At 57.6% G+C, this 56,649-nt stretch carries 54 protein-coding genes and 3 tRNA genes (1 of these 57 only partly in view); 29 read left to right on the top strand and 28 right to left on the bottom strand.

The window, feature by feature from the left end; translation table 11 throughout:
- Positions 1 to 241, bottom strand: partial view of a hypothetical protein gene (locus I6E39_RS06265; protein WP_235380751.1) — the 5' portion only. It extends 107 nt beyond the left edge of the window; 241 of the gene's 348 nt are visible here — the first part of the coding sequence; its start codon is at positions 239 to 241; its stop codon lies beyond the left edge, outside the window.
- Between the two features lie 275 nt (positions 242 to 516).
- Here I6E39_RS06265 and I6E39_RS06260 point away from each other — a divergent pair, with 275 nt between their 5' ends.
- Complete coding sequence (locus I6E39_RS06260) at positions 517 to 1,626, top strand: amidoligase family protein (RefSeq protein WP_235380750.1); 1,110 nt, start codon at positions 517 to 519, stop codon at positions 1,624 to 1,626.
- On the top strand, positions 1,626 to 2,564 hold the full coding sequence (locus I6E39_RS06255; RefSeq protein WP_235380749.1) for a class II glutamine amidotransferase: 939 nt from the start codon (positions 1,626 to 1,628) through the stop codon (positions 2,562 to 2,564). The genes I6E39_RS06260 and I6E39_RS06255 overlap by 1 nt, the downstream gene beginning before the upstream one ends.
- A 117-nt stretch (positions 2,565 to 2,681) precedes the next feature.
- Here I6E39_RS06255 and I6E39_RS06250 read toward each other — a convergent pair whose 3' ends face one another.
- Together I6E39_RS06250 and I6E39_RS06245 are read right to left on the bottom strand one after the other, a co-directional pair.
- Positions 2,682 to 3,023, bottom strand: coding sequence for a type II toxin-antitoxin system RelE/ParE family toxin (locus tag I6E39_RS06250; protein ID WP_235380748.1), 342 nt, complete (start codon positions 3,021 to 3,023; stop codon positions 2,682 to 2,684).
- Complete coding sequence (locus tag I6E39_RS06245; RefSeq protein WP_235380747.1) at positions 3,001 to 3,309, bottom strand: type II toxin-antitoxin system RelB/DinJ family antitoxin; 309 nt, start codon at positions 3,307 to 3,309, stop codon at positions 3,001 to 3,003. Before I6E39_RS06245 ends, I6E39_RS06250 begins: the two co-directional genes overlap by 23 nt.
- Before the next feature lie 111 nt (positions 3,310 to 3,420).
- Between I6E39_RS06245 and I6E39_RS06240 the strand changes: the two genes are divergently transcribed.
- The 3 genes from I6E39_RS06240 to I6E39_RS06235 all read left to right on the top strand — a co-directional run bounded on the left by I6E39_RS06240 (position 3,421) and on the right by I6E39_RS06235 (position 5,257).
- Positions 3,421 to 3,972, top strand: coding sequence for a recombinase family protein (locus I6E39_RS06240; protein WP_235380746.1), 552 nt, complete (start codon positions 3,421 to 3,423; stop codon positions 3,970 to 3,972).
- Positions 3,973 to 4,078: 106 nt separating this feature from the next.
- On the top strand, positions 4,079 to 4,204 hold the full coding sequence (locus I6E39_RS11080; RefSeq protein ID WP_268842211.1) for a hypothetical protein: 126 nt from the start codon (positions 4,079 to 4,081) through the stop codon (positions 4,202 to 4,204).
- Positions 4,205 to 4,333: 129 nt separating this feature from the next.
- Positions 4,334 to 5,257: a hypothetical protein gene (locus tag I6E39_RS06235; RefSeq protein WP_235380745.1), complete on the top strand. Its 924-nt coding sequence runs from the start codon at positions 4,334 to 4,336 to the stop codon at positions 5,255 to 5,257.
- Between the two features lie 179 nt (positions 5,258 to 5,436).
- Here the strand turns inward: I6E39_RS06235 and I6E39_RS06230 are convergent, their stop codons facing one another.
- Both I6E39_RS06230 and I6E39_RS06225 read right to left on the bottom strand, forming a co-directional pair.
- Positions 5,437 to 5,901 carry a relaxase/mobilization nuclease domain-containing protein gene (locus tag I6E39_RS06230; protein ID WP_235380744.1) on the bottom strand — a complete coding sequence of 155 codons (465 nt, stop codon included), beginning with the start codon at positions 5,899 to 5,901 and terminating at the stop codon, positions 5,437 to 5,439.
- The gene (locus I6E39_RS06225) at positions 5,883 to 6,155 is read right to left on the bottom strand and encodes a plasmid mobilization protein (RefSeq protein WP_235380743.1); all 273 of its coding nucleotides are present in this window, start codon (positions 6,153 to 6,155) and stop codon (positions 5,883 to 5,885) included. The genes I6E39_RS06230 and I6E39_RS06225 overlap by 19 nt, the downstream gene beginning before the upstream one ends.
- Before the next feature lie 302 nt (positions 6,156 to 6,457).
- Here I6E39_RS06225 and I6E39_RS06220 point away from each other — a divergent pair, with 302 nt between their 5' ends.
- The 5 genes from I6E39_RS06220 (at position 6,458) to I6E39_RS06200 (ending at position 12,745) form a co-directional block, all read left to right on the top strand.
- Positions 6,458 to 8,164, top strand: coding sequence for a hypothetical protein (locus I6E39_RS06220; protein WP_235380742.1), 1,707 nt, complete (start codon positions 6,458 to 6,460; stop codon positions 8,162 to 8,164).
- Between the two features lie 220 nt (positions 8,165 to 8,384).
- Positions 8,385 to 10,220, top strand: a complete 1,836-nt coding sequence (locus I6E39_RS06215) for a hypothetical protein (protein ID WP_235380741.1) — start codon at positions 8,385 to 8,387, stop codon at positions 10,218 to 10,220.
- Positions 10,210 to 11,217 carry an ATP-binding protein gene (locus I6E39_RS06210; RefSeq protein WP_235380740.1) on the top strand — a complete coding sequence of 336 codons (1,008 nt, stop codon included), beginning with the start codon at positions 10,210 to 10,212 and terminating at the stop codon, positions 11,215 to 11,217. The genes I6E39_RS06215 and I6E39_RS06210 overlap by 11 nt, the downstream gene beginning before the upstream one ends.
- A gap of 40 nt (positions 11,218 to 11,257) precedes the next feature.
- Positions 11,258 to 11,461 carry a helix-turn-helix domain-containing protein gene (locus tag I6E39_RS06205; RefSeq protein WP_235380739.1) on the top strand — a complete coding sequence of 68 codons (204 nt, stop codon included), beginning with the start codon at positions 11,258 to 11,260 and terminating at the stop codon, positions 11,459 to 11,461.
- 54 nt (positions 11,462 to 11,515) lie between these two features.
- Positions 11,516 to 12,745 (top strand): tyrosine-type recombinase/integrase, encoded by a 1,230-nt coding sequence (locus I6E39_RS06200; protein WP_235380738.1) that lies wholly within the window; start codon positions 11,516 to 11,518, stop codon positions 12,743 to 12,745.
- A 76-nt stretch (positions 12,746 to 12,821) separates the two neighbouring features.
- On the opposite strand, the gene I6E39_RS06195 is transcribed toward I6E39_RS06200, so the two are convergent.
- The 3 genes from I6E39_RS06195 to I6E39_RS06185 all read right to left on the bottom strand — a co-directional run bounded on the left by I6E39_RS06195 (position 12,822) and on the right by I6E39_RS06185 (position 14,127).
- Positions 12,822 to 12,897, bottom strand: a tRNA-Arg gene (locus I6E39_RS06195).
- A 70-nt stretch (positions 12,898 to 12,967) separates the two neighbouring features.
- Complete coding sequence (locus tag I6E39_RS06190; RefSeq protein WP_235380737.1) at positions 12,968 to 13,507, bottom strand: 4'-phosphopantetheinyl transferase family protein; 540 nt, start codon at positions 13,505 to 13,507, stop codon at positions 12,968 to 12,970.
- A 104-nt stretch (positions 13,508 to 13,611) separates the two neighbouring features.
- Entirely contained in the window at positions 13,612 to 14,127 is a 516-nt protein-coding gene (locus tag I6E39_RS06185) for a DUF6512 family protein (protein WP_235380736.1), read from the bottom strand.
- Between the two features lie 121 nt (positions 14,128 to 14,248).
- On the opposite strand from I6E39_RS06185, the gene spoVAC reads away from it, so the two are divergent.
- Entirely contained in the window at positions 14,249 to 14,689 is a 441-nt protein-coding gene (gene spoVAC, locus I6E39_RS06180) for a stage V sporulation protein AC (RefSeq protein WP_235380735.1), read from the top strand.
- Positions 14,690 to 14,819: 130 nt separating this feature from the next.
- Here the strand turns inward: spoVAC and I6E39_RS06175 are convergent.
- Positions 14,820 to 14,906: transfer RNA gene (locus I6E39_RS06175), tRNA-Leu, on the bottom strand.
- Between the two features lie 342 nt (positions 14,907 to 15,248).
- On the opposite strand from I6E39_RS06175, the gene I6E39_RS06170 reads away from it, so the two are divergent.
- Complete coding sequence (locus I6E39_RS06170) at positions 15,249 to 15,809, top strand: manganese efflux pump MntP (protein WP_235380734.1); 561 nt, start codon at positions 15,249 to 15,251, stop codon at positions 15,807 to 15,809.
- 171 nt (positions 15,810 to 15,980) lie between these two features.
- Positions 15,981 to 17,201 (top strand): dicarboxylate/amino acid:cation symporter, encoded by a 1,221-nt coding sequence (locus I6E39_RS06165; RefSeq protein WP_235380733.1) that lies wholly within the window; start codon positions 15,981 to 15,983, stop codon positions 17,199 to 17,201.
- Between the two features lie 66 nt (positions 17,202 to 17,267).
- Here I6E39_RS06165 and I6E39_RS06160 read toward each other — a convergent pair whose 3' ends face one another.
- The 4 genes from I6E39_RS06160 to I6E39_RS06145 form a co-directional block, all read right to left on the bottom strand.
- Positions 17,268 to 18,692: an FAD-dependent oxidoreductase gene (locus I6E39_RS06160; protein ID WP_235380732.1), complete on the bottom strand. Its 1,425-nt coding sequence runs from the start codon at positions 18,690 to 18,692 to the stop codon at positions 17,268 to 17,270.
- A 66-nt stretch (positions 18,693 to 18,758) separates the two neighbouring features.
- Positions 18,759 to 19,712, bottom strand: coding sequence for a LysR family transcriptional regulator (locus I6E39_RS06155; protein ID WP_235380731.1), 954 nt, complete (start codon positions 19,710 to 19,712; stop codon positions 18,759 to 18,761).
- 568 nt (positions 19,713 to 20,280) lie between these two features.
- On the bottom strand, positions 20,281 to 21,669 hold the full coding sequence (locus I6E39_RS06150) for an MATE family efflux transporter (RefSeq protein WP_235380730.1): 1,389 nt from the start codon (positions 21,667 to 21,669) through the stop codon (positions 20,281 to 20,283).
- The gene (locus I6E39_RS06145; RefSeq protein ID WP_235380729.1) at positions 21,659 to 22,291 is read right to left on the bottom strand and encodes a TetR/AcrR family transcriptional regulator; all 633 of its coding nucleotides are present in this window, start codon (positions 22,289 to 22,291) and stop codon (positions 21,659 to 21,661) included. The genes I6E39_RS06150 and I6E39_RS06145 overlap by 11 nt, the downstream gene beginning before the upstream one ends.
- Positions 22,292 to 22,735: 444 nt before the next feature.
- Between I6E39_RS06145 and I6E39_RS06140 the strand changes: the two genes are divergently transcribed.
- The 6 genes from I6E39_RS06140 (at position 22,736) to I6E39_RS06115 (ending at position 31,876) form a co-directional block, all read left to right on the top strand.
- Complete coding sequence (locus I6E39_RS06140) at positions 22,736 to 23,164, top strand: cupin domain-containing protein (protein WP_235380728.1); 429 nt, start codon at positions 22,736 to 22,738, stop codon at positions 23,162 to 23,164.
- Positions 23,165 to 23,598: 434 nt separating this feature from the next.
- Positions 23,599 to 24,312, top strand: a complete 714-nt coding sequence (locus I6E39_RS06135; RefSeq protein WP_235380727.1) for a LytR/AlgR family response regulator transcription factor — start codon at positions 23,599 to 23,601, stop codon at positions 24,310 to 24,312.
- On the top strand, positions 24,309 to 25,622 hold the full coding sequence (locus I6E39_RS06130; RefSeq protein WP_235380726.1) for an ATP-binding protein: 1,314 nt from the start codon (positions 24,309 to 24,311) through the stop codon (positions 25,620 to 25,622). Before I6E39_RS06135 ends, I6E39_RS06130 begins: the two co-directional genes overlap by 4 nt.
- A gap of 282 nt (positions 25,623 to 25,904) precedes the next feature.
- The gene (locus tag I6E39_RS06125) at positions 25,905 to 28,823 is read left to right on the top strand and encodes a glycoside hydrolase family 3 N-terminal domain-containing protein (RefSeq protein WP_235380725.1); all 2,919 of its coding nucleotides are present in this window, start codon (positions 25,905 to 25,907) and stop codon (positions 28,821 to 28,823) included.
- 81 nt (positions 28,824 to 28,904) lie between these two features.
- Positions 28,905 to 31,325 carry a glycoside hydrolase family 3 C-terminal domain-containing protein gene (locus I6E39_RS06120; RefSeq protein WP_235380724.1) on the top strand — a complete coding sequence of 807 codons (2,421 nt, stop codon included), beginning with the start codon at positions 28,905 to 28,907 and terminating at the stop codon, positions 31,323 to 31,325.
- Positions 31,322 to 31,876: a GtrA family protein gene (locus I6E39_RS06115; protein WP_235380723.1), complete on the top strand. Its 555-nt coding sequence runs from the start codon at positions 31,322 to 31,324 to the stop codon at positions 31,874 to 31,876. The genes I6E39_RS06120 and I6E39_RS06115 overlap by 4 nt, the downstream gene beginning before the upstream one ends.
- Positions 31,877 to 31,984: 108 nt before the next feature.
- Here I6E39_RS06115 and I6E39_RS06110 read toward each other — a convergent pair whose 3' ends face one another.
- The 4 genes from I6E39_RS06110 to I6E39_RS06095 form a co-directional block, all read right to left on the bottom strand.
- Positions 31,985 to 32,317, bottom strand: coding sequence for a hypothetical protein (locus I6E39_RS06110; RefSeq protein WP_235380722.1), 333 nt, complete (start codon positions 32,315 to 32,317; stop codon positions 31,985 to 31,987).
- A gap of 141 nt (positions 32,318 to 32,458) precedes the next feature.
- Positions 32,459 to 34,096 carry a recombinase family protein gene (locus I6E39_RS06105; protein ID WP_235380721.1) on the bottom strand — a complete coding sequence of 546 codons (1,638 nt, stop codon included), beginning with the start codon at positions 34,094 to 34,096 and terminating at the stop codon, positions 32,459 to 32,461.
- A 241-nt stretch (positions 34,097 to 34,337) separates the two neighbouring features.
- On the bottom strand, positions 34,338 to 34,667 hold the full coding sequence (locus I6E39_RS06100) for a hypothetical protein (RefSeq protein WP_235380720.1): 330 nt from the start codon (positions 34,665 to 34,667) through the stop codon (positions 34,338 to 34,340).
- Between the two features lie 72 nt (positions 34,668 to 34,739).
- A complete protein-coding gene (locus I6E39_RS06095) occupies positions 34,740 to 34,967 on the bottom strand; it encodes an LLM class flavin-dependent oxidoreductase (protein ID WP_216504729.1) in 228 nt (75 codons plus the stop codon).
- A 567-nt stretch (positions 34,968 to 35,534) separates the two neighbouring features.
- Here I6E39_RS06095 and I6E39_RS06090 point away from each other — a divergent pair.
- The gene (locus tag I6E39_RS06090; RefSeq protein ID WP_235380719.1) at positions 35,535 to 36,380 is read left to right on the top strand and encodes a helix-turn-helix domain-containing protein; all 846 of its coding nucleotides are present in this window, start codon (positions 35,535 to 35,537) and stop codon (positions 36,378 to 36,380) included.
- A gap of 143 nt (positions 36,381 to 36,523) precedes the next feature.
- On the opposite strand, the gene I6E39_RS06085 is transcribed toward I6E39_RS06090, so the two are convergent.
- Positions 36,524 to 36,599 (bottom strand) — tRNA-Ala (locus I6E39_RS06085).
- A 137-nt stretch (positions 36,600 to 36,736) separates the two neighbouring features.
- On the bottom strand, positions 36,737 to 37,423 hold the full coding sequence (locus I6E39_RS06080) for a thiamine diphosphokinase (RefSeq protein WP_235380718.1): 687 nt from the start codon (positions 37,421 to 37,423) through the stop codon (positions 36,737 to 36,739).
- Between the two features lie 269 nt (positions 37,424 to 37,692).
- Here I6E39_RS06080 and I6E39_RS06075 point away from each other — a divergent pair, with 269 nt between their 5' ends.
- The gene (locus tag I6E39_RS06075; RefSeq protein WP_235380717.1) at positions 37,693 to 38,832 is read left to right on the top strand and encodes a cysteine desulfurase family protein; all 1,140 of its coding nucleotides are present in this window, start codon (positions 37,693 to 37,695) and stop codon (positions 38,830 to 38,832) included.
- Between the two features lie 55 nt (positions 38,833 to 38,887).
- Positions 38,888 to 40,273 (top strand): MATE family efflux transporter, encoded by a 1,386-nt coding sequence (locus tag I6E39_RS06070; RefSeq protein ID WP_235380716.1) that lies wholly within the window; start codon positions 38,888 to 38,890, stop codon positions 40,271 to 40,273.
- 79 nt (positions 40,274 to 40,352) lie between these two features.
- On the opposite strand, the gene I6E39_RS06065 is transcribed toward I6E39_RS06070, so the two are convergent.
- Positions 40,353 to 40,511, bottom strand: coding sequence for a hypothetical protein (locus I6E39_RS06065; protein ID WP_235380715.1), 159 nt, complete (start codon positions 40,509 to 40,511; stop codon positions 40,353 to 40,355).
- A gap of 101 nt (positions 40,512 to 40,612) precedes the next feature.
- On the opposite strand from I6E39_RS06065, the gene I6E39_RS06060 reads away from it, so the two are divergent.
- The 7 genes from I6E39_RS06060 to I6E39_RS06030 all read left to right on the top strand — a co-directional run bounded on the left by I6E39_RS06060 (position 40,613) and on the right by I6E39_RS06030 (position 48,089).
- Entirely contained in the window at positions 40,613 to 40,819 is a 207-nt protein-coding gene (locus I6E39_RS06060) for a hypothetical protein (protein WP_235380714.1), read from the top strand.
- 232 nt (positions 40,820 to 41,051) lie between these two features.
- Positions 41,052 to 42,116 (top strand): heat-inducible transcriptional repressor HrcA, encoded by a 1,065-nt coding sequence (hrcA, locus tag I6E39_RS06055; RefSeq protein ID WP_235380713.1) that lies wholly within the window; start codon positions 41,052 to 41,054, stop codon positions 42,114 to 42,116.
- 20 nt (positions 42,117 to 42,136) lie between these two features.
- Positions 42,137 to 42,697, top strand: a complete 561-nt coding sequence (gene grpE / locus I6E39_RS06050; protein ID WP_235380712.1) for a nucleotide exchange factor GrpE — start codon at positions 42,137 to 42,139, stop codon at positions 42,695 to 42,697.
- A gap of 213 nt (positions 42,698 to 42,910) precedes the next feature.
- On the top strand, positions 42,911 to 44,767 hold the full coding sequence (dnaK, locus tag I6E39_RS06045) for a molecular chaperone DnaK (protein WP_235380711.1): 1,857 nt from the start codon (positions 42,911 to 42,913) through the stop codon (positions 44,765 to 44,767).
- Between the two features lie 175 nt (positions 44,768 to 44,942).
- Positions 44,943 to 46,091 carry a molecular chaperone DnaJ gene (gene dnaJ / locus I6E39_RS06040; protein WP_235380710.1) on the top strand — a complete coding sequence of 383 codons (1,149 nt, stop codon included), beginning with the start codon at positions 44,943 to 44,945 and terminating at the stop codon, positions 46,089 to 46,091.
- A 206-nt stretch (positions 46,092 to 46,297) separates the two neighbouring features.
- A complete protein-coding gene (locus I6E39_RS06035) occupies positions 46,298 to 47,143 on the top strand; it encodes a transketolase (protein WP_235380709.1) in 846 nt (281 codons plus the stop codon).
- Position 47,144: 1 nt separating this feature from the next.
- On the top strand, positions 47,145 to 48,089 hold the full coding sequence (locus I6E39_RS06030) for a transketolase family protein (RefSeq protein ID WP_235380708.1): 945 nt from the start codon (positions 47,145 to 47,147) through the stop codon (positions 48,087 to 48,089).
- A gap of 183 nt (positions 48,090 to 48,272) precedes the next feature.
- Here the strand turns inward: I6E39_RS06030 and I6E39_RS06025 are convergent, their stop codons facing one another.
- From I6E39_RS06025 to metA, 8 genes are all read right to left on the bottom strand, one after another.
- Entirely contained in the window at positions 48,273 to 48,851 is a 579-nt protein-coding gene (locus tag I6E39_RS06025; RefSeq protein WP_235380707.1) for a dipicolinate synthase subunit B, read from the bottom strand.
- Between the two features lie 23 nt (positions 48,852 to 48,874).
- Entirely contained in the window at positions 48,875 to 49,750 is an 876-nt protein-coding gene (gene dpsA, locus I6E39_RS06020; RefSeq protein WP_235380706.1) for a dipicolinate synthase subunit DpsA, read from the bottom strand.
- A gap of 171 nt (positions 49,751 to 49,921) precedes the next feature.
- The gene (gene acrA / locus I6E39_RS06015; RefSeq protein WP_235380705.1) at positions 49,922 to 51,058 is read right to left on the bottom strand and encodes an acryloyl-CoA reductase electron transfer subunit beta; all 1,137 of its coding nucleotides are present in this window, start codon (positions 51,056 to 51,058) and stop codon (positions 49,922 to 49,924) included.
- 19 nt (positions 51,059 to 51,077) lie between these two features.
- The gene (gene acrB / locus I6E39_RS06010) at positions 51,078 to 51,878 is read right to left on the bottom strand and encodes an acryloyl-CoA reductase electron transfer subunit gamma (protein ID WP_235380704.1); all 801 of its coding nucleotides are present in this window, start codon (positions 51,876 to 51,878) and stop codon (positions 51,078 to 51,080) included.
- An 18-nt stretch (positions 51,879 to 51,896) separates the two neighbouring features.
- Positions 51,897 to 53,039 (bottom strand): acyl-CoA dehydrogenase, encoded by a 1,143-nt coding sequence (locus I6E39_RS06005; RefSeq protein ID WP_235380703.1) that lies wholly within the window; start codon positions 53,037 to 53,039, stop codon positions 51,897 to 51,899.
- A 403-nt stretch (positions 53,040 to 53,442) separates the two neighbouring features.
- Positions 53,443 to 54,285 (bottom strand): 3-hydroxyacyl-CoA dehydrogenase family protein, encoded by an 843-nt coding sequence (locus I6E39_RS06000; RefSeq protein WP_235380702.1) that lies wholly within the window; start codon positions 54,283 to 54,285, stop codon positions 53,443 to 53,445.
- A gap of 433 nt (positions 54,286 to 54,718) precedes the next feature.
- Complete coding sequence (locus I6E39_RS05995; protein WP_235380701.1) at positions 54,719 to 55,381, bottom strand: HD domain-containing protein; 663 nt, start codon at positions 55,379 to 55,381, stop codon at positions 54,719 to 54,721.
- 17 nt (positions 55,382 to 55,398) lie between these two features.
- Positions 55,399 to 56,313: a homoserine O-acetyltransferase MetA gene (gene metA, locus I6E39_RS05990; RefSeq protein ID WP_235380700.1), complete on the bottom strand. Its 915-nt coding sequence runs from the start codon at positions 56,311 to 56,313 to the stop codon at positions 55,399 to 55,401.
- Positions 56,314 to 56,649: the final 336 nt, after the last annotated feature.

Here is a 56,649-nt window from a genome sequence, read left to right as displayed (position 1 = left end):
CCCGTGTGCGTCTGCTGCGGCGGATCTCGCCCAAGTCAGTGAGCTGCATAATAATGGCAGACTCAGCCCGCTGGAGCTTTATGGCAATCTCCGAGATTCCCACTCCCTCCCGGTACAATTTGCAGAGCTGTTCCCGCTCCTCCTCGGTCCAGTAGTCTCCGGTGTGTTCAAGTATCTCCGGACATTGTCTAATCTGTCTGATCTGTTCCTGAAGCTCAGGATTCGTGATGAAAGATTCCATGTCGTGATAGCCTCCTCTTTGGCTTGATTTACTGTGATGTTCTTTGAATCCTGTTTGATTTGTCACCAAACGGGCGGATTTTTCCTGTAAATGGAGGGCTATCCTGTAGGAAAAGTAGGGGAGATATCATTTAATACGGGAAATGGATGCGTATTCTAATGTGAGATCATATTCGCGGACATTCGTCAGAGCCTCCTTTTGTAATTGCATACTATTAAAATGAGCCCTCGGAGCAGAAGTGTTCCGGGGGCAAACTTTGTAAGGAGGAATTTACGATGTCGGAAACCTTTCTCTGTTCCAACTGCGGCAGGGAACACCCCATCAGCAAACAGATTACCTTTGACGGCAAAGAACTGTGCCCAGACTGCCTGGTGGAGCGCACCACGCTTTGTCGGGTGTGTGGAGAACGAATCCTGCGGGAGAACAATGTGGGGACAGATATGCATCCCTTATGTCAGACCTGCTTTGATGACTATTACACCACCTGCACCCGCTGCGGTATGCTTCTCAGGCGGTCCGAGGCCTTCTACCAGGACTCCGACGAGGATGAGGAGTATCCCTACTGCAACTCCTGCTACTACGCCTCACCCAAGGGGATCAACGACTACTATTATAAACCGGAACCTATTTTCCATGGAGAAGGTCCCCGCTACATGGGCGTCGAGCTGGAGATTGACGGAGCGGGGGAACTGGACAGCAAGGCGTCAAAAATTCTGGACGTGGCAAACAGAGGTGGTTCGGAACTGCTGTACTGCAAGCATGACGGCTCTCTGGACGATGGATTTGAACTGGTTAGCCACCCTATGTCCCTGAACTTTCACCAGAAGGAAATGCCCTGGGCCGCCGTTCTGAAAGAAGCGGTGCGGTTGGGCTATCAATCCCACCAGGCCTCTACCTGCGGGCTGCACGTCCATGTGAGCCGTGCCGCATTTGGAATTACTGAGGAGGAACAGGACACAGTCATTGCGCGAATCCTCTACTTCTTTGAGAAGCATTGGGAGGAACTGCTGAAGTTCAGCCGAAGGACGCCGCGGCAACTGGAACGCTGGGCAGCTCGGTATGGTTACAAGGAGCAGCCTCGTGACATCCTGGACCACGCTAAGAAAGGGTACGGGGCCGGGCGGTACACCTGCGTCAACCTGACCAACGAGGACACCATAGAATTCCGTATCTTCCGAGGGACCTTAAAACTCAACACCCTGATCGCCACATTGCAGCTCGTTGACAGGATCTGTGATGTGGCGCTTTGTTTGTCCGACGAAGAACTCAAGGCCATATCCTGGACCACCTTCGTCTCCGGATGTACGAAGCCTGAGCTGATTCAGTACCTGAAAGAGCGGCGGCTGTATATCAATGAGCCTGTGGAAACGGAGGTAGAGCTGTAATGTGCTGTCTCTTCGGAATGCTCGACCCGGAGCATCGTTTCACCGGGAAGCAGCGGGCCAAGATTCTTCGTGGCCTGGCCGCGGTCAGTGAGGCTCGGGGCACCGACGCCACCGGGATTGCCTACAATTCAGGTGGAAAGTTACATGTCTTCAAGCGGCCCTTGCCCGCCCACAAGGTCCGGTTCCATATCCCGGAAGACGCCCTGGTGGTAATGGGACACACCAGAATGACCACTCAGGGGGATGCACGGCGCAACTACAACAACCACCCCTTCCAGGCCAGAGCGGGAAGCCAGTCCTTTGCCCTGGCCCATAACGGAGTGCTGTACAATGACGGTTTGCTCCGGACTACACAAAAGTTGCCTCTGACCAATATTGAGACAGACAGCTTTGTGGCGGTCCAAATGCTCCAACAGCAAGGAGCCCTCACCTTTGACAGCCTGAGATACATGGCTGAGCAGGTGGAGGGCTCCTTCTCTTTTACCGTACTGGATGACCGGGACAATCTGTACTTCGTCAAAGGGGACAATCCCCTTTGCATCTATCACTACCCGGAGACAGGGGTGTACCTCTATGCCTCCACGGAGGAAATCTTGACATCGGCGCTACTACGGATTCCCTTTCATCTGGGCAAAGCCGTCACGGTCAAGGTCCTGTGTGGGGAACTGCTGAAGATCGATGCCAAGGGACACCAAAGCCGCAGTGAGTTTGACACGATCAATCTGGTCCAGCGGTGGTATTATCCACGGTCCTTTTGGTATGATCCTGCTCCAAGGCCGTACAATTCCGAAAAGTCCGATGCCAACAAGGAATATCTGCGGGAGTTGAAGGCAGTAGCCGCTTTCTACGGCTTTTCCCCCAGTTATGTGGACTCCCTGCTGTCCGATGGCTTTACGACTGATGATGTGGAGGAGATGCTGTATGCGGGCGAGCTTTAAAACCTTGTCAATAGACTATACCCTTGTGAGAGAACAAAAAGATATCCCAATAGGGTCGAAATCCGAATTCCGGGACGTGCCGGAACTCATTACCACCCTATTGGGACTCCCCGTCTATTATTGATCTTCTTGGTCAAGATGAGCGGCCAGGTCGCGACCCCTGGTACACACGCCCCGGATGTACACCGCATGTTCCTGATCGTCCACGCTGTACAGCACCACATCATTCCGGGCAGTGAACAGCCGGACGTCTTTGGATTCCCAGGGCTCTACGTGATAGACCGGGTACTTTCGTGGGAAGGTGGACAGATTCCGTTGGATCTCAGCCCGTAGCCGCAGGTACCAGGTCTCGGCCAACTCCGGGGCCCGGAACTGTGCCGCGATATAGTCTGCCTTTTCCTCAATGTCCCGGATGGCCGTCTCCGTGTAGATGACCCTATACCGCTGAATTTCGTCCATGAGAGAACCGCTCCTTCATCCGAAGATCCAGGTCCTCCTGGGAGTACAGCCGACCTTCTGCAATGTCCCCTTCGCTCCTGGACAGCTTGGCGTCGATCTCCTGGGCGGTCAGTTCCTCCCAGGTCTTCAGCGTCGGGCGGAAGGGCATCCCGCCCTCACGGAGGCTCTGCTGGGCAAAAATGCGGACCGCTTCTGCAAAAGAAGTCCCCAGACCGCGGTAGAGCTCCTCCACCTGTGTTTTCAGTTCTCCGTTCATGCGGATCTGTACTGTCGCATCCATCGCCATAACAAAGCCCTCCTTGTAGTGCAACTGTACTACATTTTATTCAAAGTGTCAAGGGACGATGCCATTATGGTCCACCTCGCACAGAAAAATATACGGGAAGGAGATGTTACCTTGAAAATCGGATATGTCCGGGTCAGTACCCAGGAACAGAACACCATCCGCCAGGAGCGGATGATGGAGAACTTGGGTGTGGATGAACTTTACATCGACAAGGCCAGCGGCAAGAATGCCCAGAGGCCGGAGCTCCAGAAGATGATGGAATATGTGAGGAAAGGCGATACGGTGGTGGTGGAGTCCATCAGCCGCTTTGCCAGGAATACCAGGGATCTGCTGGAACTGGTGGAGCAGTTGACCGAAAAACAGGTGGAATTTGTCTCTCAGAAGGAGGCCATAGACACCTCCACGCCCACAGGCAAGTTCATGCTGACCATCTTCGGGGCCGTGGCAGAGCTGGAGCGGGAATACATTCTCCAGCGCCAGCAGGAGGGAATCGCCATTGCCAAGGCCAACGGCATCTACAAGGGCCGCAAACCCATCCAGCGGCCCAACTTTGATCAGGTAGTCTCTCTGTGGCGGCAAGGTGAGATCACCGCCGTGGAGGCTATGAAACGGCTGGACCTGAAGCCCAGCACATTTTACCGAAAGGTCAAGGAGGTGGTTTGAATGGAATGGACCCTTGCAGGCTTTGTCATCACATTGGGCGTACTCTGCCTGATGGAATCCGAGCACAGCACCGCCAAATCTTAAAATCAACAAGGAGGAATCAGTTATGCCTATCTTTATTGCCGTCGCGGCCACACCGTTGGCTCAGTTTGCTGAGGGTGCCGTCCTGGGAGCCAGCGTATATCTTGTAAGTCGGGGCTATAAGAACCTGCTTCGCACCAGAAAGAAGTAAGAGCCTCGCAGGATGGGTCAGGAGTTTCCTGGCCCATCCTAATTTTTTTGCAAAATATGTGGAGTGACAATGACTGTCCCCCTTGCCTGATATACTGGATCTAGAAAACGATATTAAGGAGGTTTTACCATGTCGGAAGAATATTTGGACCGTGAAACTCTGGGCGCTGAGGAGGATCCGGACGATGGAGAAGCACTTTCTAACCCCATTTCCGAGTTGAGGCAGTCCTTCCGCCGCATTTATGAAGCAGCCAAGGCGTCGGCGGAGAACGACGATGACGAAGACGACGAGGAGGAAGCACCGGAAACGGTGCGGACAGGGTTTGCGGCCCAACTCCCGGACGCTTTCCGCAAGCTCTGGGGTATCACCGAGAAATGGGAACGGACATCTGCCGCATGTCATGAAGACATCCGTCTGTTAGCCAGCGATACCTACAATACTGAAACAGACGGAGTCCTGTCTAAGCAGACATGCCGCCGCCAGGGAGAGGCTGTCCTGAAGCAAGCCTACCAGGAAGCCCAGGACCATCTGAAGCTGAAAAGCTCCGTAAACTTCAGCCAGCAGGTCTATCAAAATCTGGTCCATAATCTGGAGGACAGCTTTGCCCAAGCCAAGCACTGCGTCCGGCTGCTGTCTGCACACAAAGCCATCCAGCAGGAACTTGGGGAGATCCAGGCCTTGTTGGACTTCGGAACGTTTCAGCAGGAGATGCAAAATGCTTTGGATGCGGAACTCCAGAACGAACACGCTTATAAGCTGCGCCCCTTCTCCTATTACGCGGAGCAAATCCAGGTGGAAAGTGATAACATGGGGCTGGAGGACGGTTTCTGGCGTGTGTTGGAAGCAGCTTTCGCCCGTTATACCTATGACGGCTCCCGGGCCTATTTCGACCTGAGGGATGACGTCCGGGACCTGGCAGAGCAGTACAAGGCTGCTGCTCAGGAACATCTCAACCGCTATCTGGTTATTCGTCGCGGTAAGCGTATTCAAGAAGTTCTGGATCTAATCGAGGTCAAACTGATAGAATCAGATACGCAAAGCGAAAAACGCTGACAATCAGATTGCGCTTGTTCCCTGTAGGTAAAGGTGGACGTTATGGTTCTTCCTTAGAGAATGATAGCGTCCACCTTTAAAATTCTTTGGTTCCGTGCTAACTTTTTGGAAATGGGGAATGAAAACAGTGTGCCAGAGGATCGAAATCAGAGCCCCCTGCAGAAAACTTAGCATCAGCACTATTCCAAGACTGTGTATATCCCATACTGTTGCGTGATTTGATTCGCTGTCTCCCGCAGTGCACCAAGTGCCTGATAGTCCAGATGTAACTTCCTTCCATCTGCCAGTGATACGGTGTTGATGGCAAAATGAATATGTAAATGTTCCTGTCCGGTATGGACTCCGAAGAGAACCTGATAGGTAGGAAAAAACAAGGATGATACCAGCAGCGCAATGTCCATGGCTTCTGATGGCATGATGACTTCCATGTCATCAAAAGAGAGAACGATATGATATGCCCTGCGTCCATACTCTTTCCTCCAGAGCTGCTGGGCCTGGAGCATGTCTTCAAACGCATAAAGGGGCCGGATGCCACGCCCACCGATCATTCCGGCTGTCTTTTTTTCATCAATAATGTATGTACATAAATTCTGAAGCGCTAACTCGGTGTTGCAAGGGTTTTCAGTTACTTTAAGTACTGCCATATTACGTCACACTCCGCCTGTATTTCTGATGCAAACTTTGATTGGGGTTCCATTTGTACATAATCTTTGATCTTAAGTAGCTGGTGGTAAATGGTTCTGATCTGATCCAACGTCAGACCTTTGCTAGCCATTACATGCTGCGTCACGTAATGACTGACAGATAGTCCGTTGTCTTTGGCGGCCTGTTTAAGGCCTTCATATTCCTGAGCCGTAAGTCGAAAGGTCACTGGTTTGGATTTGGTTTTTCTGTCCATATATGGTACCTCCTGTGTGTAATAAGAGAAAATTCAATGAACTATTATGTAAATATATAATGTACATCTTATGATATATTAGATTGGATATAATGATTATCAAATTACTACATCAAAGGATAAAGCAAAGATCTTAATATCAACTAAGCCTCTTCTATGAAAGAGATTGCAAGGAAGCGTTTTTGTATGCGCTTCCTTTATTTTATTGTTCCTTCCGTGATAAAAAATTACTGCACATTATCCTTGCACAACATAACTCTGGTGATTACTATAGAACTAGTACACCAAAGGAGACTGTTGCGATGGATGAACAGAATAAAAACGGTATGTTCACTTATTATAAAGTAGGCAGAAGCGCCCGGATTTTCCCTATCGATTACTCGGACAATGAATTTGCAGCATTGGCGGGCTGTGATGTACGCACTGCCCGAAAAGTACTCGGTATTGATTGTTTAAAACCGATTCTTTTGAAACAGCTATGTACTTCAGAAGTGAAGTCAGAGCATGCAGAAGATGGAGATGAAGTGATTCCCGTTCCCGCGGAAACTGCCCGGTTCTTGTCTGCCTTTTACCAAATAACACAGAAATCAACGGAATATCGGAGGATTATTAATAGGCCTGAAAACGTTTCAGAATCAACCAAACGGCAATTTACTACTGAACTATGTCAGGCGCTGTGCCAACAAATTACGTCAAGCTCCGATACCTCGAATCGGGTTGTGAATGATTTTTATCGACGAACCTTGTTTTATAACAATACTTTTAACCGCGCAGTACTGGAAGATATATGGGAGACACAGTTGCTTCCCAAGTATCAAATACTTCGGAAGCTTGCACAGCAGGTTCCTTTTGAGATGCAGGCGCAAGTTCTCTTGGACTGCCTGCAACAGATGGACAACGCTATCTTTTATCTCAGCAGCCAACCAAAGAATTCTCCAAAGGAAGCGCAGAAAGCGGAACAAGAACTGCAGGGAATACTGGAACAGCTGCTTTCCGGCCGAGTTAGAAAGAGGTCCGGGGGCAACAGCCAGGCGGTATACCAAGTCTACAATTCTCAGGTGGATGAAAGAACTTCCATGGAGCGGGCATTCCGAGCGCTCAACGCTCCCGGTTCTAACCAAGTGTTAATGACAGCCAGCCGTGACGCCTACCTCCGGCACTTGACAGAGAAATTGTCTCCATCCCCAATGGAAGATGCTTATAAAACGCTGCATGATTATTTGGCATTTACGGGATATGAGCTGACGGAAGAAGAACTGAATTCTTACATTACAGACCAATGTCGGCGGCATTGTCAGCAGATTATTGACAGCGTCACTTTTTTCCCTTTAGAAAAAAATGCTGATGCGCCGTTGACAGAAAAAAGAAACTATCTGACCGATCTGATAGATTGGACGATTCAGAATCGAATAAGTGGTATTTTCCAAAACTTTGAAGCTGATTTTCAGGAGACTTTGCATCTTATCCGCTATTTGAATGCGGCCCAGCGTTTTTTTCGTCAACACGTATGCCAAGAACCTTTGTTATGGAGTATCCTCGATGGAATACCCCTTCAAAAAGACGGCGTTGCTAATGCTTCGGCGACCAGCAGAAAATATTTTCTCATGTTTTCCCAATACCTTCAAAATGCCTGTAGCGTTCTCTATCCAGATACACCTGACATCCGGGATTCGGATTCAGAAATTATTAATTTTCAGGATTGGCTGTCAGAGCGTCTTTTTCAAGACGGATTGGCGGCAGTAATGTTTTTTGACAAAGAGGATCGATTTAATGGTTTTAGTTCCTCCTACAAACCCGAAAACATCCTTCATGCTATTAAAGTATGTAATACTTACATCTCTGATAAGCAAGCGCGTCCGCCAATAGAGCAAGTACTTCAGATGCTCCCCGATATTATGACGGTTCTACTCTGTCAGCTTCTGAAACACATTCTGGATGACAGCGTTTCTGAGTGCCGGGATTACTTCCTTGCTTTTTATTCATGGCTTCAAAAAGTTAGTCATCCTTAAATCAACCTCTCGCTGCAGCACAGCGAGAGGTTTTTCATGCCTGTAACTTGCCCCAGACAATGCATCTTTTTTCTTTTGTGCTATATTTATGTTTTTTCTGATTTGGAGAGTGTACTATGGAACCATAGAGGGAATCAAATTGCAACCAGCAAAACGTTTTTACCATAAGTAAAGCTCTTGCCGGGTGCTGTCCCTTCAATTATCGAAATGAGGTGTTGATATGTCCTGTCCGACTTACCCCCCTTATTCTTCCGTACCACCTGGCCCGCCGCCATCTACAGTCCCAGCCGCCTATGTGGACCACCTGTGCCTGCTGGCAGCGCAAGCACAGGGTGCCGCGGTCGAAAACGAGAGGCTCCGGGCTAAGCTGACTCAGAAGCAACTGGCCGAGGAGGCCTATCGTACTGTCCTTGCTCAATCTGACGGGCATACTTATAGCCCTGGGAAGAACGGGACCTTCGTCCATTTGATGAACCGTACTGTGGAGCGAGCTTTCCACGTACATCCCATGCCTCCCATGACCAGTCCGCCCTACTACCTCATCGCCATCTCACAGGAGACGGGCTGGCTATTCATCAAGGAGGCGGATTATTTCAATGATAAGGTCCTTCTCACGGCTTTACAGGAGTGGCCCGGCGTGGAGGTTGACCTTATCCAGTCTCAGCGGCAGACCGCTGCACTGCTGCGTACCGCCATCAGCCAGAAGTTGCAGTCGCTTACGTTGTCCTGCTACGCCGGCTGGAGAAAACTGGAGAGTGGAGAGTTTGCTTTCTGCGTCTTTCCGGGGTTCAAAACCTGTTCGCCCGGTATCGTCACCCAGCTGCCTACGGAACTATCCCCAGCCTCTCCACCCAGTGCCGCACTGGCCGCCGAGCAATTGTGGTCTCAGTTCCGACCTGTTTCAGACCAGGGTGACCGGTGCCTCCTGTTCCTATGGTTTCATGCTGCCGCTCTGACTTCTATGCTGATGAAACTTGGACATCGCATCCCGCTGGCTCTGTGTCTTTTTACCGAGGATCTGGCCGCTTCCCAGTATCTTACGCGGCTGTTCCATTGGAGCGCTGATGTACCGCTGTCGCTGGATAGTAAGCCAGTCAAGTTTTCTCAAATGGTTCTGCTGGAGAAGGACAAACCTCTGCTGATCCGGGACACTTACCAGACAGCTGACGCCTCCGTCAACGCAGCCGTACTGCGGTCTGCCCTGACAAGCGGTACAGTCCTTTGGAAGAATGGAACAGAGAGTCTGGAGCTGCCCCTACAGGCTTTGCCGACTCTTTTATCAGGCGCAGCCAGCACCCTCAGCTGCTCTCCGGACTGTCTGACCCTGGACTTGTCCGCCGCAGGCTTTGACACTTCAGCCTGGGATCACATTTCTCTCAGGGAGGAGAGGCTCTACGGCTACCTTTCAGCCTTCCTGCGGTTTACCCAAGATCATATTTCCAAGCTGATCGAGGCACTGGATTCCGGGCAGCGCCAGTCCATGTTCTATCTGGACGGTACCTTGAACGACAACTGCCTGAAGACCTTGGGCATCTTGCTGGGGTTGGCTGATTTCCTCAGTGCGTTCTTTGAATTTTGCAGCCCTTCGGTGCCGCCAGTCTCATTTGAGGCTCAGGATTGGTCTGACCAACTGGTAGAAGGGTTGCGGCAGACTACCGCCAAGGAGGATAACTGGAATTTGGCCGACCAGTTCTTACAGGTAGCCCGATCTCATCTTGTAAACGGACAGCTGTTTACAAGTACCGTGGAGCTCAGGAAAGAACCGCTACCAGAGATGGTTGTGTTTTACGATGAATGCACCTTGTCGTTCACAACCCCCGCTTTCTGCCGCATCTGTCGTCAGCTGGGACAAAGTCGGCCTGCTGTCTTGCGGGCGTTGCGTGAGGCCGGGATGATGTTCGGTCGGCCGGTGAACAGCGCCACGGCTATGACCCGTATCAGTATCTGGGACAAGTTCGGTGTGAGAAGAAATCTATCTGTCTATCGGCTCGTCAAATCGGCCTTTGATCTGCCGGGAGATCCGCTGCTTTTAGAGGAGGAATCCCATGAACATTAACTTCTATCTAGGCCGGACCCGCTCCGGTACCCCTATGCACTTTACTGGTATGGACAACCCCCATATCTGTCTGACCGGTCGCAGCGGCTGTGGAAAAAGTTATTTCCTGAGGCAGCTGCTCCTACAGGCAGTGGAACAGGGAGCGCTGGGGTTGGTATTCGACTATTCCGGCGATTTTCGCCGGTTTGTACCGTCGCCCGGTCTGCCTTTCCGTCGCGTGGACATCACCAGTCCAGAATTCACCATCAATCCCTTCCTGTCCGGCGACGGTCTGGATGTGGAATTAGGGGTGCAACAACTGCTCCATCAGCTCCACGGGGTTTTCCGTATGGGGTCCCGGGCAACTCTGGCGCTGCGGCAGGCTGCACAGCAATACCTGGCCAGCAATCCGAATCCTCCCACGTTGGAGGGACTTTGTGACCTCCTGCGGCACACAAGGGCGCCCAGCCAAGGACTTCTGTCTGCCAGGGAGCCCCTGGAACTGCTGGCATCCCTCCTCCATTGCGGAAATCAGCCCATTGGCCTGGAGTTGAACCATCCCGGGCTGGTGGTTCTGGACTTTGCCCGGGTGGTGGACGGCAGCATGCGCACCTTCCTGGTGGAGCTGACCCTGCGTGCTGTTTGGACCCAGCGCACCACGGCCCGGGAATCAGCTGCTTGTCCTGTCGTAGTGGCACTGGACGAGTGCCAGAATATCTCGTGGTCAGAACAAAGCATGGCCGTTCGCATCCTCCGGGAAGGACGTAAGTTTGACCTGGCCGGATGGTTCAGCACCCAGTGGATCGACAAAAAAGCGGAGCATGCCCTGGGGCAAGCAGCGCTCCAGGCCCATTTCCGTCCGGAGGACCGGGACATCTCCAGATTGGCCAGGTCGATAGGCAGGGATGGCCCAGAGGAAGCGGCATTGTACCGACAGTTGCTTCACGGTCTGAACGTCGGCCAATTTCTTTGGCCACGTCCAAATGGGCGGGCTGTGGTTGTCAATGTGGACCCGTGAGTTACTGTTTAGCATTAAAACTGTAATTAGGAGGACAGATATGAACACTTTTTATACGCATGAGGAGCTCCCGCCCATCCTGACGGTCCCTGAACTCGGCGCTTTCTTGGGCATCGGCCGCAACTGCGCCTACGACCTGGCGCGGTCCGGGCAAATTGCGGTGCTGCACATCGGGAATCAGATCCGCATCCCCAGACATGCGGTCCTGCGCTATCTGGGTGTGGACGGAACTACATCGGCGTAAGTTGAGGAGTGGGGCAGGGGTTACCTGCCCCACTGTCATTCAGGAGGTATCTTTATGGCATCTCAAAACCGAACCCGACACGGCGCTGCTGGAGCTGGGAGCATCCGCAAAAAGCAGGTGTTTCGCAACGGGAAAGAATATACATACTGGGAAGGACGTTACACGGCGGGCTTTGACCTGGGAAGTGGAAAGCAAATCCAGCGGTCCGTTACCGCCAAGACGCAACGGGAGGTGGTAGAGAAACTGCGTCAGGCCACTGCCAAGGTCAGTGAGGGGAAGAATCAGGCACCATCTAAAATCACTGTGAGCGAGTGGCTGGATATTTGGCTTGCGGAGTATTTGGGAAATACAAAGCCGCATACAAAAAAGTCCTATGAAGGTGTGGTCAAAAATCACATCAAGCCCGCTATTGGTGCGGTAAAACTCACCGCGCTGACCCCGGTACAGGTGCAAAAGCTGATTAATGGAGTTCGAAGTACCAAGAAGACAGCTACGGGTGAAACGGTCAATCCCAAGACGGTAAAGAATGTCCACGGTGTACTGCACAGCGCATTGCATCAGGCTGTGCTGTGTGGTTATTTGAGTGCAAATCCTGCTGACCGGACCATTTTACCGAAGCGAAGCAAGGCGGACATCCATGTACTGGAGGATCAGCAGGTATTGGATTTCTTCAAGGCCATTGAAGGACATCGGTTTCAATTCCTCTATCTGGTGGACTTGTTTACGGGGATGCGGCAGAGCGAACTGCTGGGCCTGCAGTGGTCCGACATTGACTTGTCACGAAAAACTCTGATGGTCAAACGGCAGCTGCAGTATCTCGGGGGCGCTCACGGCGGTTATCAATACGCGATTCCCAAGAGCAATAAATCACGGCTCATCGTTCTGCCGGATAAGGCTGTGGAAGCCTTGGAACGACAGAAGGTCCTGCAAGCATCCATGATGAAAGCGGCAGGGGAGGCGTGGAACAATCCGGATAATCTGGTGTTCACGGACGAACTGGGGACACACCTGAAACACGATGTCGTCTACCGCAACCTGAAGCGGGTATTCGCATCAATGGGAGTGCCCAACCTACGTTTCCATGACTTGCGGCACTCTTATGCCGTACTGTCGCTGCAATCCGGCTGTGACATCAAGACGGTTCAGGAAAACCTGGGACATTATGCCGCTGCTTTCACACTGGATACATATGGGCATGTGACGGCGCAGATGCGCCGGGAGGGAGCTGACAAGATGAACCAGTTTCTTAAACAATTGGATTCTGGTCCATCAGACGATCAATAAGGGAAAACGCAAGGGAAAACATTCGAAAAAGAGGCAAAAAAAGTCCTGCAACCATTGTGGTTACAGGACTTTCCTCTGGTACGCCCGAAGGGACTCGAACCCCCAACATTCAGAACCGGAATCTGACGCTCTATCCATTGAACTACGGACGCATTTCATTTGATGCTCCGTTATTATAGCAGGATTTTCCCCCGTTGTAAAGGGGGATTTTCAAGCAAATTTTCACAAAATGATCCATCGGATGGACTCAGGCGGCTTTTCCAGGCCGCAGGCCGCGCCCCGCCAGCCCTCGCCGCAATAGGTGCGAAACCAGATCCCATCCTGCTCCAGAAGGGAGCCATCCGTTTCAGGCAGGGGGACCCGGATGCCGGAGATGGGGCGCGTCAATCCTGTACCATGCAGCTTGACTAGGCACTCCTTCAGGGCCCACAGCTGGGAGAAACGCTCCCACCGGTCCGTTCCCTGTTCCACCCAGTCCAGTTCCTGGTCAGAACACACCCGGCGGGGCAGACCGGGCCGCCAGGACTTGACGAGCTGGATGTCCACCCCCACCGGCTCCCGGCTCAGCGCGCAGAGAGCCAGAGAGCCGCTGTGGGTCAGATTGAATTCAAAGCCATCCAGACCGGAAAAAAAGGGCTTTCCATGGGGGCCTTGCTCCAGAGCAGGGAGGGGAGAGAGCCCCCACTGTTCTTTTGCCGCCCGGGCCAGCAGGAGACGGGCCTGCTGCCGCTGCGTCAGGCCCCCCGCGCCATATATGACCATGCCCTCGCCCCCTTCGCCTTTATCGTGCCTAGAGAATAGAAACCTGTTCGGCAGACATATTATAAGAAGATAGGGCAGCTCCTGTCAAATAAAACGGGGCGGCTTCAGCAGGGAAGAGGCAGCCAGGCCTTGCCCAAAGAGAGGTCGGCGAAGAGGAGAAGGCGGGGCGGCCAGAGTGTGAACAGCCCGATGGCAACGGCGAGAGCGCCGGCCAAAAGGCAGGGGAGCAGCCACAGAAAACCGGAAAAGGGCCCTGAAAACCGGGAGGGGAGCCAGAAGCCCAGAATCATAAGCAGGCAGTAGAGGGCGATGTCCACCCACATGGCCCGGCCGTCCAGAAGAATGTGGTATCCAAAACCAAGAATCAGCATCAAGGCGCACATCAACAGCAGGGTCAGGCACCAGGGGCGCATTCCGCCGGGACGGCCCCGGTTGAGCCACAGGGCGGCCAGCAGATAGGGCCAGAACAGGATCTTGACGTGTTCCCACAAACTCTCGCTGATGGGAGAGAACAGGGCGGTGATCCCGTTGGGCATCCAGGTGTAGAGAAAATGGAGGGCCGAGCCCAATAAAATCGTCAGAAGGGCTGTGAGTATCAGCTGGCGCTTTTCGTAATACAAAGCCATCACCTCGATGGCACAAGTTTATGTATTTCCCGTACCGGTTATGTTGGAGGCGCATAAATTTTCCGGAGTGGGGGAGGCTAAAGGGCAAGGTCAGGAATGGAAGGAAGGGACTGGATTGAATATGACAAATCAGGACTATGGGAAACTGGTCAACGAACATTCCCAGCCTTCACCCATCTGGAAGGATCTGATATGGGCGTTTCTGGTAGGCGGAGCCATCTGCACCATCGGCCAGGGGTTGTCCGATCTGTTCCAGAGCTGGGGGCTGGACAAGGAGCAGTCCGGGACCGCGGCCTCGGTGACGCTGATCCTGGCGGCCGCTCTGCTCACCGGTCTGGGATGCTTTGACAAGATCGCCAAGCGGGCGGGTGCGGGCACGCTGGTCCCGATCACGGGCTTCGCCAACGCCATGGTGTCTCCGGCCCTGGAGTTTAAAAGCGAGGGACTGATCAACGGCACAGCGGTCAAGCTCTTCACCGTGGCCGGTCCGGTGCTGGTGTTCGGCATCAGTGCCAGTGTGATCTATGGTTTGATTTTGTGCCTGCTGCAAGCCTGAGTGCGGCCGGAGAAGCATGGATGCCGGGCGGGCCCGGTTTACACGGCTGGGGACTCCATCCAATCAGGTACAGCCGCTTGGGACGGCGGAACCAAAAAGAAAGACACGACTTACGTCGTGTCTTTCTTTTTGGTGCGCGAGGCGGGAGTCGAACCCGCACGCCCTTGCGAGCACTGGCACCTGAAGCCAGCGAGTCTACCAATTCCACCACTCGCGCGTCCTATTTTGTTTGCGCCGTTTCGTTCAGCGCAAGACGTATATTATCACAGACTTCGCCGACTGTCAACACTTTTTTTAAAAAAATTCAAATTTTGGTTTGACCGTCTCCTACCCCCGATCTTCCGGCTGTCGTGGGCCTTCGCAAAAAATAGGTTGACAAAGGCGGCGATCCCATGTTACCCTTGCCATAAAGTAAGGGAGTAGTCGGCGCGGGGGCGCGGTCCGGTCAACATACTGGGGAATTTGTTTCTCCTGGCTGGACCTGAAATGATGAGACTTACCTGTCGGAGGGACAGGTGGGTCTTTTTTCTTTGCCCGGGCCGGGAGGAGGAAACAAAATATGAGTTTATGGGAGCTGTTTGTTATCGCGGTGGGCCTTTCCATGGATGCCTTTGCCGTGTCCGTCTGCAAGGGCCTGTCCGTCTCAAGGCCCCGGGCCGGCCACAGTCTGAGCTGCGGCCTGTACTTCGGAGCCTTCCAGGCACTGATGCCTTTGGTGGGCTGGCGGCTGGGGGTTCAGTTCAAGAGCATGATCACCAGCATCGACCACTGGATCGCCTTTGTCCTGCTGGGGGTCATCGGGGTGAACATGGTCCGGGAGTCAAGGGAGGAGGACGCCTCGATAGACGATTCCTTTTCCTTCCGGGCCATGCTGCCTCTGGCGGTGGCCACCAGCATCGACGCGCTGGCCGTGGGGGTCACCTTTGCCTTCCTCCAGGTCCCCATCCTGCCTGCCGTCTCCTTTATCGGCGCGACTACCTTTGTCCTGTCGGCGGTGGGCGTCCGGGTGGGAGCCGCCTTCGGCGCCCGCTTTCGGAACAAGGCGGAGCTGGCGGGGGGCATGATCCTCATTTTGATGGGGGTCAAGATCCTGCTGGAGCATCTGGGCGTCCTGGGATGAGAACGGAATAAACCGGGTCTTGTGACCGTCCCCACGAAAGGAACGCGAAAGAAAAGTCACGAGTTGAGTTTTTCCGAATAGTATGATATGATGATACGAAAGCGCAGAAAACGTGGATTTCTGTGTGTGTGTCTGCGGCTCGGCCGACAGAAAAGGAAAGGTAGTGTTCCCGTGAAAAAAGTTTTAAGCAGTCTGCCCGCCCGGCTGGTGATCGGCGTCGTAGCCGGTATCCTGATCGGACTGGCGTGCCCCAACCTGCACTGGGGCGAGGTCGCCGTAGGCGAGATGATCATGCAGGTGGTGCTGACCCTGAAGAACCTGCTGGGTTCTCTGATCTCCTTCTGTGTGCCTCTGATCGTCATTGGCTTCATCGCGCCCTCCATCACCCGACTGAAGAGCAACGCCTCCAAGATGCTGGGCCTGGCCCTGGTGCTGGCTTACACCTCCTCGGTCTGCGCCGCCCTGCTGTCCATGGGGGCGGGCTATGTCATCATCCCCGGCCTGTCCATCCAGTCCGCCACAGAGGGCCTGCGCCAGGCGCCTGAACTGCTGTTCAATCTGGAGATCTCTCCCATCATGCCGGTGATGTCCGCCCTGGTCTTTTCCGTTCTGATCGGTTTGGCGGCCACCTGGACCCATGCCAGAGTAATTACCCAGGTGCTGGAGGAGTTCCAGCAGATCGTGCTTGCCGTGGTCACCCGGGTGGTCATCCCCATCCTGCCCTTCTTTATCGCCGGCACCTTCTGCGGCCTGGCCTATGAGGGCTCCATCACCAAGCAGCTGCCCGTGTTCCTCATGGTGATCCTGATCGTGATGGCGGGCCACTATATCTGGCTGGCCGTCCTGTACGGTCTGGCCGGCGCCTACTCCGGCTCCAACCCCTGGGAGGTGGTCCGCCACTATGGCCCCGCCTACCTCACCGCCGTGGGCACCATGTCCTCCGCCGCCACCCTGGCCGTGGCCCTGCGCTGCGCCAAAAAGTCCACGGTCCTGCGCCAAGATCTGGTGGACTTCGGTATCCCCCTGTTTGCCAACATCCATCTGTGCGGCTCTGTCCTGACGGAAGTGTTCTTCGTCATGACCGTGTCCAAGGTGCTGTACGGAAAGCTGCCCACTCTGGGCACTATGGTGCTGTTCTGCTTCCTGCTTGGCATCTTCGCCGTGGGTGCTCCCGGCGTTCCCGGCGGCACCGTTATGGCCTCTCTGGGCCTGATCATCAGCGTTCTGGGCTTTGGCAATGACGGCACCGCCCTGATGCTCACCATCTTTGCCCTTCAGGACAGCTTCGGCACGGCCTGCAATGTCACCGGCGACGGCGCTCTGACGCTGATGCTCACCGGCTATGCCAAAAAGCACAAGATCCACGAGGTCCCCAATCAGAGCATCATCTGATTTTTTGATTTCAATAGTGTGGAAAATGAAGCCCCGGACGTTCGTCCGGGGCTTCATTTTGTTTCATTATAACCCGGTCTGGGCCGGGTTGTCGATCAAGTTGCCGTCCCAGTCGAATCTGGAGCCGTGGCAGGGGCAGTCCCAGGTGCGTTCCTCAGGGTTCCAGACCAGCTGACAGCCCAGATGGGGGCACCGGGGGTCCACCAGATGGACCTGACCGTCGGGCTCCCGGTAGGCGCCCACCTTTTTCCCCTGCCAGGAAACCACGGCCCCCTGGCCGGGAGGAAGCTGGTCCAGGGACAGGGCGGGGCGGCCAAAGTAGTTTTTCGCCAGATTTTTGGCGGCCCGGCCCCCCTCTCCGGCCAGATTCCGGGCTGCCTGCCAGCTGAACCGGCGGGGGGAGAGAACTGGAGCCAGGGGGTCCTTCTCGCCGGTAATCAGGTGGGAGATGAGCCGGGCGGCCACCATGGAGGCGGTCATCCCCCATTTCTGGAATCCGGTGGCGACATACCAGTTGGGGCGGGAGGGGCTGAAAACGCCGATATAGGGCAGGCCGTCCAGCGTCGTGCAGTCCTGTGCCGACCAGCGGGCGGCCGGGACGGAGCCGGGCCAGAAGCTCCGGGCCCGGGACTCCAGCATGTCGTAGGGCTTCTGGTCCGCGCCCTTCCCCGTAGGATGGCCCCCGCCGCCCACCAGAAGGTAGGGACCGGCGTTGCGGAAGGACAGCCCATCGGGGTCCACGCCGTAGTAGATGCCGTCCAGTTGGGGAGCGCCCGATACCGCCGCCACATAGCTGCGCTCCTGGTGCATCCGGGCGAAGTAGAGGCCGGGAAAGTTGACGAAGGGGTAATGGGAAGCAAAGATGATGTGGCGGGCGGTGACCAGGCCCCGAGGCGTGACCAGCTGATCCCCGCGTACCGTCAGCACCGGGGTGCGTTCATAGACCTCCAGCCCCTTGGCGGCCGCATACAGGAATTTCAGGGGGTGGAACATGGCCTGCCCCTCCATTCGCACCGCCCCCTTGACCGCAAAGGGCAGGGTGGTGGTACAGGTGAAGGAGGCCTCCAGCCCCAGGGTCCGGCAGGCCGCCGCCTCCCGGACCAGGGGAAGCTCCTGGAATTGGGAGTAGAGATAGGCCGGGCAGTCGGTGAAGTCACAGTCCAGGCCCGTCCGGGCCAGCCGCCGGTATTCCTCCACCGCCGCCTGACTGGCCTGGGCGTACAGCCGCGCGGAGGGCTCGCCCAGCTGCCGGATGAGCCGGTGGTAGATCATCCCCTGCTGGGCGGTGATCTTGGCCGTGGTGTTCCCGGTCTGGCCGCTGCCCAGGGCGCGTGCTTCCAGCACCGCGGTCCGCAGTCCCGCCCGGGTCAGGGCCCGTGCGATGAGGACCCCGGCCATGCCGCCGCCGATGACCGCGGCGTCTGTATGCAGATTTCCGGCCAGGGGACGGCCGGGGGACGCCGCCGCGTCCCGATGCCAGAGAGACTCCATGCTGTCTCCTCCTTTGCGCGCAGACCTCTCATGGTTTAGGATGCGCCAAGGGGAGCGGGACTATTCTCAAAGATATTCCGTCTCCTGGGGAAGAACGTGCTCCTCCTCCCGGACCCGGAAGCGCCGGGAGTGGATCTTGTCCTCCTCCAAAAAGTCCTGGACATAGTCGATAAAGGCCTGGACCAGACCGGAGGGGCGCTGTTCCTTGCTCCAGACCAGCACATATTCCGCCTGGCGGGCGGGCTGGGTGATGACCTTGGACACCACCAGGTCGTTGGGGGTGTAGGTGGTCTGGGGGAAGATGCTGACGCCCACATTCTGCTCGGCCAGGGCCACCGCGTCCACATAGTTGGACATCTCGCATAAAATGTCGGGCTCCGCGCCGATCTCGCCGAACCAATCCCGGATGGCCTCGATCCGGGATTTTCGGCTGGGTACGATCAGGGGCTGCCCCACCAGGGCGGACAGGGGCAGTTGGTCCCCGGGCTGCTGGGCCAGGGGATGATTGCGGGAGATGACGGCCACCCAGGGCTCCCGTGCCACGGAGAAGCCCTCCAGATGCTCGGTGTCATAGGGGGCGGCAATGACGGCCAAGTCGGCCAGACCCTTGTGGAGCCGGTCCAGCACATCGTCGCTGCTGCCGTTCCACAGACTGTACCGGACCAGAGGGAATTCCTCCCGGAAGCCGGCAATCCACCGGGCGGACAGATAGGGAGCCCGTCCCTCCACCATGCCCAGGCAGATGGTGCCGGAGACGCCGTCCTTCATGGTGGCCAGCTCCTGCCGGGTCTTGTCCGCCAGATCCAGCAGCTGGACGGCGCGGCGCAGGAGGAGACTGCCCTCGTCGGTCAGAGCCAGCCGACGCTTGCCGCGAATGAAGAGCCGGACCCCCAGCTCCTCCTCCAGCCCCCGGATCTGGTTGCTCAGCGGAGGCTGGCTCATGTTCAGTTTTTCCGCGGCCCGGGTAATATTCAGCTCCTGGGCCACCGTAATAAAGTAGCGGAGCGTGCGTAATTCCATCTGGGATCACCTCCTATTTATCATATCAAAAAGATATGATAAATGCAATGATATATGTATTTCCTTTTTTGATGCGTTGGTGTTAGGATAAGGGTGTCCAAAGGGAACGGAAAGATTTTAAAAGAAAACCAGAAAACGAAAGGGAGGTCCTGATGATGGAACAGAACATTTTGAAACATGTGGTCGGCGCGCGGTGCGGGAATTGTCAGACTTCCTGCCACAATATGTGAGCCGTCCTGAAACGAAGTTACAGACTGAGACAGAAAGGAGCGGTTACATCATGAAAAAGACTCTGAGCGCCCTGCTGAGCGATTACTACCGGACCTTCTCCCGGTGAGACGATACACTCCAAGATTTGTTGTGAAAGGAGATTTTTGAGATGAAAAAGGCGCTGAAGCTGCCTGCTCTACTGGCTGAATATTACAGCACATTCGCCCGGTGAATGATTTCTTCCCTTTGTGTGATCCATCCATCACTCAAAGTAAAAAACACGGTCCGTACAGCAACCTCTCCGCTGTTCGGACCGTGTTTTTATGTTTGACGGATGTTTTCGCCGTGATGGGCTGGGTTACTGCTTGTTTGGACTTGCGCCCATACGCTCCGAGGCCATCTGCTTCATGCGTTTTACGAAGAATACGCATACCAGAATCGTGCACAGATCGGCGGCGGGTTGTGCGGCGTAGATCTCTGTCACGCCAAAGCACTTGGGCAGCGCCAGAATGAAGGGCACATAGAAGAGTCCCTGCCGGATCATGGAAAGGAACAGACCCATTTTGGAAGCGCCGATGGTCTGGAAGGTAATGGTCATCATATAGCACAGACCAAAAGCAGGGTAAAGGGCTACCTGAGAGATCAGCAGACGCCGTCCGAACTCGATGACCATGGGATTGCGGTTAAAGAGCATAATGAGCGGCTGGGCAAGGATGATATAGGCGGCGGCTACCACGACCGTCAGCAGAAGGGCGCCCTTCAGCGCGAACCGCACCGCGTCATGGAAGTGGTCCTCATCCTTGGCGCCAAACGCGTAGGAGGCAACCGGCTGGTACCCCTGCATAAAGCCCATCACCACATAGCAGCCGATGAGAATGAGCCGCTGGACAACGCCGTATGCCGCGATGATAAGGTCGGAATCGGGCAGCGGCTTGGCCGCGATGTTGGTCAGCGAGGTGGCCACGGCGAGACAGATCTGGATGACGGCGGTGGGGATACCGATGGCGGTGACTGCCCACAAAAAGCTTCCGGACAGCTTGAAGTATTTGGGATGGACCTTGATCATGGAGTGTCCGCTGAGATAGAGCCACGCCAGGATGACAAAGGTGACGCACTGGGAAATGGTCGTGGCCAGGGAGGCACCCTCAACGCCCATGCCGAAGCCCCAGGAGAACATAAAGACCGGGTCCAGCGCCACGTTGAGCGCCGCGCCGGTGATGACCGCGATGGAGGAGATCTTCACCGAGGATTCCGCGCGGGCCGCACAGTTCAGGCTTTGAGCCGGCAGATTGAACAGCGCGGCAATGAACATCCAGAACGCGTAGTCCTTGGCCTGGGGCAGCACCGCGTCCGACGCGCCGAAGGCCCGCAGCAGCGGTTCTATGAAAATGATGCCCAGAACACACAGGCCAATTCCTACCAGGATGGAAAAGCCCACGATGGTGGTTACCGTTTGGTTCGCGCCGTCTTTGTCGCCGGCGCCGAGCTGACGTCCGGCCAGCACGGCCGCGCCCGCCGCGAAAATGTTTTCAATGGACACCATGATCAGCAGCAGGGGCAGGGTAACGCCGACCGCCGCCAGGGCAATGTCATCGTTCAGCATTCCGATGTATGCCGTATCCACGATGTTATAGACCGCCTTTGCCAGCAAAGCCAGAGTAGCGGGGATGGCCAGACTGACGATGGCGTTGGAGGGCTTAACGGTGGAGAGCAGAGATTCTCTTTCAGAGGAAGAATTACGATTCATAATGATCACCCAATACACCGTACAGCAGGATATGGAGCTGCCGGTGACACCTTTCTTCATGTTCACGCAGAATTGATTCGGCGGAGCGGTCCTCGCTGAACGCCGCCTTAAACCGCATGTTGAAATAGTCCATATACATTCTGAAATCTTCCACGATGGCCGGGACGGAAAGACATTCCCGCAAGGGCTCGCCGTTCAAAAGCTCGGTCAGCACGGAGATATTCAGCGCGTCGAATTCCGCGCGGCGTTTCCCGATTTCAGCGGATAGGGCCGCCGGAGGATGGAACGCGGCGTCCGCAAAGATCCCGAGATACAAAGGATTCTCCGCGAAAAAGCGGAGCCTGGCGTCAAAATATGCCCCAAGGCGCTGCTCTGCCGTACCGCCAAGGCCTTCTGTGGCCTCTTTCAGATACCGGGTGATGGAGTCAAAGCACAGTTCCACGCACAGAAGATAAAGCTCATCTTTGTCCCGGAAGTAATGGTAGATGATCCCCTTGGAAATGGAGTGCTCGGAGCAGACCGTATTCAGGGACGCACCCTCATAGCCCCGTTCCGAAAACTCCTGCATCGCCGCCTCCAGAATCCGCTGGCGTGACAGGGCGTTTTTTTCTTCTCGTTTCATTGCCGCGCTCCCTTCAAAAAACAGACCGGCTGGTCTGTAAAACGTATTATGGCACGCGTAGCGTTCCCAGTCAATGCGGGCGGAGAAATAATTTGTAAACTTTTTATGTATGATCTCGGAGTGATCCTCCATGATTGACCACCCGGTCTGTTTATGCTGGCGTGGGGGCATGCAACAGGCGGCCTTGCGGGCTGTCATCCGGCAGAACCTGGGATTGGAAAACGGCTGATCTTGATATCGCGCGCATGGCCTTCTTTTGTTTGGCGCAGAAGAGAACTGATATGAAAAGAGAGCCAGACGAACCATCCGTGTTCGTCCGGCTCTCTTTTGTTGTATGATGCAGCGGGATAGATGCAAACTCCTGTCACACAAAACCGAATCACACCCCGTTCGCACAGCTGGCAGGCGAGTATCGTATAATGGACCAAGAAAGGAGAACATGCGATGAATCGAAACAACCATTATTTCCATGTGCCGATCAGTGATTACGGTGCGGAACCGTTTGTGGTGAATATAGATAAGGCGGCCCGGCAAAATACAAACTATCGCAAAGCGCTGTGGACAGGCCAACTTTTACAGCTTACTTTGATGAGTATACCGGCCGGCGGAGAAATCGGGTTGGAAGTACATCCGGATACCGATCAATTTTTGCGGATCGAGAGCGGCAGCGGCTTGACCATGATGGGGCCTGATGAAAATCGACTGAATTATCAATGCCCGGTGTCCGGCGGATATGCGGTTTTTGTACCGGCCGGGACATGGCACAATATCATTAACACCGGGAACTGTCCGCTCAAGATTTATACTGTATATGCCCCGCCGCATCATCCGCATGGCACGGTTCAAGCCACAAAAGCCATTGCTGATCTGTAACCGCACGGAACACATGGCACCGCCCACAGGCATTTCCGGCATCCGCTTACCGTCTCCGTTTCAGCTATGCCGTGCCCGCCTGCCCCTGCCTCAGGGACCATGCCAAGGCCTCACAGGCCGGTTGTCGCAAGATGTTTCTGCCCTGTTAAGAGGCACAAATTGGATCAGCGCAAACGTACTGCCCGGAGCCGAAAGCCTTCCGAGCAGTATTTATATGCCGCAAATGCAAAAAAGACCGGAAGCATAAGAATTCCGGCCTTTTTGCGTTGTAATATCGCAGCATGAAGTGACTTTCATATCTCCGGAAAACCTCGAGCGGCCCAAGGGACGGCGGTGTTTGGGCTAAAATCCCGATTTGGCGGGTGTTTCTCTTGAAAACCCTAACAGCGTCAGATATACTGGTAAACAAGAGAGGAAAAGGGGGAGAAACCGCCATGATTCGGATTGCGATCGCGGATGACGATGCCCTGTGTGCCCAGGAATTGCGGCGCTACATTGACGACTATGCCAGGGAGAGCGGCCATCGGTTTGAAGTGACGGTCTACTCCGACGGCGACGAACTGGTGGAGCGGTACAGGGCGCAGTTTGATATCATTCTGCTGGATGTGGAGATGCCTTTCCTGAACGGGATGACGGCGGCAGAGATGATCCGCCGTCAGGATCCCGAGGTGATCCTGATCTTCATCACAAACATGCCCCAGTACGCCATCCGGGGCTATGCGGTGGACGCGCTGGACTATGTCCTCAAGCCGGTGAACTACTTTGCCTTCAGCCAGCGGTTGGAACGGGCGATCCGCCGTCTGGGCCGCCGGGAGGCGGTCTATCTTACCATTCCCGTAAAGGGAGGAACCATGAAGGTAGCGGCGGACGACGTCTACTATGTGGAAAGTCTGGGCCACCAGCTGATCTACCACACCCGCACCGGGAATTACGCGGCCACGGCCGGTACCATCCAGCAGATGGAGAACGACCTTGCCCCCCTTCACTTTTTCCGCTGCCACAAGGGGTACCTGGTGAATTTGAATCATGTGGATGGGATCCGGGACGGCTGCGCCCTGGTGGGGGACGCGCAGCTGCCCATCAGCCGGGCCAAAAAGGCCGCCTTGCTGGAGAGTCTGACCGCCTATATCAGCGGGGTGGGACGATGAAAGATGTGATGCCGAATATCCCCCGGATCCTCACCGCCCTGGCTGAGTGGGGTAGCTGCCTACTGTATATCTGCAAATACCAGCGGCGGCTGCGGGGCTGGCGGCTGGCCGCTGTGCTGACTCTGTCCCTGGTGGTCCAGTGCCTGTTTTTGCACTTCACAGGTCACCTGCCGGTGGCCCTGTGGATCCCCTGCATGGCGGTGGCGGTGGGCCTGATGTTCCTGACCATCCTGCTGTGTGGGGACATGTCGGCGCTCAGCGCGGGGTACTGCACGGTGCGTGCCTTTCTGCTGGCGGAGTTTGCCGCCTCCCTGGCCTGGCAGCTGTATACTTTTCTGGCCGGAGGCCGGGAATGGGCGGGGCCGGCATCGGCCCTGCTCTTTACCGCCGCGGTCTACGGGGCGGTTTTCCTTGTGATGTACCGGCTGGAGCCAAAGCCAGCCCCGCCGTACCCGCGGTTGTCTATCCAACGAGGAGAACTGTGGCCGGCGCTGATGATCGGGCTGGCCTGCTTTGTGATGAGCAACCTCAGCTTCGTCTACGCCAATACTCCCTTTAGCGGAAACTATATCAGTGAGATCTATAACATCCGCACCCTGATGGATCTGGCGGGAGTGGTGATGCTGTACGCCTACCACATCCAGCACAGGGAACTTCAGGTACGGCGGGAGCTGGACGCGGTGCAGAATATCCTGCAGAACCAGTATGTACAATACCGGCAGAGCCGGGAGAGCATTGACCTGATCAACCGCAAGTACCACGATTTAAAGCACCAGATCGCCGTGCTGCGGGCCGAGCCGGACGCCCAGAAGCGGGCCGACTTTCTGGACGGGATGGAGCGGGAGATCCGCGACTACGAGGCCCAGAACAAAACGGGAAATTCGGTGCTGGACACGGTGCTGACCGGCAAGAGCCTGTACTGCGCCAAGCACGGCATTGAGCTGACCTGTGTGGCCGACGGCGCTCTGCTCACCTTCATGAGCGTCATGGATATCTGTTCTGTGTTCGGCAACCTGCTGGACAACGCCATCGAGTGTGAGCTGCGCATCCCGGACAAGAAGAAGCGGCTGATCCACCTGGCGGTGTTTTCAAAGAAGGACTTTTTGATCATCTGCTGCGAAAACTACTGTCCGGAGCCGGTGAACTTCCGGAGCGGCGACCCTGTGACCACCAAGGAGGACGGCAATTACCACGGCTACGGCGTCAAGAGTATGCGCTATACCGCCCAAAAATACGGCGGCACCATGACCATTGAGGCCAAGGATAACTGGTTTTCCGTTAATATCCTCATTCCCCTGACCGGGCAGTGAGCGGCGGAGACTGAGGGAACACAGACGGCCCCTCTCATTTTTCGGATGAGAGGGGCCGTTTTACCATGCCGACCCGCCGGAAAACGAGACGTCACCTTATTGCCCAAATTCTCCTGCTCGTTTTTGTTAAATGTCACAATCAAAAAAACGATTTGTGCGTAAAAAAAGGCAGTTTGTGCCCTGGATGAAAAAACGGATCGAGGATCTGCTATAATCCGGTCTGCTGAGAGATGGGAAGCGTGTGATCCTGTCTCAACCAATTTAAGCAGGAGGAAAGATGAAATGTTAAGTATCAACATGGACGACGTCATCAAGGTACTGGACTCGATCAAGTACCACCTGGCCGCCCTGGCGGCGGTCATCGTGCTGGGTATCGCGATCATGGTCGCGGTGCGCAAGCTGCCCAAGGCCAAGAAATTCCTGTTCCGGGGTCAGACCGGCATGGCAATGATCCTGGCCGCGACTCTGATCGTCAACCTGATCTGCACCGGCCCCATGTTCACCATGATCTCCCTTGCCACCGGCGGCGGCAAGATCAGCGAGGAGACCTCCGCCGAGGCCAGCGCCCTGGTGGAGAAGATCGCCGAGGAAGGCATCGTCCTTCTGCAGAATGACAACGCTACCCTGCCTCTGGACTCCGGCTCCAAGCTGAATGTGTTTGGCTGGGGCTCCGCCAACCCGGTATACGGCGGCACCGGCTCCGGCTCCCTGAACGACGCCTATCCCACCGTCAGCCTGCTGGAGGGTCTGGCCAACGCCGGTATCTCCACCAACGAGGAGCTGAGCAAGTTCTATACCGATTACCAGACCGGCCGCCCCTCCGTGGGTATGCGCACCCAGGACTGGACGCTGCCTGAGCCCAATGTGAGCCTGTACACCGATGAGATGATGGCCAACGCCAAGGCCTTCTCCGACACCGCCATGGTGGTCATCGCCCGGGGCGGCGGTGAGGGCGCCGACCTGCCCACCGACATGATGTCCGTGGTGAACGGCACCTGGAACAGCGAGCAGTCCATCGGCGGTGAGTCCGCCTACTACGACGGCACCTATGATGACAGCCTGAACCAGGGCAATGACTGGGACGCCGGCGACCACTTCCTGCAGCTGAACAACCGGGAGGAGGAGCTGCTGGACCTGGTGTGCGCCAATTTCGACAACGTGATCGTGGTCTACAACGGCGCTAACGCCTTCGAGCTGGGCTTTGTGGAGGATTACGACCAGATCAAGTCCGTCATCTGGTGCGCCGGCACCGGCCAGGGCGGCTTCAATGCCCTGGGCAACATCCTCAACGGCTCCGTCAACCCCTCCGGCCGCATGATCGACACCTATGTGTATGACCTGACTGCCACCCCCACCTGGAACAACTTCGGCTCCTTCGGCTATGACAACACCCAGGAGTTCCTGGCCGGCGGCAGCTTCAACAAGAACGCTACCCCCTCCTTCGTCAACTACGTGGAGAACATCTATGTGGGCTATAAGTTCTATGAGACCGCCGCTGCCGAGGGCCTCATCGACTATGACGCCACCGTTCAGTACCCCTTCGGCTACGGCCTGAGCTACACCAGCTTCACCCAGGAGATGGGTCCCATCTCCGTGTCCGGCGGTGCCATCACCTTTGACGTCACTGTGACCAACACCGGCTCTGTGGCCGGTAAGGACGTGGTGGAGGTCTACTTCAATCCCCCCTACACCAACGGCGGCATCGAGAAGGCCAGCGCCAATCTGGTGGCCTTCGACAAGACCGACATCATTGAGCCCGGCGCTTCCGAGACCGTCACCATCTCCTTCCAGGTAGAGGATATGGCTTCCTTCGACGCCTACGGCGAGGGCGCCTATGTGCTGGAGGCCGGCGACTACGTCATCTCCATCAACGCCGATTCCCACACCATTCTGGACTCCGAGACCTACACCGTGTCCTCCACCATCTCCTACAAAGATGGCCGCGACAGCGACCAGACCCCCGCTACCCGCCTGTTCGACTTTGCCGAGGGCGACGTGACCTACCTGTCCCGGGCCGACGGCTTTGCCAACTACGCCCAGGCAACCGCCGCTCCCGTCAACTTCTCCATGAGCGCTGAGGCCAAGGCCAATTTCACCAATGTGAATAACTATGACCCCACCGCCTACAATGACCCCAACGATGTGATGCCCACCACCGGGGCCAAGAACGGCCTGAAGCTGGTGGATCTGCGGGGCGTGGCCTATGACGACGCCCAGTGGGACCAGCTGTTGGATCAGCTGGCCATCGAGGAGATGGACACCCTCATCGCCTACGGCGGCTATCAGACCGCCCCCGTGCCCTCCATCGGCAAGGTCCAGACCTATGACTGCGACGGCCCTGCCTCCATCAACAACAACTTCACCGGCCAGGGCTCCGTGGGCTTCCCCGCCGGGGTCATGATCGCCGCCACCTGGAGCCCCGACCTGGCCTCCGAGTTCGGCCGCAGCATCGGTAAGATGGCCAACGAGATGGACACCTCCGGCTGGTATGCCCCCGCCATGAACATCCACCGCTCCGCCTTTGCCGGCCGTAACTTCGAGTATTACTCCGAGGACGGTCTGCTGTCCGGCAAGATCGCCGCCCGGGCCATCCAGGGCGCCGAGGAGTATGGCGTCTACGCCTACATGAAGCACTACGCCCTGAACGACCAGGAGGGCAACCGCAACAGCATGCTGTGTACCTGGTCCACCGAGCAGGCCATCCGCGAGATCTACCTCAAGCCCTTCGAGCTGTCCGTGAAGGAAGGCGGCTGCGATGCTGTGATGTCCTCCTTCAACTACATCGGCACCGAGTGGACCGGCGGCAACAAGGAACTGTGTACCACCGTTCTGCGCGACGAGTGGGGCTTCGTGGGCATGGTCCTCACCGACTACTTCGGCGTGTACGGCTACATGGATTCCGACCACGCCATCCGCGGCGGCACCGACTTCTGTCTGGTCAACTATGACACCGACACCAACCATGTGACCGACACCACCAGCGCCACCGGCGTGCAGGCCATGCGCCAGGCCTGTAAGAACATCCTGTATACCGTGGTCAACTCCCGGGCCTATACCGAGGAGAATCTGAACCCCGGCATGCAGGGCTGGCAGAAGCTGCTGATCGGTGTGGATGTGGTCATCGTTCTGGCCGTTGTGGCCGGCTCGATCGCCATTGTCAAAAAGTCCAAGAAGATCGTTGACGTTGACGTAGAGGCATAAAAACGCCGGACCAGAAATGACTTTTTGAGTGGGCCATCCGTTCCGGGATGGCCCGCTCTTGCGGGAAAGGAGCGAATACCAGTGAAACACCAGGACATTTTACAGAAGCTGACCCTGGAGCAGAAGATTGCTCTCCTGTCTGGTCAGGATGTGTGGAGCACCTATGCCTTTTCGGAAGCCGGCGTCCCCTCCATGGTGCTGTCCGACGGCCCCCACGGCGTGCGCCGTCAGGCGGGGGCCGGGGATCACCTGGGTCTGAATCCCAGCCTGCCCGCCACCTGCTTCCCCACCGCCGCGGGCCTGGCCAACAGCTGGGACCCGGCCCTGGCGGAGAAAATGGGCGCGGCTATCGGGCAGGAGGCGGCCAGCCAGGGTGTGGGCACCCTCCTTGGTCCCGGCCTGAATATCAAGCGCAGTCCCCTGGGCGGACGCAATTTTGAATACTTTTCCGAGGACCCCTATCTGGCGGGCAAAATGGCCGCCGGACTGATCCGGGGCGTCCAGTCCAACGGGATCTCCGCCTGCCCCAAGCACTTTGCCGCCAACTCCCAGGAACTGCTGCGCATGTCCAGCGACAGTGTTGTGGATGAGCGCACGTTTCGGGAGATTTACCTGACCGGCTTCGAGATCGCCGTAAAGGAAGGACATCCCAAATCCATCATGTCCGCCTATAACCGCATCAATGGGACCTACGCCAACGATGACAAACATCTGCTGACGGATATTCTGCGGCAGGAGTGGGGCTTTGACGGCTTTGTGGTCACGGACTGGGGCGGTTCCAACGACCATGTGGAGGGCGTGAAAGCGGGCAGCAACCTGGAGATGCCCGGCACCGGCGGAGACAGCGACAAGGAACTGTTCGCCGCCCTGAAGGACGGCCGCATCACCGAGGACATCATTGACCAGCGGGTGGATGAGCTGCTGGATGTGATTCTCTCCACCCATGCCGCCACCTCCAGGGAGGACGCATCCTTTGACCAGGAGGCCCACCACGCCCTGGCCCGGTCGGTGGCTGCCCAGACCGCTGTGCTGCTGAAAAATGACGGGGCGCTGCTGCCTCTGAAGCAGGGCGCCCGGGTGGGCGTGATCGGCGATATGGCGGCGGAGCCCCGGTATCAGGGTGCGGGCTCCTCCATGGTCAACTGCACCAAACTGGATAAGCCCATCGACGCCCTGGCTCAGAGCGGGCTGGAGATCATGGGACAGGTGCAGGGCTACCGCCGGGACGGAAAAAAGGACGCCGGCCTGCTGAGTGCCGCGGTGGATCTGGCCCGGAACGTGGAGGCGGTGCTGCTGTACCTGGGCCTGACCGAGATCTCCGAGAGCGAGGGCATGGACCGAGATCATATGAAGCTGCCCGCCAATCAGGAGGAACTGCTGGATGCCGTGTCCGCCGTCAACCCCAACGTGGTGGTGGTGCTGTCCGGCGGCAGCCCGGTGGAGCTGCCCTGGCTGGACCGTTGTGCCGCGTTGGTCCATGGCTACCTGTCCGGCCAGGCCGGAGCGGGCGCCATGGCTGACATTTTGACCGGCAAGGTCAACCCCTCCGGAAAGCTGGCTGAGAGCTACCCCATGACCTACGGGGATACCCCCAACCACCGCTACTACCCCGGCCGTCAGAGCACTGCCGAGTACCGGGAGGGTCCCTTTGTGGGCTACCGCTACTATCAGACGGTGAAAAAGCCGGTGCGCTTCCCCTTCGGCTTTGGCCTGAGCTATACCACCTTCGCCTACTCCGGCCTGAAGGTCACGGGGAAGGAGGCCTCTTTCACTCTGACCAACACCGGGACCCTGGCGGGCAGCGAGATCGCCCAGCTGTATGTGAGTATGGCGGACAGCGCCCTGTTCCGGCCCGCCCTGGAGCTGAAGGGCTTTGCCAAGGTGCATCTGGCTCCCGGCGAGAGCAGGGAAGTGACCATCCCCCTGGACGACAATGCGTTCCGGTATTTCAACGTGAAGACCGAACGCTGGGAGGTGGAGGGCGGCTCCTACACCATCAGCGTGGGCCCCAACGTGGCCGACCTACCTCTGACCGCTGACCTGGAGGTGGAGGGGACCGGCGCGGAGATCCCTTACCGGAAGGAACAGCTGCCCAGCTATTATACGGGCCAGGTGGAAAATGTGCCTGACAGTCAGTTCCGTACCCTGCTGGGCCGCCCCATCCCCGCCGCAACGTGGGACACTAAGGCGCCGCTGACCATGAACGATTCCCTGTCCCAGCTGTACTATGCCAAGAATCCTATCGCCCGGCTAGCCGGGAAGATCATCGGAGGCATGAAACGCAGAAGCGAGGAAAAAGGGAAGCCTGACCTGAACGTGCTGTTTATTTACAATATGCCTTTCCGGGGACTGGCCAAGATGACCGGGGGCATGGTGACCATGGAGATGGCCGCTTCCATTCTGGACATCTGCAACGGCCACTTCTTCCGGGGAGCGGGGAAGACCATCTCCGGCTTCTTCGCCAACCGGAGGTCTATGAAAGAAAGGAGCAAGCGCCTGTGAAACTCTGGAACGATTTTGCGGCCAGACACCCCGAAGCCGCCAAGTGGATCCGGGAGGGGGGGCTGTTCGTCATCGTCAGCAACCTGATCACCGTGTTCAAATATATCCTGCTGCAGTTCCTCCCCGCCGCTTTCTCCGGTTTGCCGCTGGTGGATTTCGGCTGGCCCGGGATCCCCATCACCCTGTTTGGTGAGACCTTCCAGTGGAACATCCTGGGCTATGACTCCGCCCACGGCGGCTTGCCCTACTTCTGCGCCTACATGATCGCCATGTTTGTGGGCGAATGCATCAACTTCCCGCTCCAGCGCAATCTGGTGTTCCGGAGTAAGGGCAATGTGCTCTACCAGGGCATGTGGTATCTGCTGGCCTTCTGCGTCATCACCTGTATCGTCAATTCCATTAACTGCATCTGGGTGGCGGTGGCCGGTCTGTTTGTCCCGGACTTCATCTACAACATCGGGACCACCATTCTCAATGGCGGCATCTCCATGGTCATCTTCTTCTTTGTCAACAAGATCATCTTCCCCGAGGGAGAGGCGCATCACGCTTAACGTCACCCCCGGATGTGAACCTATTGTTGCAGAACTACGGGAAACGGCTGGTTCGCAGGCTGTTTATTGAACTGAAAAAGTCACAAAAAAGCCGTGAAATCAACGATTTCACGGCTTTTTTATAGATGTTGTTGTCAGGCCTGCACCCAAAATCAAACCGAAGCCCGGTGAAGCACCCGCAAGGGGTACGCTGCATCCGTAAGGCGGCAGAGCTGCCAACGGCTGCGCTGCGGGTTCGATTGGGAAAGGAGGAGCGACGGAATGAATGAGCGATGACTTTTTAAAATAAAAAGTCGTCGCGAACGATATGAAGTCCGCGACGACTTGTAACATCGCAACACTATAGATGCCGCCTTCTGGCGGCTGCGCCGAGTGGCGCGTCACAAGCGTTTTGCCGCAGGCAAAACCTTGGCGGAGGCGGAATTCACTTCCGCCGAGCATTTCAATCACCGAAGGGTGGAGCGCCGCTATGCGGCGCGGAACCCAAAAAGAAAGACACGACTTTAGCCGGGTGGTCGTAAAACAGTAAAATCAAACAATTGTGAAAACCTTGAGTTTTCAAGGGTTGCGGCGTGACTTCGGTCACGCCGTTTCCTCTTTCATCAGCTCATTCAGCGGGATGAAGCCCAGCCCGTCGTACTGGATGTGGATGTGCTGCACCCGTTTTCCACTGGATTTGTCCGGTGCGTCCACATAGATGGCGGACACCAGCTCCCGCAGAGCATAGCCGTCCAGTTCGTCAATGCCCACATACTTGTGCGCCGTATGAATAAACTTCTCAATGTTTTCGTTCTGTCGTTCCTGTACTTCAATTTCCTGCCGCAAGGTAATGCACTCGGCCTCCAACTGCTTCTGCTCCGCGTCATAGGTCAGGCTCAGCATATCGAAGCGTTCATCACTCAACCGCCCGCTGGCGTTCTCCTCGTAAATCCTGATGAACAGCCGTTTCAGCTCAGCGATGCGGTTTTCGTTCTGTTCCAGCCGCTTTTTACGGATGCGGATCTGCTCACTGCTTTCCAGCCGGAGCTGTTCTTCCATTACCGTGCGGAAATGTGCCTCATGCCGCAGAATGTAGCCTGTCACAGCCTGAATGTGTTTCAGGACCAGATGGCTGAGTACGGCTTCCCGGATGTAATGAGTACCGCACTTGTCCTTGTGCTTCCAATGGAGAGAACAGTCAAAGAACGCGCCCTCCGGTCGGTAGTTGTTGGTCGCCCCGTAATACAGCTTCTCGCCGCAGTCTGCACAGTACACCAGCCCGGAAAAGATGCTGCTTCGGCCTGTGCGGGTCTTGCGATGCCGCTGCTGGCGAACCTGCTGTACCTTCTCAAACACGGCTTCCTCGATGATGGCCTCATGGGTATTGGGGAAGATGGCCTGCTTCTCAAGGGGATTGTCCCGCTGTTTCTTGTCCCAGATGGAGTTGGTATAGGTCTTGAAATTCACCGTACAGCCCGTGTACTCCCGCCGTTCCAGAATCGCCACAACGGTACTGCTGTGCCAGTCGTAGGGGTCCTCCGGTTTCTTGTTCGGGGTCTTGATTCCCTGCAAGGCCCTGTATGCGCTGGGTGTCAGCACCTTGTCCGCTTTCAGTTGGTTGGCGATCTGCATGGGACCACGGCCCTCCATGCACAGGTTGAAGATACGCTTCACTACATCGGCGGCTACCGGGTCAACCACCCAGCGGCGGGGATTCTCCGGGTCCTTTACATAGCCATAGGGCACATTGGTGGTCAGGGGTACGCCTCGCTCACCCTTGGCTTTCTGGACGGCCCTGATCTTGCGGCTGGTGTCCCGGGCATAGAACTCGTTGAACCAGTTTTTGATGCCCGCAAAATCGTTGTCCACCCGGTTGGGGTCAATGGTGTCGTAGTTGTCATTGATGGCGATGAAGCGGACACCGTTCTGCGGAAAGGTGAAGTTAGTATAAAGCCCCGTCAGTGCGGAGTTGCGGCCCAGTCTGGAAAGGTCCTTTGTGATCGCCACGGCCACGCGCCCCGCCTCGATTTCGGCCAGCATGGCCTGAAAGCCGGGGCGGTCGTAGGTCACACCGCTTACACCGTCATCCACGAAAAACGTGGGGTTGGGGAAGTGATGCTCCCTGGCATATTGAAGAAGCATGGCCTTCTGATTTTCAATGGACAGGGATTCGCCAGCCCGGTCATCCTCCTGAGACAGTCGGCAATAAAGGGCAGTAATTTTATCTGTTGCTCCGTACATTTCTGTATCCTCCTTTGGTGGAGCAACTGTCAGTACAGGATTGGTTGGCTCTATTGTACCAAGATTCTGGGTGTTTGTCATTCTGAATCCTCCAGCTTTTCTGCAAACTTTCTGGATGTGATACGTTCCAGCTTGCGGACAAAGTTTTCTGTCCCCTCATAGCTGCCTGTGACAACGTAGGTCGTGCCGTGGATGACCTCGGTAACGGTCAGTTGGGGAATCCAGAAAGCGGATAGGTTCTTTACATGGATGTGGCCGTCCTCACCCCAAAAGAATCTGCGCTCAGTTCTTTCAGACGGCAGAGACTCCGACTCGGAGAAATAATATCCCTCCGGGTCGAGTTAAGGTTTACAGAACCCTCCGTACAGTAATTTGTGTCAAAGGATACCGAAAACACATTGTTGATTCCCGTAATCTTGAAAAGGCTTCCTCCGCGGTAATAGATATTCACAGAGTCCCCACGAAGCTCCAAGTCCAAAGTGTCATCTTTTTTGACAGCTTCCAGCAAGGAGGACAGCTCTCCAGACAAAAAGGCGTTTAACATTTCCTCAGAAACTTGTCTCTGTTTCATGCGATTTACCTCCCAAATGATGTTTTCTTTTATTATACGATTGAGATACCAAATACGCAACGCGCAAATGCTTTATTTTCTTTTCTGCCAAACGATGTCATATCCCAGTACATCGGCCAACTCCACGGCCTCGGTGTACCTTAGTGACCCACGCCGCAGCTTGCCGGACAGGTTGGGGACGCTACTGCTCCAGCCGTGTTCATCGGCCAGCAGCTCCACAACCTCCGTCATGGTCATGCCCTCCCGGGTGATGTAGGATTTCACTTCGTTGCGACAGTTTTCTGCCTTGTTTCTGCTCATATTTACAATTCCTTTCCCTTTTTGGATTCGCTCTGTGGTATAATGAATGTGCTGGATGGCAGCTCCCATTTGCCGCAGAGCGTTGTTTGATCATGGACGGCCATCCGCTGGAATTGCCGCCCGTGTACCCCTGTTCACAAGGGGCACCTATCGTTTTTGCTGTTCCGCTTGGCTTTTTGCGATTCAATGAAAAGGCACACGCAACGGTGTATTGTGTGCGCTGTCCAGTGCATTGTTTAATGATATGGACAGCACCACAAAAAAAGCGGTTTCTTCGCTATTTTCACATGGTTTGAAAATAGCTGCGGTTTTTTGCCGCTTTTCCCGAACTCGTTCCTGCCCGGAGGATCGCTCCCGGCGTTCTCGTCCCCGTTGGTGCGCGGATGCGTCACTTCGCCGGGGGACATATCCCATTCGGACGGTCATTCGATTTTCAAGGTTCAGGTGTTGCTACAAGAACAGTTTAGCGAAAAAATGCGCTCTTTCCCGTATATCCAAGAGGTCGGAAAAGAGCGCAAAACAGGGTGGATTTCCACGCTTAGAGACAGAAAGAAGGAGGGGTACGCCATGCAGATAAAACTCACCATACAGGAACGGTTGAAGGATTTACGTGTGGAACGGGGTCTGACGCTGGAACAGCTTGCGGAGCAGACCGGGCTTTCCAAGTCCGCCCTTGGAAAATATGAGACAGACGATTTCAAGGACATCAGCCCGTTCAGCATCGTCACACTGGCGAAGTTCTACGGCGTGTCCACGGACTATCTGCTGGGCATGACGGAAACAAAAAATCACCCGGACACAGAGCTGGACGCTCTGCATCTGAGTGACGATGCCATAGAAGTATTAAGGACGGGGAAGTTTAATCACCGACTGCTGTCGGAAATGCTGTGCCACAAAGCTTTCCAGCGCATGATGCTGGACGCTGAGATTTACGTTGACAGGATCGCGGATATGCGGATCAACGATATGAACGCCATGCTGGAAGCAGTTCGGAAGATGGCTCTGATGAAGCAGGACGGGCAGGACGATCTTTCCACCCGGACATTGGAGCTGGCCCAGGTACGGGAGGATGATTATTTCGGTCATGTGCTTGCCGATGATCTGAAAGCGATCCTCCGTGACATTCGTGAGGAGCACAGCACCGACACCACAACGGCAGATACGCCCTCCATTGCGGAGGAAGTTCAGGGCCAGTTGCAGGATGCCATGAACTTTGAGGGCAGCGATGCTGAGAAACAGGCAAGAATCTATCTTGCGACATTCGGCATTGACTACGATGCCATCACCAAGGAGCAGTTTGTGAATCTCATGGAGGTTTTGAAGCTGTCCAAGCACCTGAAAAGTTCGACCAACCAGCGTGGCAAGGCGAAGTCATACCAGCCGCATGGAAAAGGGAAACGGAAATACAAATAAACAGAAAAACACGCCATACCCAGCCTTTGAAGCTGAATATGGCGTGTTTTTTCGTTGACCAATCCCGTCTGACAGATGCTCATTTCGTGTTATTGGGCTAACACTGTTTTATGAACACCTGCCTTTCGTCGTGTCTTTCTTTTTGGTGGACCTAAAGGGATTCGAACCCTCGACCTCTCGGATGCGAACCGAACGCTCTCCCAACTGAGCTATAGGCCCGAATATCAAAGCTGCTGCTTTCAGAAACAGGGAACAAAACAGCTTCATTATTGTATCAGGTTTTCGCACCGTTGTAAAGAGGGATTTGCCAAGGAATTTTAGAAAAAAGGGAGCCGCTGCGGCGGAACAGAGGCCTTTTATTCCGCCGCGGCGCTAACTTGGGGCCAAAGCTTGGGCAGCTGCGTATAGAAATCGCCCTGGTCTTCCCAAATCAGGATCAGAGATCCCTGTTCCACACTGACGGTGGCCTCGGCGTTCAGAAACTCATTGCTGACGCCGACGGGGAATGTGCCGGTCATGGTGTAGCGGTCCAGGGGGTACTTCAGATTGGACAGCGTGACGCCCTCCGCCGTGCCGCTGTTGCAGAACACGGACAGATAGCCGGACATGGAGGCGGGGAAGGTGATGGAGCCATTGCGCAGGGCGGTGGCTACTGTCTTTTCACCGGCCAGGAAGCCCACGGCCCCCTGGGTAGTCAGCCAATCCAGAAGCTGAAGGTTGCCCAGGGTGTGCTCCAGCCGACCGCCCACACCGCCCAGAAGGACAAAACGGCGGTAGCCCAGCTCCAGCCCCTTGCGCAGGGCATATACCATATCGGTGTCATCCTTTTCGGCGGGGAGCCGGGTGACGTTGGGGTGGTTGGGGGTGTAGCCCAAAGAGTCAAAGTCGCCCACCACCAGATCGGGCGTTACGCCATAGGCCATCAGCGAGTCATAGCCCCGGTCAGCGGCGATGACATAGTCACCGGGGGCGGGGAAGGGACGCAGGGCGAGGGACAGAGACATGGCCCCCACCACATAACAAATACGGTCGAGTGTTGCCATAAGTATGACCTTCTTTATTTCGTGGTGATGTCCGGCGGCAGGTAGGCCGCCACATAATATCATTATAGCACAGGAAAGCGGATTTGTGGAGAGGTTCTTTTCATATTTCCGAAGTGCGTTCCGGCGGAGAGGACCGCCAAATATGGGAAGAGGGACTTCCCGCCTTGACTTTCCCCGGTACAGCGGCTAGAATGTCAGGTGCTTAGCGTTAAACACTCGGATGCGCCGGGGAAAACGCTGAAAACTGAGAGAAAACGGAGACGAGGACCATGGTTCATTATCTGGACAACGCGGCCACCACGCCGGTGCGGCCGGAGGCCATCCAGGCCGCGGTGGAGGCCATGGGCGAGGGCTGGGGCAACCCCTCCGCCCGCTACGCCATCGGAACGCAGGCCGCCGCCCGGGTCAAGAGCTGGCGGGCGGATGTGGCCGGGGCTCTGGGCTGCGCCCCGGAGGAGGTGGTGTTCACCTCCTGCGGCACGGAGAGCGACAACTGGGCCATCCAGGCCGCGGTGGAGCTGGGGAAGCGAAAGGGGAAACATATCGTCACCACCGCCATCGAGCACGCCGCGGTGCTGGAGCCCTGCCGGGCGCTGGAGCGCCTGGGGTATGAGGTGACCTACCTCCAGCCCGACCGCCAGGGGAATATTTCCGTCTCCGATCTGGAACAGGCCCTCCGTCCCGACACGGTGCTGGTGTCTATGATGCTGGTGAACAACGAGCTGGGCACCGTTCTGCCGGTGGCGGAGGCGGCCCGGGCCATCAAGCGCTCCGGCTGTCCCGCCCTGCTCCACTGCGACGCGGTCCAGGGCTTTTTAAAGGTTCCCTTCACGCCTCAAAAGCTGGGGGTGGACCTGCTGTCCCTCAGCGGCCATAAGATCCACGCCCCCAAGGGGATCGGGGCCATGTACATCCGGAAGGGTCTGAAGCTTCAGCCGCTGATCCGGGGCGGCGGACAGGAGGAGGGACTGCGCTCCGGCACCGAGGCTACCGCTCAGATCGCCGCCTTTGCCGCCGCCTGCCGGCTGGGGGCGGAGACGCTGGACCAGGATCTGGCCCATATGGCCGATCTGAACGCCTACGCCCAGACGCGCCTGAAGGAGGCGGTCCCCGGTCTGCGGGTGCTGACCCAGGGGGGCGCCCCCCACATCCTGCCCATCACCATGCCGGGCTATAAGAGCGAGGTGGTGGTCCGCTTCCTCGGCGACCGGGGAATCTGTGTCTCCTCCGGCTCCGCCTGCCACAAGGGAAAGCCCAGCCACGTCTACGCCGCTTTGAAGCTGCCCAAGAAGGAGCAGGACGGGGTGCTGCGGGTCAGCTTCTCCTACGACACGGAGCGGGAGGACGTGGACGCCCTGGCCCAGGGCCTGAAGGCGGCGGGAGAGCAGCTGTTCACCAGCCTGTCCTGAACGGAAGCGGCCGGGGCCGAGAAGGTCCTGGAATCTCATGCAAAGGAGCATGACTATGTTTGCTTATATGAAGCGGGGGCCCGGCTTTTACCGCCAGGTGCTGGTGCTGGCCGCCCCCATTGTGCTGCAGAATCTCATCACCAGCACCCTTGCCATGGCGGACACCTTTATGGTGGGTATGCTGGGAGAACTGCCCATGGCGGCGGTGACGCTGGCCAATATCCCGCTGTTTGTGGTCCAGCTGTTTATCTTCGGCGTCCAGAGCGGCTCCTCCGTCCTGGCCAGCCAGTACTGGGGCAAGCAGGATCTGGAGTCCATCAACCGGGTGCTGGGGGTGGCCATGTGGGTGGCGTTCCTGGTTTCCTCCGCCTTTGCCGCCGTCCTGCTGATTTGTCCCGTCCAGTTCCTCAGCTTCTTCGGCAATCAGCGGGATGTGATCGAGGTGGCCGCCCAATACGGCAGGATCGCCGGAATGGCCTATGTGTTTGACGCCCTGGTCATGATGTATGTGGCGGCTTACCGCAGCATGGAGCGGCCCCAGCTGGGCATGTACATCCTGGTGGCCTCCATGCTGGTCAACACCTTTCTGAACTGGGTGCTGATCTTCGGCAAGCTGGGCGTCCCGGCCATGGGAGTGGAGGGCGCCGCGCTGGCGACCCTCATCGCCCGAATTCTGGAGCTGGTCATCGTGGCGGTCCACATGGCGCGGAATGATTTCTTCCGGGTGCGGCTGGGTCTGCTGCTGCGGCCCGGGGCGGACATGGCCCGCCGCTTCCTGCGGTACGGCGGCATGGTGGTGTGCAACGAGACCATGTGGGGGCTGGGCACCTCGGTGTTCCCCACCATCATGGGCCACATGGCGGGCAGCACCGAGATCCTGGCCGCCTATACCATCGCAGGCAATGTGGAGAAGATCTGCATGGTGGTGGCCTTTGGCATCGCCGCCACCGGCTCCATCATCATCGGCCGGGAGATCGGGGCGGGGCGGCAGGACCAGCTCTACGGCACCGGACTGGCCTTGAATACCCTGGCGGTCCTGGGCGGGACCATTCTGGGGGCCCTGCTGCTGCTCTTTGTGGTCTTTGTAGCACCGGTGTGGGTGTTCCCCCTCTTCAAGCTGTCCCCGGGGGCGGAGTCGGTGGCCACCATGATGATCACCGCCATGGCCCTCTACATGCCCCTGAAGGACTTCAACAGCGTCAATGTGGTGGGCGTCCTCCGGGGCGGCGGCGATGTGAAGGCCTCCACCATCATCGACATCGGCCCCCTGTGGCTGTGTGCCATCCCCTACGCCGCCTTTTGCGGATTGATCCTGAAAACCTCGGTGTTCTGGGTCTATATGGCCTTCCCCCTGGAACAGGTAGTCAAGTGCTTCATCGGCGTCTGGCGCCTGCGTTCGGGCAAGTGGGTCAAGGACCTGACCAGCCCGGCGGGGACGTAATGGCGCGTCACGATGCGCCCGCCCCCATCTCCTCGCCATACGAAATAAAAAATGACCGTCTGCTCAACGGAGCAGACGGTCATTTTTTGTTCTCCTCGTCACGTTTCGACAAATATTGCAGGAGGATTGTCTCTATCATATTGGAGAGGGTGCGGTTTTCGGCCTCGGCACAGGCGCGGAGCTTTTCTACCATTTCTTCGCTGAAACGGAAGCTGTATACCTTTTTCTCAATGCCCACTGTATCACCTCGCAATAATTTTAAATGCGTTGTAATACAAAAACAAAATTTTCATTGTATTATTTAGTAATACGGAATAAAATATGTAGGAGGTGAAACTGATGGCTGAATATTGTATCGACTGCTGGAACCGGCTGAATGGGACCCACTACACGGAGAAGGACGTGAAAACGGACATGGACCTGTGCGAGGGCTGTGGTAAGTGGAAGCCGGTGGTGGTGGTCATCCACCGCAGGGGCATCCGCGGCTGGCTGGAGAGGCGGTACCATGATCTGGAATACTATGTCCAGCGGATCAGAGGGTACTGACCCTGGCGCGGCCAGTTCGGCGACAGTTCTTTTTAGCACAACCCCGTCATTTCTGCAAAGAAATGGCGGGATTTATTTCTTAAAAATAAATTCACAAACTGCCTATTGACAATTTCAGGGCCGGGTGGTACATTATCTTTAGCACTCAGGGATAATGAGTGCTAAACCAAGCGGAACACCAAGACAGAAGATATCACGGCAAGCAAGGGAAAGGAAAGCAGGTGGTGAGCAGATGGAACTGACTGATCGGAAGAAGCGTATTCTGCGGGCGATCGTAGAAACTTATATCGCCACTGCCGAGCCGGTGGGCTCCAAGGTGGTGGCCGAGCGGGCCGGACTGGACGTGTCCACCGCCACCATCCGCAACGAGATGGCCGACCTGACGGAACTGGGCTACCTGGAGCAGCCCCACACCTCCGCCGGACGGATTCCCTCCGCCGCCGGATACCGGCTGTACGTCAACGAGCTGATGGGCCGCCAGCAGCTCACCATTCAGGAGACCGAGCGCATCAATCAGGCTCTGAACCTGAAAATGGAGGAGCTGGACCGGGTCATTGACCGGGCGGGCAAGGTGCTCTCCCAGATCAGCGACTACCCGGTCTTTACCGCCGCGGCCACAGTGGAGCGGGTCACCGTCAAGCGGTTCGATCTGCTGATGGTGGAGGAAAACGCCTTCATCGCCGTGGTCATGACCGACAACTCCGTGGTAAAAAATAAGCTGGTGCGGATGCCCGACCGGCTGTCCGACACCCAGCTCCAGCTTCTGTCCGCCGTCCTGAACAGCTCCTTCGTGGGGCTGAGCCGGGAGGAGATGGAGGAGACGCTGGACAAGATGGAGACCCGCACCGCCCCCGCCGCCTTCGAGCTGATCTCCCTGGTGGTGGACTTCGCGGTGGAGGTGCTGGCCGAGCAGACCCAGCACAAGGTACACACCGCCGGCATCACCCATCTGCTGGAGCACCCCGAGTACCACAGCCTGGATAAGGCAAAGCCTTTGATGACCTACCTCAGCGAGGAGACCGAGGCCTCCAAGCTGCCCATGACCCTGGACAATGGCAAGAACATGAACATCCTGATCGGGCCGGAAAACGTGAACGACGCGTTGAAGGACACCAGCGTGGTCATGGCCAGCTATGATATTGGAGACAATATGAAGGGCGTCATCGGCGTGGTAGGTCCCACCCGAATGGATTACGCCAAAGTCACCGCCCGCCTGTCCTACTTTGCCGACAGCCTGACCCGGATGTTCGGCAAGGGGGAACTGCCCGCGGCAGATCAGGACGGGAATGAGGAATAAGATAAAAGGAGCACGCAATCGTGAGCAAGAAGAATCAGAACGAGACCCCCGGTCAGGAGCAGGAAGTCCTGGAGGAGCAGGCGGAGCAGACCGCTGAGACCGCCCAGGAGCCGGAGCCCCAGACCGAGACCGTTCCCCTGCTGGCCGAGCTGGAGTCCATGAAGGACCAGATGGCCCAGCAGGAGGACAAATACCTGCGGCTGGCCGCGGAATATGACAACTACCGCAAGCGCACCGCCAAGGAGAAGGAGACCCTGTGGGGCGACGCCAAGGCGGACACCGCCGGAGCGTTCCTGCCGGTCTATGATAATCTGGAGCGGGCCCTGAAGCAGGAGACCGCCGACGAGGCCTTCAAGAAGGGCGTGGAGATGACCATGAACCAGCTCAAGGAGGTCCTCTCCAAGCTGGGCGTCACCGAGATCCCCGCTCTGGGCCAGACCTTCGACCCCAATCTCCACAACGCCGTCATGCACATTGACGACGAGAACTTTGGGGAAAACGAGGTGGCCGAGGTGTTCCAGGCCGGCTTCCAGTGCGGCGAGAAGGTCATTCGCTTCGCCATGGTGAAGGTAGCCAATTGATCTATGCAGAACACAGAAAGGAGACTGTACGGTGAATCATAAAATGGCATGCAGGAGACCCTGTTGGCAGCTTTTGTTCCAAAATCCGGTGTCTTATCTGTTGTTTTTTGCTTCCGGCGTACTGTTTCTGCTTTCTTTTGTTTTCTATCTCATTTCGCAATTTGTCCTTTGACCCTGTAAACACAAAACTTTTCATATAGGAGGAACAAGATTATGTCTAAGATTATCGGTATCGACCTCGGTACGACCAATAGCTGTGTAGCCGTCATGGAAGGCGGCGACGCCGTTGTCATCCCCAACGCGGAAGGCAACCGGACCACCCCCTCTGTGGTGGCCTTCTCCAAGGACGGCGAGCGTATGGTGGGCCAGGTGGCCAAGCGCCAGGCCATCACCAACCCCGACCGGACCGTCATCTCCATCAAGCGTGAGATGGGCTCCGACTACAAGGTGTCCATCGACGGCAAGAAGTACACCCCCCAGGAGATCAGCGCCATGATCCTCCAGAAGCTGAAGGCGGACGCCGAGGCCTACCTGGGCCAGACCGTCACCGAGGCGGTCATCACCGTTCCCGCCTACTTCACCGACGCCCAGCGTCAGGCCACCAAGGACGCCGGCAAGATCGCCGGCCTGGAGGTCAAGCGTATCATCAACGAGCCCACCGCCGCCGCTCTGGCCTACGGTGTGGATAAGGAGACCGCGCAGAAGGTCATGGTTTACGACCTGGGCGGCGGCACCTTCGACGTGTCCATCCTGGACATCGACGACGGCGTCATCGAGGTGCTGGCCACCGCCGGCAACAACCGCCTGGGCGGCGACGACTTCGATAAGTGCGTCATGGACTGGATGGCCGCTGAGTTCAAGAAGACCGAGGGCGTGGACCTGACCGGCGACAAGGTGGCCATGCAGCGCCTGAAGGAGGCCGCTGAGAAGGCCAAGATCGAGCTGTCCGGCGTCACCTCCACCAACATCAACCTGCCCTATATCACCGCCGACGCCACCGGCCCCAAGCATCTGGATCTGACTCTGACCCGGGCCAAGTTCGACCAGCTGACCGCTCACCTGGTGGAGGCCACCGCCGGCCCTGTCCGCCAGGCCATGAGCGACGCCGGCCTGTCCGGCAATGACATCGCCAAGGTCCTGATGGTGGGCGGTTCCAGCCGTATCCCCGCCGTCCAGGAGATGGTGAAGAAGCTGACCGGCAAGGAAGGCTTCAAGGGCATCAACCCCGACGAGTGTGTGGCCATGGGCGCCGCGCTCCAGGGCGGCGTGTTCACCGGCGACGTGAAGGACCTGCTGCTGCTGGACGTCACCCCCCTGTCCCTGGGCATTGAGACCATGGGCGGCGTGATGACCAAGCTCATCGAGCGCAACACCACCATCCCCGTCAAGAAGAGCCAGACCTTCACCACTGCCGCCGACAACCAGACCTCCGTTGAGGTCCATGTCCTCCAGGGCGAGCGCGAGATGGCTCAGTACAACAAGACTCTGGGCCGCTTCCACCTGGACGGCATCGCTCCCGCCCGCCGCGGCGTGCCTCAGATCGAGGTCACCTTCGACATCGACGCCAACGGCATCGTGAACGTGTCCGCCAAGGACCTGGGCACCGGCAAGGAGCAGCACATCACCATCACCTCCTCCACCAATATGTCCAAGGATGACATTGACAAGGCCGTCAAGGAGGCCGAGCAGTTCGCCGCCGAGGACGCCAAGCGCAAGGAAGAGGTGGACGTCCGCAACCAGGGCGACCAGATGGTCTACCAGACCGAGAAGACCCTGGAGGAGATGGGCGACAAGATCCCTGCTTCCGACAAGGCCGCTGTGGAGTCCGCTCTGGGCAAGCTGAAGGAGACGCTGAAGGGCAACGATACCCAGGCCATCAAGAACGCAACCGAGGAGCTGACCAAGGCTTTCTACGCCGTCAGCGAGAAGCTGTACCAGCAGCAGGGCGGCCAGGCCGGCCCCGACATGGGCGGCGCCAACTTCGGCGGCGGTCAGGCTCAGGGCGGCAGCGGCGCCGGTCCTGACGTGGTGGACGCCGACTACGAGGTCGTGGACGACGACAACAAGTAAATCCAACTGCTTTGGGCGAGGTGAGAAACTCACCTCGCCCAGCGCTGGATTTATCAAGAGATAAGAGATAGAAGATAAGGGATATGAGATAGGGCTGCACGCAGCGGCCTGAGCGTTTGATACGGTATCTTTTATCTCATATCTGATATCTCTTATCTTTCCTAGAGGTGATACTATGCCAGAACAAAAAAGAGATTATTACGAGGTGCTGGGCGTCAGCAAAAGCGCCTCGGATGAGGAAATTAAAAAGGCGTACCGGAAGCTGGCCAAAAAATATCATCCCGATATGAACCCGGACAGCAAGGAGGCCGAGGCCAAGTTCAAAGAGGCCAACGAGGCCTATGAGGTGCTGTCCAACCCGGAGAAGCGTGCTAAGTACGACCAGTTCGGCCACGCCGGTGTGGACCCCAACTTTGGAGGCGGCGGCTTTGGCGGCGGCTTCGACATGGGGGACATTGATCTGGGAGATATTTTCGGCTCCTTCTTTGGCGGCGGCTTTGGGGGCTTCGGCGGCCAGCAGCAGCGGGCCAACGCACCCCAGAAGGGTCAGAGCCTGCGGGCCAACCTGACCGTCTCCTTCGAGGAGGCCGCCTTCGGCTGCGAGAAGGAGATCGAGCTGAACCGCACGGAGACCTGCTCCGACTGCCAGGGCTCCGGCTGCCAGCCCGGGACCACCGCCGAGACCTGCCCCGACTGCCGGGGCGCCGGTGTGGTGCGCATTCAGCGGGGGGGCGGCGGCTTCGCCTTCTCCACCACGGCCCCCTGTTCCCGGTGCCGGGGCACGGGCAAGCTGATCCACAGCCCCTGCAACAGCTGCGGCGGCACGGGCAGCGTCCGGAAGAAGCAGCGGATCAAGGTCACCATCCCCGCCGGCATCGACGACGGGCAGGCCATTTCCCTCCGGGGCCAGGGCAACGCCGGCACGAACGGCGGCCCCGCCGGCGATCTGATCGTGGGCGTGCGGATCAAGCCCCATCCCCAGTTCAAGCGCGAGGGGACCACGGTGCTGTATGAACAGCCCATCTCCTTCTATCAGGCCACCATGGGCGCCGAGCTGGAGATCCCCACCATCGACGGCAAGGTGAAGTACACCCTGCCTGCCGGCACTCAGACCGGCACCGTCTTCCGTCTCCGGGGCAAGGGCATCCCTGTACTCCAGGGCCACGGGCGCGGCGACCAGATCGTGACTGTCAAGGTCCAGGTGCCCACCAACCTGACTACGGAGCAGCGGGAGGCCCTGCGGGTCTTCGGCGAGGCGATGGGCGAGAACATCTCGGAGGGCAGCATCAAGAGCTTTTTTGACAAGCACAAGAAAAAGAAATAATTCAACCCAGGTCCCCCGGAGCGCCGCTCCGGGGGACCTGTTTTTCTGGGATAGGGCCGCCAATTGCACTTGCGCTTTTAAAACTTGTACTCTATAATATAGTTACCTGAAAATCCGCGCCCGGCGGGCTGCGGCCTGCCGGTGATGACCGCCCGGGGAAGGGGCCGACCCTCCGCCGGGACATAAACAAGGAAGAAGGAGAAGCCATGACAGCCAACGAAAAGAAGCAACTGATGGCCACGGCCTGCAAGGTGCGTATGGGCGTGATCGAGGGCACCCACGCCGCCAAGGCCGGGCATCCCGGCGGAAGCCTGTCCGCCGCGGATATGTTTACCTATCTGTATTTTAAAGAACTGAATGTGGACCCCCAGAACCCCCATTGGGAGGACCGTGACCGGTTTGTCCTGTCCAAGGGACATACCGCCCCCGGACTGTACGCCGCGCTGGCACTTCGGGGCTTTTTCCCCTGGGAGGATTTGCAGACCCTGCGCCAGATCGGCAGCCACCTCCAGGGCCACCCCAACATGAACATGACCCCCGGCGTGGATATGTCCACCGGCTCTTTGGGCCAGGGCGTCTCCGCCGCCTGCGGCATGGCGCTGGCCGCCAAGTTCCAGGGGAAGAGCAACCGGGTATACGCCCTGCTGGGCGACGGCGAGATCCAGGAGGGCCAGGTCTGGGAGGCCTGCATGTTTGCCCACCACTATAAGCTGGACAACCTGTGTGTGATCATCGACAACAACGGCCTGCAGATCGACGGCCGAGTTGCCGACGTCATGAGCCCCTATCCCATCCCCGAGAAGCTGCGCGCCTTCGGCTTTGAGGTGGCGGAGATCGACGGCCACGACTTTGACCAGATGGAGGCCGCCTTTGCCAAGGCCCGGGAGACCAAGGGCGTCCCCTTCGCCATTGTCATGAAGACCACCAAGGGCAAGGGCGTCAGCTATATGGAGGACCAGGCCGGCTGGCACGGCAAGGCACCCAACGACGCGGAATATGAGCAGGCTATGACTGAGCTGAAGGCCCAGCTGGCAGAAGTGGAGGCGATGTAAGATGGCAGACGTGAAAAAGATCGCGACCCGGGAGAGCTATGGCAACGCCCTGAAGGAACTGGCCGCCCAGCACGACGACCTGGTCGTCTTTGACGCCGACCTGGCCGGCGCCACCAAGACCGGCATCTTTAAAAAGGCCTATCCCGACCGCCACTTCAACTGCGGCATTGCCGAGGGCAATATGATGGCGGTGGCCGCCGGCGCCGCCGCCGCGGGACTGGTCCCCTTTGCCTCCACCTTCGCCATGTTCGCCGCCGGGCGGGCCTTTGAGCAGATCCGCAACTCCATCGGCTACCCCCACCTGAATGTGAAGATCGGCGCCACCCACGGCGGCATCTCCGTGGGCGAGGACGGCGCCTCCCACCAGTGCTGCGAGGACTTCGCCCTCATGCGCTCCATCCCCGGCATGGTGGTCATGTCTCCTGCCGACGACGTGGAGGCCCGGGCTATGGTGAAGGCCGCCTATGAGCATGTGGGTCCCGTCTATATGCGCTTCGGCCGCGCCGCTGTCCCCGTGTTCCACGAGGAGGAGGGCTATACCTTCCAGATCGGCAAGGGCGAGGTGCTCCAGGATGGCTCCGACGTGGCCATCATCGCCAACGGCCTGATGGTCGCCGAGGCCGTGGAAGCCGGCAAGGCTCTGAAGGAACTGAGCATCAACGCCCGGATCATCAACATGGCCACCATCAAGCCTCTGGACGAGGAGCTGGTGCTCCAGGCCGCCAAGGACTGCGGCAAGATCATCACCTGCGAGGAGCACAACATCCTGGGCGGCCTGGGCGAGGCGGTCTGCGGCCTGCTCTGCGAGAAGCTCCCCACCCCCGTCCGCCGCATCGGCGTCAACGACGAGTTTGGACACTCCGGCCCCGCCGCCGCCCTGCTCAAGCAGTTCGGCCTGTCCGCGGAGCACATCGTGGAAGTGGCCAAGGACTTTTGCGGGAAATAATGTCGGAACGGTAAGACAATAATCGTGGAAAAATCAAGAGCGCGCCGCATTGCGGCGCGCTCTTAAAACTGTTGAGAAGCCCTGCCTGTCGAAGACTTCAGAGGGAGGGATAGCTTGAACGGGGACCGTCACGGTCCCCGTTCTTTTCGATCAGTACAACTTTGAAAACAGTTTTAAAGCCGCTCAGCTGCCCAGCAGCAGGGGCTGGAGCTGACGGCCCTCCAGCGCGGCCTGGGCCGCCTCAGCCACCAGGCTGAAGTCGGCCATGAGGGAGGTGGGCTTGTTTTGGGGATCGTCCTGGCCGAAGGGGACGAAATAGATGTATTTCCGGGCTAGCAGAGCCCCGATACTGGAGGCGGAGACCGAAAGCCCATCATTGGTGGCGGGGGCGATGAGCAGGGGACGGCCGTTCCGCAGGTGGGCCTTGGAGGCCATGGTGACGCTGGTGTCGGTGACGCCGGCCGCCAGCTTGCCCAGGGTGTTCCCGGTGCAGGGGCAGATGATGAGCAGGTCCAGCAGTTTCTGGGGGCCGATGGGCTCCGCCGCCTTGACGGAGGAGATGACCCGGTGGTCGCAGATGCGCTCCATTTCCCGCATCAGGTCGTGGGCCTTGCCGAAGCGGGTGTCAGTGTCGGCGGTGCATTCCGAGACGATGGGGACCACATTCTGCCAGCGGGCCCGGACCTGCTCCAGGGCGGACATGGCTTTGGCGTGGGTACAGAAGGACCCGCACACGGCGAATCCAACAACTGCGTTTTCCAAGGGTTACCTTCCTTTCCGGGGCGCTAGCGGCCCAACTCACGGAGCATGTTGTAGATGGTACTTTTGATGGCGGCCCCGGCGGTCACAGGCGCCACCTTTCCGGGCAGAGACAGAGCCCAGATGACCGTCAGCCCCAGTTCGCCGGCGGCTGCCAGATCCACGCCGCCGGGCTTGGAGGCCAGGTCGATGATGAGGCAGCCCCGCTTCAGATCCTCCAGCTCCGCCCGGTTCAGCACAGGGGCCGGGACGGTGTTGACCACCAGGTCATAGCCGCACAGCCAGCCCGCCAGCCGTCCCAGCTCCTCGGCGCCGAAGCCCATGGCCTGGGCCCAGGCCAGCTGCTCGTATTTCCGGGCGGCCACACTGACCTTGGCCCCCAGGGCGGCAAAGCGCTGGGCGGTGATCCGGCCCACCCGGCCGAAGCCCACCACCAGGACCCGGGCGCCCTGGATGGTGATGGGCAGATGCTCCATGGCCAGCTGGACCGCTCCCTCGGCGGTGGGGACGGCATTGGCCACCGCCAGCTCCTCACGGGCGAAATAGTCGTACAGAATGAGGCCCCGTTCCTGGGCCAGCTCATAGGTCTCCGGGTCGATCCGCCCGCCGCAGAGGAATTGCCGGGGGGAGAGACGGTCCAGAATGGGAACCAGAGGGTGTTCCGACAGGGACAGGGGGGCGTTGAGCCGTCCGCCGCCCGCGCTGACGGTCATGGGCAGGACCACGCAGTCTGCCCGTCCGACCCGGTTCAGGTTTTGCTCCTGGATCAGTCCGGGGAATTGCTCGGGGCCGGGATCGAGGGCATAAGTATGGACGGTGTGGCCGTCTTCCGCCAGCAGTTGGGCCAGCTTGACCTGACGCATATCGCCGCCAATCACCCAAAAATTCAGTTCGTGCTTCATGGCAAACCCTCCCGTGTCGTGCTGTTCCAACCTATGCGTGGGACAGGGATGTGGTGAGGCCCTTGAGAGGGGAAGCGGTTTCGGTTCCGCCCCTTGCCGCCCTGGAAATGGAACGAAAAAATCCCCCCGCTTTCTCAGAAAGCGGGGGGATCGAGCTTGTCTGAAACAGACTTACTTGGCAGCCTTGGCGGCCTTGATGGCGTCGATCAGCATGGGGGTGACTTTGAACAGGTCGCCGCAGATGCCGTAGTCGGCGATCTCAAAGATGGGAGCGGTCTCGTTCTTGTTCACGGCGATGATGCACTCGGAATCCTGCATGCCGGCCTTGTGCTGGATGGCGCCGGAAATGCCCAGAGCGACATAGATCTTGGGGTGAACGGTCTTGCCGGTCTGACCGACCTGGTGGTCGGCGGACAGCCAGCCGGAGTCGATGGTGGCACGGGAGCCGCCCACGACGCCGCCCAGAACCTCAGCCAGCTCCTCGGCCAGCTTGATGCCGCCCTGGACGTCCTTGGAGATGCCGCGGCCCACGGAGACGACCACGTCGGCGCCGATCAGGTCGACCAGCTTCTTGGCGGCCTTGACGACCTCGACGACCTGGGTGGACATGTCGGCCTCGGTCAGGGAGAAGTTGGGCTTCACGATCTGGCAGGCGTCAGCCTTGGCCTGATCGAAGGGAGCCTTCTTCATAACGCCGGGACGGACGGTAGCCATGGCGGGGCGGAAGCGGGGGCAGATGATGGAGGCCATCAGATGGCCGCCGAAAGCGGGACGGGTCATCTTCAGGTCGCGGGAGACGTCGTGCTTCTGGCCCAGCACCATAGCGCTGTTCAGGCCGGCGATCTTCTCCTCGGGCAGGGTGGAGGCGGAGCGCAGGAAGTCACGGTAGATGTCCATATCCACGTCCAGGTGGGTACAGTCGGCGCACAGGCCAGTGTGCAGACGGGCGGCGCAGCGGGGGCCCAGGTCGCGGCCAATGTTGGTGGCGCCGATCAGCATGATCTCGGGCTTGTACTCCTCGATCACGTCGCAGATGACCTTGGTGTAGCCGTCGGTGGTGTATTCCTTCAGCAGGGGGCTCTCGCACAGAATGACCTTGTCGGCGCCGTAGCCGCCCAGCTCCTTGGCCAGACCTTCCACGTTGTCGCCCAGCAGCAGGCCGCACAGCTCCACGCCCAGCTCGTCGGCCAGCTTGCGGCCCTCGGAGATCAGCTCGTAAGAAGTGGGCATCATGACGCCCTGACGCTGCTCACAGAAAACCCATACATCCTTGAAAGCAGCCAGATCAGTGTTGTTAAAAGTAGACATTGTCAATCTTTCTCCTCTCTTAGATGATATGCTTGGCGGCCAGGATGCCGGCCAGCTTCTCGCAGGTCTCCTTGTCAGCGCCCTCCAGCATCATGCCGGCGCCCTTCTGAGGAGGCGTGAAAGAGGTCAGAATGTTGGTGGGGGAGCCCTTCAGACCGATGGTGGTGGGGTCGATCAGGGGATCGTCCTTCAGAGTGTTGTAGTCAAAGACCTCGTAGGGCTTGGAGTAGCACTCGAAGATGCCGTCCACGCTCATATAACGGGGAGTGTTCAGCTCCTTGATGCAGGTGATCAGGCAGGGAGTCTTGACCTTGATGGTCATATAGCCGTCCTCCAGCATGCGCTTGATGGTCAGGGTGTCGCCGTCCTTCTTGATCTCGGCGGCGTAGGAGACCTGGGGCAGGCCCAGCTTCTCGGCGATCTGGGGACCGACCTGAGCGGTGTCGCCGTCGATGGCCTGACGACCGCACATCACGATGTCCTCGGACTCCACGCCGATCTTGCTGATGGCGGAAGCCAGGATCTGGGAGGTGGCGTAGGTGTCGGAACCGCCGAACTCGCGGCCGGAGACCAGAACGGCGCGGTCAGCGCCCCGGGCGATGATCTCACGCAGCATGCCCTCTGCGGGAGGAGGACCCATGGAGACGACCACGACCTCGGCGCCGGTCTGCTCCTTCAGAGCCAGAGCGGCCTCGACGGCGTTCAGGTCATCGGGGTTGGTGATAGCGGCCATGGAGGCACGATTCAGGGTACCGTCGGGATTGACGGCCACCTTACCGGAGGTATCGGGGACCTGCTTGACACAAACAATGATTTTCATTTCAATCTGCCTCCTAACTTATTTCACGCCCAGGTGGCTGGAAATGACCATGCGCTGGACCTCGGAAGTACCCTCGTAGATCTCGGTGATCTTGGCGTCGCGCATCATGCGCTCCACGGGATACTCACGGGTGTAGCCGTAGCCGCCGAACAGCTGGACGGCGCGGCGGGTCACGTCAGAGGCGGCCTCGGCGGCGAACAGCTTGGCCATGGCGGCGTCCATGGAGTAGGGCTCGTGGTTCTGCTTCTTCATAGCGGCGGCATAGACCAGATACTGGGCGGCCTGCATACGGGTATGCATGTCGGCCAGCTGGAACTGGGTGTTCTGGAACTGGGACAGGCGCTTCTTGAACTGGATGCGCTCCTGGGTGTACTTGATGGCCTCGTTGACGGCGCCCTCGCCCAGACCCAAAGCCTGAGAAGCGATGCCGATACGGCCGCCGTCCAGGGTCATCATGGCGATCTTGAAGCCCTGGCCTTCCTTGCCCAGCAGGTTCTCCTTAGGAACGATGCAGTCCTCAAAGATCAGATCGCAGGTGGAGGAGCCGCGGATACCCATCTTCTTCTCGTGCTTGCCCACGGAGAAGCCGGGGAAGCTCTTCTCCACGATGAAGGCGGAGATGCCGTGGTTGCCCAGCTTGGTATCGGTCATGGCGAAAACCACGAAGGTCTCGGCCACGGTGCCGTTGGTAATGAAGCACTTGGAGCCGTTGAGGACATAGTGGTCACCGTCCAGAACGGCGGTGGTCTGCTGGCCGGAGGCGTCGGTACCGGCGTTGGGCTCGGTCAGACCGAAGGCGCCGATCTTCTTGCCGGACAGCAGGTCGGGCAGATACTTCATTTTCTGCTCCTCGGTGCCGTGCTCGAAGATGGGGGCGCAGCACAGAGAGGTGTGGGCGGACACGATGACGGCGGTGGTGCCGCAGACCTTGGCCAGCTCCTCAACGCACATGGCATAGGACAGCACGTCGCCGCCGGCGCCGCCATACTGCTTGGGGAAGTAAATGCCCATCATGCCCAGCTTGCCCATCTTTTCCACGGTCTCCATGGGGAAGCGCTCTTCCTCGTCGATCTCCTCGGCCAGGGGCTTGACTTCGGTCTCGGCGAACTCGCGGTACATTTTGCGGACCATCTCTTGCTCTCTAGTCAGATGAAAATCCATTTTTCAGTCCTCCTAATTTTTTACTTGGGAATCATCAAAACGCTTGTGCTGCGGCGGCCCGCCTGACCAGAGCGGGGCGCGGAGCAAACGATACAGAGGTGGGCTGTTTCAAACGGGCCGACAATTGTTAGAAATTTAACAAATAATAATCGAAAAAATCGCAACACGGGGACGGGCCCCAACGTTGCGCGACCATTTTGAACCAGCATAACCAATTGCCAACCAAAATTATAGCATTTTCCCCTATATATTGCAAGGGAAAGATCGCTGGTAAAATGCACAGTTTTTGGAGCGGGACGGGGGTTGCGGCTGGGCGGCGGATATGTCCGAGGGATTCTCCCGCGCGGAAGGCCGAAACCGGAAAAAGTTCCCGGCATCTTCCGATGCCGGGAACAAAAAGCCTTTATTTTTTAGTGTAGTCGTAGAAGCCCTTGCCGGACTTGCGGCCCAGCAGACCGCCGCGGACCATCTTCTTCAGCAGATAGGTGGGGCGGTACTTGGAGTCGCCAAACTCGGTGTACAGGGTCTCCATAATGGCCAGACACACGTCCAGACCGATGAAGTCGCCCAGAGCCAAGGGGCCCATGGGGTGGTTGGCGCCCAGGATCATGGACTTGTCGATGTCCTCCACGGAGGCGGCGCCGGTCTCCACCAGGCCGATGGCGTCGTTGATCATGGGGATCAGCAGCTTGTTGACCACGAAGCCCGGAGACTCCTTCACTTCCACGGGGTCCTTGTCCAGCTCCTTGGACAGGTCATAGATAAAATTAAAGGTCTCGTCGGTGGTGTTGATGCCCCGGATGATCTCCACCAGCTTCATGGTGGGCACGGGGTTGAAGAAGTGCATGCCGATCAGGGGGTGCTTCAGACCGTGAGCCATGTCGGTGATGGGCAGGGACGAGGTGTTGGAGGCAAAGGTGGTATCGGCCTTGCAGATATCGTCCAGCTCCACGAACAGCTTCTTCTTGACGTCCATGTCCTCCTTGACGCACTCGATGACCAGATCGACGTTGGCGGCCTCTTCATGGGTCTCGGGGATCAGAATGTTGGACAGCAGAGTATCCTTGGCCTCCGGGGCCATCTTGCCCTTGTCCACCCGCTTCTGCAGGGACTTGGACAGGGTGTCCTTGTGCCGCTGGGCGGACGCAGGGCTGCTGGCGTACATCAGAACGGTATGACCCTTGGCGGCAAACACCTGGGCAATGCCCCGGCCCATGGTGCCGGCGCCGAATAATGCGACCTTCATAACAGTGTTCCTCCTAAACTATGTTTTTCATGTAGACGCCGGTCCTCCTGGCGATGGATCGGCCGGGAGAGATCGGCCACGCTCTCTTGACACACAGTATAACTGTTTTTGCACGCTAAAGCAAGAGGAAAAGAGGGAGACGGCCGCAATTTTTTTGGGAATATAAGGTGTTTTCTCGAAATGCTATAGTAAAAAAATTATGAACTGATTAATGAATATTGCTATATCTGAGAGGACAGGAGCCGAACCCCCGGTGTCTCCCTGGGGGGCAAGAGAAAAATCGAAGCCCAACTCTTTGCGGTAAAGTCCATATTGAGAAAGTGTGTCGCGTCCCGCCTATAGTACCAGCTCAAAAGTGGTTACAGATAGGAAGATAAAAAACCGGCCGTCCCGAGGACGGCCGGCCGAATCGTATTTGTAATAAGGAAGCGTCTCACAGCAGAATCTGTCCGTTGATCTCCAGATGAAAACGCAGGTGGAAGAATTCCGCCGCCTTGCGGCACAGCACCATCCGCTGGAGGAAGATCTCAAAGTAGTCCATGACGGCGCAGACCTGGGTGTTGATGGAGAGAGAGAGGGTGACGGTGCCGCCGGGAACGTCCAGCAGGACCTCGGAGCGCTCCACGGCGTAGTTGACCCGGTCGTGGATGTCGAAGTTGATGACGTCGGTATTTCGGACCCGGCTGCGGCGCACGTCGGTCTTATCCGCCAGGATCAGGGCCGCGGCGATGGCGTTCACCGGAAAAGCAGTGGAATCGTCGTGGTGGCCGATGGCAGTGATGACCTGAGCCACGTCGGCGGGCTCCATCCCCATCTTGTCCAGAATGCGAAAGGCCATGGTTGCGCCGCTGATGGCGTGGTCCGAACGGTTGACCACGTTGCCGATGTCGTGCATGAAAGCGGCGATCTTGACCAACTCCACATCCCGTTCGCCGTATCCCAGCTGGGATAGGATCTGGGCGGCTACCTCAGCGCACTTGGTCACATGGGCGAAGGCGTGCTCCGTGTAGCCGATGGCCAGCAGAGAGGCGTCGGCCTGGGTAATATAGGTGCGGATCTCCGGAGAGTTTTTCACATCCTGAAAGGTGACGTTCACAATGACCTCCCTGACCGTCAGATCTGCGTGATGTCGTAAGGCGTGGTCTGGTAGACGTAGTAGTTCAGCCAGTTATTATAGAACAGCTGGGCCGCGGAGCGCCAGCGGACCACGGGAGCCTGATAGGGATCGTCGTTGGGGAAGTAGTGGGCGGGCACGTCGATCTTCAGACCCTTGTTCACGTCCCGGAAGTACTCGTTGGCCAGCGTGTCCGGGTCGTATTCCGGGTGCCCGGTGATGAAGAAACGGCGGTTGTCCTCGCTCTTGACGGCAAAGACCCCGGCCTCCGGGGAGACGGCCAGAAGCTCAAGCTCAGGCTGGGCCAGAATGTCCTCCAGCTTGTTGGCGGTGTACCGGGAGTGGGGGACGAAGAACTCGTCGTCAAAGCCCCGGAACAGGGGGGACTGCTTTTTTACAATAGTATGGGAGAACACACCGAACAGCTTTTTAGGCAGGGAATACTTGGGGATATGATAGTGGTAGTAGAGCCCCGCCTGGGCGCCCCAGCAGATGTGCAGGGTGGAGTGGACATGGGTGCGGGTCCACTCCATGATCTCACACAGCTCGTCCCAGTAATCCACATCGGTGAAGTCCAAATTCTCCACCGGAGCTCCGGTGATGATCATGCCGTCGAACTTCCGGTCCTTGATTTCCTCAAAGGTGGTATAGAAGGAGGAGAGATGGTCGGCATCGGTATTCTGGGAGACGTGGCTGGAGGTGTGGAGCAGCTCTACCTGGACCTGAAGGGGGGAGTTGGAGAGCTTACGCAGCAGCTGGGTCTCGGTGACAATCTTGGTGGGCATCAGATTCAGGATCAGCAGATTCAGGGGACGCATGTCCTGGTGGATGGCCCGGTATTCCGTCATCACAAAGATGTTTTCACTCTCCAGAGTGGCGCAGGCCGGCAGGGAATCGGGGATTTTAATGGGCATAGGAAAGACCTCCTACCTATATATAATTCAAATCTGGTATCAGGGTATCACAACTGGTGTCTTTCCGCAAGAGGCTTTTCTGAGGATTGTTGTCCGCCTGCGGGGGATGACCCGTTGGCTTGAAATGCGAGGAACGGGGGAGGGATAGAATGGGGACAGGCTCCGGATCAAGAGCACAGGAAATGAAAAGTTGGGAAAAGAGCATATTTTGTGGTAAAAAGGGGACATAAGGCCTAAGATATGGGCGTGGAAAAGAAAGTGGAAAAAAAGCTCGAAAAAAATGAAAAAAGGTGTTGACAAACGGGTACGGTTTTGCTAATATAAGCAAGCGCTCTG

Origin of the sequence: Pseudoflavonifractor phocaeensis, from assembly GCF_021531375.1 — a bacterium.
In the GTDB taxonomy this organism is placed as follows: Bacteria; Bacillota; Clostridia; order Oscillospirales; family Oscillospiraceae; genus Lawsonibacter; species Lawsonibacter phocaeensis_B.
The sequence above is the reverse complement of the archived record's forward strand: the minus strand, read 5'-3'. Positions and strand labels throughout refer to the sequence as shown.

Coding starts and splice junctions, on each gene's coding strand:
- I6E39_RS06260 (WP_235380750.1), top strand. CDS start 517: ATGTCGGAAACCTTTCTCTGTTCCAACTGCGGCAGGGAACACCCCATC.
- I6E39_RS06255 (WP_235380749.1), top strand. CDS start 1,626: ATGTGCTGTCTCTTCGGAATGCTCGACCCGGAGCATCGTTTCACCGGG.
- I6E39_RS06250 (WP_235380748.1), bottom strand. CDS start 3,023: ATGGACGAAATTCAGCGGTATAGGGTCATCTACACGGAGACGGCCATC.
- I6E39_RS06245 (WP_235380747.1), bottom strand. CDS start 3,309: ATGGCGATGGATGCGACAGTACAGATCCGCATGAACGGAGAACTGAAA.
- I6E39_RS11080 (WP_268842211.1), top strand. CDS start 4,079: ATGCCTATCTTTATTGCCGTCGCGGCCACACCGTTGGCTCAGTTTGCT.
- I6E39_RS06235 (WP_235380745.1), top strand. CDS start 4,334: ATGTCGGAAGAATATTTGGACCGTGAAACTCTGGGCGCTGAGGAGGAT.
- I6E39_RS06230 (WP_235380744.1), bottom strand. CDS start 5,901: ATGGCAGTACTTAAAGTAACTGAAAACCCTTGCAACACCGAGTTAGCG.
- I6E39_RS06225 (WP_235380743.1), bottom strand. CDS start 6,155: ATGGACAGAAAAACCAAATCCAAACCAGTGACCTTTCGACTTACGGCT.
- I6E39_RS06220 (WP_235380742.1), top strand. CDS start 6,458: ATGGATGAACAGAATAAAAACGGTATGTTCACTTATTATAAAGTAGGC.
- I6E39_RS06215 (WP_235380741.1), top strand. CDS start 8,385: ATGTCCTGTCCGACTTACCCCCCTTATTCTTCCGTACCACCTGGCCCG.
- I6E39_RS06210 (WP_235380740.1), top strand. CDS start 10,210: ATGAACATTAACTTCTATCTAGGCCGGACCCGCTCCGGTACCCCTATG.
- I6E39_RS06205 (WP_235380739.1), top strand. CDS start 11,258: ATGAACACTTTTTATACGCATGAGGAGCTCCCGCCCATCCTGACGGTC.
- I6E39_RS06200 (WP_235380738.1), top strand. CDS start 11,516: ATGGCATCTCAAAACCGAACCCGACACGGCGCTGCTGGAGCTGGGAGC.
- I6E39_RS06190 (WP_235380737.1), bottom strand. CDS start 13,507: ATGGTCATATATGGCGCGGGGGGCCTGACGCAGCGGCAGCAGGCCCGT.
- I6E39_RS06170 (WP_235380734.1), top strand. CDS start 15,249: ATGAGTTTATGGGAGCTGTTTGTTATCGCGGTGGGCCTTTCCATGGAT.
- I6E39_RS06160 (WP_235380732.1), bottom strand. CDS start 18,692: ATGGAGTCTCTCTGGCATCGGGACGCGGCGGCGTCCCCCGGCCGTCCC.
- I6E39_RS06155 (WP_235380731.1), bottom strand. CDS start 19,712: ATGGAATTACGCACGCTCCGCTACTTTATTACGGTGGCCCAGGAGCTG.
- I6E39_RS06150 (WP_235380730.1), bottom strand. CDS start 21,669: ATGAATCGTAATTCTTCCTCTGAAAGAGAATCTCTGCTCTCCACCGTT.
- I6E39_RS06145 (WP_235380729.1), bottom strand. CDS start 22,291: ATGAAACGAGAAGAAAAAAACGCCCTGTCACGCCAGCGGATTCTGGAG.
- I6E39_RS06140 (WP_235380728.1), top strand. CDS start 22,736: ATGAATCGAAACAACCATTATTTCCATGTGCCGATCAGTGATTACGGT.
- I6E39_RS06135 (WP_235380727.1), top strand. CDS start 23,599: ATGATTCGGATTGCGATCGCGGATGACGATGCCCTGTGTGCCCAGGAA.
- I6E39_RS06130 (WP_235380726.1), top strand. CDS start 24,309: ATGAAAGATGTGATGCCGAATATCCCCCGGATCCTCACCGCCCTGGCT.
- I6E39_RS06125 (WP_235380725.1), top strand. CDS start 25,905: ATGTTAAGTATCAACATGGACGACGTCATCAAGGTACTGGACTCGATC.
- I6E39_RS06110 (WP_235380722.1), bottom strand. CDS start 32,317: ATGCTCGGCGGAAGTGAATTCCGCCTCCGCCAAGGTTTTGCCTGCGGC.
- I6E39_RS06105 (WP_235380721.1), bottom strand. CDS start 34,096: ATGTACGGAGCAACAGATAAAATTACTGCCCTTTATTGCCGACTGTCT.
- I6E39_RS06100 (WP_235380720.1), bottom strand. CDS start 34,667: ATGAAACAGAGACAAGTTTCTGAGGAAATGTTAAACGCCTTTTTGTCT.
- I6E39_RS06095 (WP_216504729.1), bottom strand. CDS start 34,967: ATGAGCAGAAACAAGGCAGAAAACTGTCGCAACGAAGTGAAATCCTAC.
- I6E39_RS06090 (WP_235380719.1), top strand. CDS start 35,535: ATGCAGATAAAACTCACCATACAGGAACGGTTGAAGGATTTACGTGTG.
- I6E39_RS06080 (WP_235380718.1), bottom strand. CDS start 37,423: ATGGCAACACTCGACCGTATTTGTTATGTGGTGGGGGCCATGTCTCTG.
- I6E39_RS06075 (WP_235380717.1), top strand. CDS start 37,693: ATGGTTCATTATCTGGACAACGCGGCCACCACGCCGGTGCGGCCGGAG.
- I6E39_RS06070 (WP_235380716.1), top strand. CDS start 38,888: ATGTTTGCTTATATGAAGCGGGGGCCCGGCTTTTACCGCCAGGTGCTG.
- I6E39_RS06060 (WP_235380714.1), top strand. CDS start 40,613: ATGGCTGAATATTGTATCGACTGCTGGAACCGGCTGAATGGGACCCAC.
- hrcA (WP_235380713.1), top strand. CDS start 41,052: ATGGAACTGACTGATCGGAAGAAGCGTATTCTGCGGGCGATCGTAGAA.
- dnaK (WP_235380711.1), top strand. CDS start 42,911: ATGTCTAAGATTATCGGTATCGACCTCGGTACGACCAATAGCTGTGTA.
- dnaJ (WP_235380710.1), top strand. CDS start 44,943: ATGCCAGAACAAAAAAGAGATTATTACGAGGTGCTGGGCGTCAGCAAA.
- I6E39_RS06035 (WP_235380709.1), top strand. CDS start 46,298: ATGACAGCCAACGAAAAGAAGCAACTGATGGCCACGGCCTGCAAGGTG.
- I6E39_RS06030 (WP_235380708.1), top strand. CDS start 47,145: ATGGCAGACGTGAAAAAGATCGCGACCCGGGAGAGCTATGGCAACGCC.
- dpsA (WP_235380706.1), bottom strand. CDS start 49,750: ATGAAGCACGAACTGAATTTTTGGGTGATTGGCGGCGATATGCGTCAG.
- acrA (WP_235380705.1), bottom strand. CDS start 51,058: ATGTCTACTTTTAACAACACTGATCTGGCTGCTTTCAAGGATGTATGG.
- acrB (WP_235380704.1), bottom strand. CDS start 51,878: ATGAAAATCATTGTTTGTGTCAAGCAGGTCCCCGATACCTCCGGTAAG.
- I6E39_RS06005 (WP_235380703.1), bottom strand. CDS start 53,039: ATGGATTTTCATCTGACTAGAGAGCAAGAGATGGTCCGCAAAATGTAC.
- I6E39_RS06000 (WP_235380702.1), bottom strand. CDS start 54,285: ATGAAGGTCGCATTATTCGGCGCCGGCACCATGGGCCGGGGCATTGCC.
- metA (WP_235380700.1), bottom strand. CDS start 56,313: ATGCCCATTAAAATCCCCGATTCCCTGCCGGCCTGCGCCACTCTGGAG.